This window comes from Erysipelothrix sp. strain 2 (EsS2-6-Brazil) (genome assembly GCF_016617625.1).
Taxonomy (GTDB): Bacteria; Bacillota_I; Bacilli_A; order Erysipelotrichales; family Erysipelotrichaceae; genus Erysipelothrix; species Erysipelothrix piscisicarius.
On sequence record NZ_SBAR01000009.1, the window covers coordinates 1 to 55,542 of the forward strand.

The following is a 55,542-nucleotide window of genomic DNA, read 5'->3' on the forward strand; positions in this document are numbered from 1 at the left end:
CTTTCATTTTTTTATCTAATTGTTTATACTTCATATGGGAGCTCCTTTTAGTCGGGTGGGCTCCTTTTATTATACAAAAACAACCGCACCTTGGGTGGTGCGGTTGAGATTTGAATTTAGGAAAAACGAGGACATCTAAGCCTCGTTTTTATTGTCGTTGTTCCACTGCCTTTGCCATAATTCGATAGCCTTGATAAACCCCACCAAATCCACCAATGATTAAAAAATTAATCACACCTACGATATGAACAGAATTATGGTCTAAAGGCGATGAAAGCCATGCACCTAAATTATTAAACCCCACTCCAATACACATCGTCATCGCCAGCATGACCAAAATATGTTGTTGATCATCATTATGTGTATAGAGTGCATAGCAGTTCACAAAGGTTATCGCGAGATACATTGCTCCCAATTCACGCTGCCATCCAAAATCAAAACCCCAAATTGAATTTTCAATCATATAACTTGGGAAAATCAAATGAGACACCGCGGCGATAAAAAACACACCGGTCATGACCATTAAATACCCTTTTCTTCTTTTCATCAATCCAGCTCCCCTGCATTTTCTTAATTATAGAGAAGATATCCTCGGGGTTCAAGTCTCTTACTCGTTTATCGAAATTTGTCCGAATAAAACTATTTCCTGATTTTGAAGGTTTTCCCTGAAAACATTCGTACACAAAACACACCCAATACAAAATAGACGGTTGTAATAATAGACAGCCATATATTTAGATTCGGTACTGAACTTAGACGATTACCATTATAAGCAACCATCACCACAAGAATCTTCATGAGGTTGTAGAGTATTCCCTTCTCTTGCATCGATTCATTGTAAGGTTGCAACGTATAATACATCAGTAGATTATGAACACTGAAGAAGATGCTTAAAAGTATTAGGGTAAGTATAAACATCATGACTTCACCACGTACTGGTACAATGAATTGAACTGAAACCATAAAAACCACACCCAAGATGATTGGTAAAAGTGGAATCAAATTCAATGTTACAAGCGTTCCAAGCCGCCCAAGAAATTGTTTCCAAATAATTTCAGGACGACGATAGAAAGCGTAATTCAATAATTTCGAATCACAGTTTAGATAATAAGCACGGGTCATCGATTCGCCAATATTCAGCAAATAGACGACAAAAATATAAGGTCCTATCGATTTAAAAATCTCCGTAGAAAGTGTTTTCGAGACATCAATAAATTCATTAGGGAAAAGAATTCGCATTCCCCATAACACCACGATACTTAGGAGCATTGCCGCCAAAATAATTACAAATCGGAAACGCAAGGGTTTAAACCATAGGCGCCGGTGACGTTCAAGAAAAAGTCGATTCAAAAGACTGTATCCTTCTTGATGATTCAAAACACGATTCGATCGTTCAAGATTGTAGTCATCATCAATGCGTAACGTTTCCTGTGTTGTTTTAAGATTTATCTCTGCAAGGCTTTCATCGGGACGTGTACGTTGAAGCATCGTGAGTCCATATGCTTCATGTATATCCGATGCATTAAATGGATTGCGAATTATAAATCCAATTGCACCGACGACAGTGATGCATGTCACAATCACGAACAAATGATCCGATAAGAGGTTCAATAAATATAGACCACCTACACTCAAAATAAGCACCAGCATAAATCCTACTTTATAACTTCCTTTAATCTTCTCGTGGTATCGATCGAAATAGGTTAAATCAATGCCTTCCGCGATAATTTTGGACGCCATCACAAACAGCCCCATCATCAATGCAATCCAAAAACTTTGGTTATACATTAAAACGGTAGACATCATCACGATTGCGTAAAGCATCCGTTCAATGAAGTCATTTCGCATACGAAACATGTAGTAAGATTGATAATCCACTTTGAAGGAACGTATTAAGGTCCACTTCTCTTTAGAGTCATCCGTCGATATGGTGTTGATACAGCACCCAAGCAACACCAAGAGCAACCAAATATACGCAATCGGAACGGATGGAAATATTTTCGCAATCAGACCAAAAACAATAAATAGATAAACAAATTGATTCACGACGATTCGTATAAAATGAAAAACCGATACAACGCGCCCCAGTTTCTTTTTTTGATCCGTTTTTTCATAAATATTGGCATAGATGACTTTTCGTAGTGGTTTAATCGAACGAAGGTAGTAAATAAATTGATTCGTTCGATTTACCCTTGTAATATCCTTTAAAACATTATGATTCATGATTATCACTTAAGATATGAATGATATCTTCCTCAAACGAAGGATCATGCAATCGCCCAAAATCTAAGATGGATGCTTCACCGTGATGTAAGATAATCACCTCATCACAAATATCCTTAGCGATCTGCATCATATGGGTTGATAAAACCATAATACAGTCTTCTTTAAGCGCTACGAGTTGACGTTTCATTTCAATGGATGCAACCACATCAAATGAAGTTAATGGTTCATCAAGAAAGAGAACTTTTGGCTTCAACATCATAATGCAGAGCATCTGCAGCTTATTACGCATTCCATGTGAATAGTCTTTGATAAGTTTATAACGGTCATCTTGATTGAATTGTATTGTATCAAAATAAGAATGAACATCTTCACGTTTAAATCCTTGATCCTTATGAATATCAATAAAAAATGTCAGAAATTCAAGTCCTGTCAAAAACTCAGGCAACATCGGATTTGTATAAACAAACCCGACATCTTGTTGGGTTAAGGGTGATCCATCCTCAAAACAAACCGTCCCTTGGTCATAGGGAATTTCTTGACTAATACAGTTAAAAAATGTTGTTTTCCCTGCTCCATTGCGCCCCAATAACGCATAAATCTTTCCCTTTTCAAGCGTTAAATTAATGTCCTTCAAAACTACTTGTTGATCAAACGATTTTGAAAGATTATTAATCTCTAATTTCATAGTTCCACCTCTGTATCGTTATACCGATACAATACCACAACGCATTTATCGAAGCAATAAAAAATGCACGTTAATACGTGCATTTAAAACTTTGTTGTGTGCGATAAGTCTTTAACGATTCAAAAGTTAGAACGGACTGATTAAATGTTGTGGAAACAAGATGCAATTCATCCGAACTCATCATATCAAAAACATAACGATGAGAAATTAAAAACGTTCCTTGATTAAAATCTTGGTCTGTACTTAACATGGTAAACCGCAACGATTCTTGATTTAAAATTTCCTTGAACATCACGATTTCCTTTTGGGGTAATTGCGTTAAAAACCAGTCATCGATATTTTCCTTTAAATCACTGATTTGAAAAGTATGGAGACGCTCAATTGTATAATTATCCGAGATTGTATCACGATACGTTTCATGGATTAGACTTCCATCGACAACATAGTCTTTTTCGCAGACGAAGTTTTGATGTGTTTGACAGCCTGTAAGTCCAAAAAGCATCACAATACACACATACGTTACGTTACGCCTCATTATTTTAAAACAGCATAAGCACGAACAGGACTTGCTTCTGCTTCGATTTTGAGCGGCACTGCCGAAATAATAAAATCTTTATGATAGCGTAATGAATCTAAGTTGTTGAGATTCTCCAAGATCATAATATCCGCATCCATAAGAATATTATGGACATAATAAGGTTCCAAATCAGGTGATGGAATATCCATCCCTACCATCTTAATTTGTTTTTCCACAAGAAACATTGCAAGTTCCTCAGTAAAGACTGGATGATCTTCGAAATACGCTTTCTCACCACGGCGCTCATCAAATCCAGTATAAAATACGACGACATCCCCTTGATTCACCAAGAGCTCGTAATCCGGTTTATAACCAATTTCTTTTTGATTGCGAACATCAATCATAACGCCACGACCAATAAACCGGTCAATGGGGAAATTACTGATAAATCGCTCATCACTTGATAAGTGCATGGGAACTTCCACATGAGTTCCTGTGTGCAAGGATGCCGTCACCGAATAGTTTGTGTAGCCGTCATCTTCAAAACATGCATCCAAGTCAAATTTTGTTTTCGTATCGCCTGGGAAGACCCCAGTTGCTTCATTAAATGTTTGTGTTAAATCGATCAGTTTCATATATTTTATCCCTCGTTCCTATTATAACGAAAAACTATGTGAATGCTAGTGTGAAATTATCGGATTTATACACATAATCAAAGCGCACTATCAACGTATAAGACTTTTTAATCTCAAAACACACACTGATACAATCGTGTTCCATGGACGTATACCCACTCTAATCTTCTTAATCAAACTTATCTTTAAAAACACAGAAAATAATCTGATCCAAAACATTATTTTTTGATACGAAACCATCTCATATTTAATAATGAAGATTAGGCTCTTTTTTCGGTTGAATGCGTTCCATCACCTTTGAAATTAGCAAAACAAGGATGCTATTTACAACCATCGCCGGAAGAATGATACCCAATAGGAAAAATTGTAGCGGGAGGGAAATCCCACCCAGAACTTGAACGATGCTTAAAAAAATCAAGCCGGATATACAAGTTCCAAGACACGTAATCAAACACGACGAAACCTTTAAATCCAATTTTCTAACTAAGAATTGGTATCCATAGAAGACAAGTGGACCGGTAATGAGTTTATCGATGACATTAGCAACTTCCCCACCAGGCATTGCCGTGGTCATGGCAGTCAAAAAGCCACAAACTATGCTTACAACGATAACCTCTCGAAACGATTGCAGTCCAAAAAGCGCAAAGAAAAACATCGCAAGCATAAAATCGGGTTTCATAAAACCTACGGTACCCGGGACCGTGATATGTAATACAAGACCCAGTGTTAAAAACAAGGTCGAAAGGGTTAAATTTTTGATTTTCATATGTTTCGCTCCTTTATCAAAATGATTCAACAAACACCAATCACTTCATACCACGGTCATCACCTCCCTAAGAACAAAAAAAACTTCACCCATACAGGGCGAAGTCTTCGCGGTACCACCTGAAACTCTACGTAATCTACGTAGCTCAATAGGAATACTATCATATTCCTGCCCATTTAACGGGGGCAACCGTCGTAAACTACTTACCGAAGTGTTCATTCCGCCTTTCATGAGCCCATTCACCTTCGAGGTAAGATCTGTTCACACCAACCACAGACTCTCTGAACTTACTTCTTGAAAGCTACTCCTCTCAATCATAAAGTTTGTTATTAATGCAATAATAGCACGAATATCCTTGCTGTCAAGCATTTCTTAACGTTTCGTAAAACCATTGGGTGTCATTTCTAAAACATCTTTAAATACATGTTGGATAAGTTGGCGGTCATGCGTAATACACCAAATCGCACCGTGATAATCCGCTAACATCTCATAGATCACCTTTAATGAAAATGGACTTAAATTACGCGTCGGTTCATCCAATAACAACACATCCGGTTTTGTCCGTAATATCTTTAACAGCGATAATTTTGCCTTTTGTCCACCGGATAAATGGATAATCGGAAGTTCCATCTCATCAGAAGTAAAGTTAAGTCTGCCAAGTTCAATTCGAACTTCCATTTCCGCTTCCCCAAGCCGCATACAATTTTCAATTGCATTTTTTCTCACATCAAGATTTTGATGATAATCCTGATGCATCACACCTACATTCCCTTCAAGACCCTGAATCATCCGATGAAAAAGAGTCGTTTTACCACTACCATTTAAACCTACAAGTGCAACTTTTTCACCTGCATGTAAACGGTAGTAATAGTTTCGACCTCGGACACCCCAATCGGTCTCTAAAAATGGAATATCAATGGATAAAACAACATTCGAATGGACTGGTTTTTGTTTGCCGAATTCCATTCTAATTGCTTCTTCTTGATCTTGGTGTTCCAAGGTCACTTGTTTAGAACGTCGCTTCTTTTGTGCTTTTAAATTTTTCATTTTCTTTTGAAGACCAGGGTCTGCCCGGTTCACATTTCGAAGTTGATGACCCACTTTTTGATACTGCTTTTGCCATGTTGCCTCTTGTTTCGCTTCAAATCGTTTCTGAAAACGAACTTGTTGATTATGGTGCGCTCTGGCTCGTTCACGATTTTCAATATATGCATCATAGGATCCTTCAAACAGTGTTAATTTTGAAATTGATTTACGATGTAATTGTTCAAAGTGTAGAATGCGATTTGCACCGTGTTTTAACGTATTAAGATCGTGTGATACAAAGATAACGGGTTTGGTTTGCATTTCCATCCAGTGTTCAAACCAGATTAAGCCTTCTATATCTAAATTATTGGTGGGCTCATCCAAAACATAACAGTCAACATCTTGCATCTGAAGCTTTAGTAATTGAATACGAACACATTCACCACCACTTAATGAGTCCATGGTGCGATTATAGTCATTTTCATCCAATGTTGGTACCATCGTTAAAAACAAGGGGACAAACTCCCCAAAACGATCCCAAGCACTCCCTAACACAAATTCCAAGAGCGTTAGAGCGCGCTCCTGCGGTTCCAACTCCTGACCTAGATATCCAAAAACGATGGATTCTGGATGCAAGGAACGGTGGATTCTTAGTTTTTGAATTTCGGGACGATTGACAAGTGATTTAAGAAATACACTTTTACCATTTCCCTCTTCTCCAATCACGCCCACACGATCCCCTTTATTTACGGACATAGAAAAAGACGTGATAAGATCACGTCCTTGTTCTGTCTTAACATCAAGACTTATGTTAAACATAGAAAAAACGCCTCCTTTTTAGTTATTATGTTTTAAGTCGAGGCGCATTTCCCATAAGTCTCACCGGATAGCAATCTGCTACCTTTCTAGTTATTTATAATATAACATGGCTTTTTATCCCTTACAAGTAAAAAAGTTCTCAAATGAGAACTTTAATGTTTAAGTTTACTGATAAATTTTGCTTTCACACTATCGATTGCTTGATCAAATTCCTCGATTCGCATTAATTTAACCGCAACAAAGTAGACAACGATTCCCAGTAAAACTACAAGAACAAGACCCGTTACCAAACTCAATTTCGCACTGATAAATGGATAGGCAAAGAATACCGCAGCCGCCATGATTGATCCTGACACGATCAGTTTAAGAACGGTTTTAAAAATATATTGATTGTTGAAATCTCCGATCATTTTATACAAGAAATAATAGATTAGGATAAAATAAACCAGTTTTGAGATACTTGTACCAAGGGTCAGACCCGGTAATCCCATAAACTGAACAAAGAATAAGCTCGCGACGATGTTTGCGCCAACAGAAATTGCACCGTATACAACCGGACGACGGGTATCCCCTAATGAGTAAAAGACACGGAGTAAAATCATTGCATTCGCATTAACAATAAGACCCAAACACGAGGCAATTAACACATTCGACGTTAAAACAACCGCTTCCGGTGTAAAAGCCCCACGACCAAAGAACAACTGAACCAGAGGTTGTGATAACACCATCATCCCCAATGTGGCTGGAACAACAATCATATTGACCGCTATCAGCGTATTGGAAATTGATTTTTTAAGTCCATCATGATCACCATTGGCAGCAAACTTCGCCATAGCCGGAAATAAAACTGTAATGATCGAACTCACAAAGAGACCGATAATTGAATCACTAATTTTATTTGAATAATTTACAATTGAAATCCCACCTTCAATAACCCCTGAAGCAATTGTCTTATCAAAAATAGCGTTAACTTGATCAATCGACGAACCAATAATTACAGGAACTGCCATAACAAGCATAATTTTAATGTGTTCATCGCGAACTTTTAATTTGAATTGATGTTTATAACCCGAGCGTTTCGCAATCAAATAGATAAAGAGTGATTGGCTGGCAATCGCAAGGGTTACCCCATAGGCTAGAAGGTATATAGAATTTCCTTTTGATAAAATAATACTTATAACAATTACGATATTCATAATTACATAGCTTATACCATGAGCTGCAAAGCGTTCCTTAATTTGTAAGTAGCCTTGTAATACAGCGAGAATGGTTTGGAAAAACACAGCAAGTAATGTAATTCTTGTAAAGGAAACTGCCAAAGCCATCGTTTCTGCGTTAAATCCAGAAGCAAATAGACGTACAAGCGGCTCAGTAAAGATTTCCGCTAAAAGAATAACACCCACGAAAACTACAAGTAAGATATTAATGATATTACTTGTAAATCCTTCAGCTTTGTCACTTCCCTCACGCTTATGAATCTTACTAAAAATCGGGATAAATGACGTCGTAATCCCTGTTGCAATAAAACTAAATAATGAATTAGGAATGGACGATGCGATGATGTATGCATCAGTAATCGCCGTCGCACCAAAATACTTGGCCAGTAACAATTCTCTAAAAATTCCAAAGAATTTATTAAATACCATCAGCAATATTAAAACTATTGCGTTCTTTTTCATAAAATGTATTCCTCTCTTATACTCATAGAATGAGACCTTTGACTTTTGTTTTTATTTTTTATATGTGCACTTGTTATTATATCATAGATTTCTATAAAACTAATGTGCTCACGAAACGAGCCAATATCAATAAAAAAACTCTTGATACAACTTCAAGAGTAAAAATATTTGGTGCGACTTACAAGAATCGAACTTGTGACACAGCGCTTAGGAGGCACTTGCTCTATCCACTGAGCTAAAGCCGCGTTATAGACCTAAACCACAACATCATATTTTTGATACAGTCGCACTGCAACACTTTGAGGAACAAATCCAGTAAGGTCACCTCCGTAACGAGCAATCTCACGCGCTACACTGGAAGAAATGTATGAATACTTGGGTGATGCGACCAAAAAAAGCGTCTCAATGGATTCATTTAGAACGCGATTGGAAGTCGCTAACTGCAATTCATTTTCATAATCCATAACTGCGCGAATCCCTCTGACAAGAATTGGGCATAATTGCTTTTCCGCAAAATCAATGGTGAGACCTTCGCCAATAACAACCTCAACATTGGACAGATGAGATAAACAGTCACAAGCCATTTCTAAACGTTCTGACATTGTAAACGTTCCTGATTTCTTTTCATTAACCATAATTGCCACAACTACATGATCAAACATATTTGCACAACGTTCGATTAAATCAATGTGACCTGTTGTGATTGGATCAAAAGATCCTGGATACATTACTTTCATAGACTTACCTCACTTGAACTTATTATAACGTATTTGTGTTTTTTAAAAAAGTCATAATTTGATGTACTTATGACTTTTATGATTTAAAAAGAATGGTTTAAGCGAATCGGTCGTTTTAATGTTAATAGTTGTGATGAATTACAAAAAAACACACATCTGGGAGTGATGTGTGTTTTTTAAGATCCATCGTCAGTATTATTGGAGGAATACTTAATTTATATAATTTTGAGGAAATAGATTATCTATGAGCGATGGTCTAAAGGACAAGTTTTTTTAGATAGATGAACTATCTATAAACTAATTATACCGACACAATGAAAAATGTCAACACTTTTTACAAAGAATATGTAAATTATACATTCATTGAAACAATTTACATTGTGAGAAGTGTTTTCGTTTCCTCATATGCTTCTTTTAATTGGGCTTCGGTCGGTTCCCATTGATATGCAAATTTTCGTTCCACAATTCCACCCGCATCAACAATCTCACGTTCCCAATTTTCGATCCAAACACCTTCGCCCCAATCATAAGAACCAAACAACACCACACGTTTCCCTGACAGCATGGGAAGCAAATCATCAAAGAACGGTCTAAACTCATACTCCTCAACATTCTCATCATTCATTGCTGGTGATCCTAGAAATAGGATATCTGCATCAATAACAGCATCCGCTGTTACGTCTGTCACAAAATCATTACTCCCATTAATTCCCAAATCTTCCACCGCTTCATAAATTGAATCCGCAATCATTTGCGTATTTCCTGAAGCTGAATAATACACGATATTTATTTTCATAACAACCTCCATCGTAATTACTTTCTATTATAAAATAAAAAATGTTAGTTTTCACTAACATTTTTAGATTTAAGCATCTCCAAGTACTTTTTTAACTTCCGCAATCACGGCTTCACCATTCATTGTACCGTATGCACGCATATCGATTACTTCAATTGGTTTTTCTGGTAATTGTTTTTGAACTGTACTTAAATTGAATCGAACTTGGGGTCCTAATAGGATGATGTCTGCATCAGCACCAACGCGTGCGGCTTCACTTACAGCGTGAGCTGATATTTCTACATCATATCCTTGTGCAGCAGCGGCTTCTTGCATCTTTGTAACAAGGATACTTGTTGACATACCTGCTGAACATAATAAAATAATTTTTCTCATAATATCCTCCTCGATATGAAACTATTATAACAACAAAGGCAAATAGTGTCTATAAGAAAGCGTTAACATTTCCAATCATTTCTTTCCAGTAAGAATTCCCATAATATTTCTTGTAATCGCTTTACCGAGTTCATTCCCAATGGTACTCATCGTTCGGTTCATGCCTTTTTCAATCGGTGTTTGACGATGACGTGTTGTTGTCTTCTTTCGATTTTGTAATTTTTCTTTTTCTTTTTCTAATTTTTGCATTTCTTTTTCAAGAGCGAGACGTTCTTTTTCAAGTTCTAAATTCATTTTATCTTGTTCCTCTTCAATTCCTGCTTGTGTCATTTTTTCAGCTAACGATTCATAGGCCGAAAAGCGATCAATAGATTCTATATATTTTTGATTAAAACTACTGCTTTGAATCATCGATGTACGTAAGCTTGCATCAATTTCAGCCATAAGACTTTGTGGAGGCAAGACAAAAGCACGTTCCGCAATTTGTGGCGTCCCCTTCTCATCGAGTGTTGAGATAATAGCTTCACCTGTACCCAACTCCATTATTGCAGTTTCAGTATTAAAATTTGGATTCGCTCTAAAACTTTGAGCTGCTGCTCGTACTTGTTTTTGTTCGCCAGGGGTATAGGCACGAAGGGCATGTTGGATACGATTTCCCAATTGACTTAAAACACGGTCGGGGATATCCGATGGGCTTTGAGAAATAAAATAAACGCCCACACCTTTTGATCGAATCAACTTAACAACAAGTTCAATACGGTCCACCAATGCTTTAGGTACATCTTTGAAGAGTAGATGGGCTTCGTCAAAGAAGAAAACCATCTTCGGTTTTTCGACATCACCCACTTCAGGTAAGGTTTCAAAGAGTTCCGATAACATCCAAAGTAAAAACGTCGCATACAGTGTTGGTTGGCGGAACAGTTCCACACTATGAAGAATATTAACCATACCTCGGCCATTCGAATCTGTACAAATCCAATCTTGAATATCTAAAGCTGGTTCACCAAAAAAGATGTCTGCACCTTGTTCCTCTAAAAACACAACCTTGCGAACAACCGCACCAATGGTTTGTGTAGACATCAATCCATATTCGGCAGTGAGCTCTTTATTGTTTTGATAAACATAATCTAACATGGCTTTGAGATCTTTAATATCAAGCAGTAACAGCCCTTGAGCATCCGCAATTTTGAAAACTAACGAGAGTACACTTGCCTGTGTTTCATTAAGATCCATAAGTTTTGAGAGCATAATGGGGCCCATTTCTGAAATAGTAGTACGAACTGGAATACCACCCTTACCGTAAATATCCCAAAACGTTACCGGGAACCCTTTGTACTCAAAACCGTCCACGCCAAATTTTTCAACACGGCTGGAAACATTTGGATTTTCAATCCCTGCGGAAGCAAGACCGGACACATCACCTTTAATATCCGCTAAAAACGTAGGAACACCTAAATCACTTAATGCTTCCGTTAAAACTTTCAATGTAACCGTCTTTCCGGTACCCGTAGCACCAGTAATAAGTCCATGACGATTTAACATCTGCGGTAAAATATACACTGGGGTTTCGCCCTGTGCAATCCATATTTTATTTTCTTTTAACATGATGATCTCCTCATTTTATGTTTCTATCTAACTAATTGCATTGTACCATGTGCTAAATAATAAAAAAAGAGCCACAGCTCTTATTGAATTTTCTTGTGAATGTCAATAAGCTCTGTAGCCATAATTTTTAATACTTCTGCGCTCATCATTTGGTCTTCTGCGTGAATCAACAATAAATTGACTTGAGTAGCACCATTTTGAGCTTCTTGTTGAATTAATTGTGCATGAACACGATGTCCCTCAACAAATTGTTCTTCACCTTCAGCCATAAGCTGTTCTGCACGTTCGAAGTCGCCCTCTTTCGCTGCCTGAATTGCTTCCACAAAACATGAACGAGCCGAACCGTTAAATGAAATCATTTGAAAACTAAGTAATTCTAAACCTTCCATGATATTCTCCTTTATGTACAGTGTCATTATATCAAATTCATTTTCAAAATGGTAGCCTAATGTATTGAAATAATATTTCATAGATTTCCTTTAAATAAAGGACATAAACCCCTTACACTCAAATGCTTATATGAAATGTTTTTTCTATATATTTCAAAACACATCCATCGACGACATGAATTGATTGTGATAAACTGAGACTGTAAAAAAAAACACCATCTGGTGTAAATGTTATGGTGCCGGCTAGAGGACTTGAACCCCCAACCTACTGATTACGATTCAGTTGCTCTACCAATTGAGCTAAGCCGGCGTGATTAAATTGTACATCTCATTGACTTTCAAATCAAGACCTAAGGAGAAAAAATATGAAATTATATATAAAACAACACGTCTTCTCAATTCGTGATCGCTTTGAGGTCAAGGACGAAAACGGAACTACCGTATACACAGTCAAAGGCTCAGTCTTAACCATCGGTCGAAAATTTACAATTCAAGATGCAACACAAAAATCAGTTGCAACCGTAAAACAAAGACCATTTCGATTTTTATCTGAATATACCCTGATCACCCCTGATCACAAGATTAACTTAAAAAAGAACTTCACATTTTTAAAAATGAAATTTTCACTTAAACACCTTGATTGGAAACTAAGTGGTGATTATCTTGATCACCATTATAAAGTTACGTCCCGCGATAATACCATCATGACGATTTCAAAAAAATGGCTGCGTTGGGGTGATAGTTATGAACTTGATATTAATGACGATCGCAATGCATTAATATGTCTTTGTATCGCCATTGCCATCGACGCAGAACTTGCGAAATCTAAACAAACTGTTAATAATTCAAATACATAAAAAGAACGGAGGCCTCCGTTCTTTTTTTAACGCTCTTTACATACACTACCGGTAACTTCGATTTCAAGCTCCTTAAATCCAGATAATTCACCTTTAGTTCGTGTTAATTGATGATGTTCCAGCTCAATAATAACAATCTCTGCCGTTGACTTTACCGTACATCCCAGCGCTACGTGACCACCCATTACTTTAAATTCCAAATCGCTGATGGAAGCGTGAATATGGTGTCCTCCTTGAGAAACGGTTCCCACACACGAAACAATTTCATATGGCCCTTTGAGTTGTATCTCTTTTTTATTATGTCCTTTTCGAAACACTACACTGGATAAACTGCCAACACAGGTTCCAATATAGCCTGATGTAATTTGAAATTTCTTACAGTAAGCATCAATTCCTTGCAATAAATCATCACCCGGCATTAAACGAATTACGTGTTCTTTCATAGTTCCACCATCCTTATCTTTTATTCTACTCGTTTTCACGCAAAGTCTCAAATTGATTCGAAAACAATTTTCTTCACAAAAAATTCACCCGGGAAATATTAAGATATTTTCTTAAGCCCAGATGCATCAAATGAATAAACATCATCCATCACTTCTTGAATCAGTGCACGATCATGCGTTACAGAAATAATCGCCCCTTGATAGTTATTAAGTAAGTGATAGATCACACCAACACTGAGTGGACTCAAGTTTCGTGTTGGCTCATCGAGAATGATTATTTTCGGATTCTTAAGAACTAATTTCAGCAGTGATACCTTAGCTTTTTGACCACCCGATAGCCGTTCCATCGGCGTGTTCATCTCATCCTCTGTAAATTTCAAACTCCCTAGATGATTTGTGATCAGACCACGTTCATCGCGGGACCCTTCAAGAACACAGTTTTCAATCGGTGACAAATCATAATCCAAGTTAAGATCGTAGGACTGATGCATTACACCGACATCTTCAGCATCAATTTCTTTTATTATTTCATGCAGTAACGTTGTCTTCCCTACACCATTGGACCCAACAATGGCAATGCGATCACGGCTATACACCACAAGATCGAGATCACAAGCCAGAATACGTCCTTCTCGCACCAATTCATCAAGATGAAAATCTAAGATCTTTTTTTGATGGATTTTCGCTTGTTCCTCAAACGATAGCTTGATCGCACCTTCAAAATCGCGTTTTTCCGGCACGACTTCCCGCTCAAAACGTCGCTCCATCGATTTTATCGTATGCATTTTTTTCTTCAAAAGACGTCCTTTTGCTGGATCTTGACGGGTTTGTGTCCGTTGACGATGCTCTACTTTTTGGTATAACTGATGCCATCGCGCTTCTTGTTTTTGTTTTTCTTTTTGACGCAACTTAACATCATGATTATGTTTTTGAATCTGACTGAGAAAGGCATCACAATATCCTTGATAATCACCTTCATAGACTGTAACATGTGAGCGTGTTTTACGATGTGTTTGTTCAAGATGAACAATACGATTCGCACACGTTTGCAAGAACATGACGTCATGCGATACAAAGATAATGGGTTTGGTTTGCGCAAGCATCCACCCTTCAAGCCACATTAACGTTTCTAAATCTAAGTCATTGCTGGGCTCATCCAGAAGATAACAGTCACATGGATGCACCATCAACTGTAATAACTGCAAGCGCACGCGCTCCCCACCACTGTATGAGTGCATGGGACGATTTAAATCCTCCATTTCAAAATGAGGTAAGACTTCCTTCATTTTCCGAGACACATCACCATATCGATTCCATTGTTCTTTAATGATATACGAAAGCGCATCCTGTTCAAGCAACGTTCGAGGCATTTCTTGACTCAGATAGCCAAATACCACATGACGACTGTTTAGCGTTCTTGAAACATGAAGCTCATCTAAAGAATTATCTTGGACGAGTGCCTTAAGGGTTAGACTTTTTCCATTCCCTTCCTCACCAATTAATGCGACGCGATCATTTTGATTTAAAGACATAGAAAAAGGCGCGATAAGCTCGCGCCCTGCTTCCGTCTTAATATTAAGACTAAAATTAAACATGACAAAACTTCCTCCTATTTTATTATTAATGATTTAGAAAGAAATTCTGTCCATGTTCCCACCGCCTTGTTATTGATACTATACCCAAAAACAAAGGTGGTGTCAAACAGGTCAATTATTGACCTAATATTTCACCAATAAGTTCAATAAGTGTTTGTTCATCCGTTACGACTGTTCCCTTAAGTTTGATAAGACCCACAGTGTACAAATTCACATAAGAAAATTGTGATTCCGCAACTTCACGCAAAGCATTGATTTTTTCTGCGTTGTCAGCCCCTTGTTGACGACTATCCGTATAGAGTCCGATCATCGGAATATTTGCTTGATAAGCAACACCCACCTCTGATGCGACACCGGCATCAATGGTTTGCCCATCCAACACCGCAACAATAAGATCTGATTTCAAAAGTGCCTCCGTGTCTGCCTGTGCAATCATCATGGAATTCGCATAACTATTCTTATCGTTAATTTCCATCTGTTCCTGAGGAAGGTAGACCTCCACATTTGGGTAAACCGATCGAATTTGCGCAACAACTTCCGCATTATAACGAAACTCCATATGCGTAAACAATGGACTTGCAAAATAAATTTTCTTCATAATATCCCCCTTTTAGTGTTCGTCAGAAGTATGCAACTTCACAGCCGAGAACATATTCCGTGCAATATTAACGCCATGATCTCCAATACGTTCAAGAATACCTAAGATATCAATATAGATTGAGCTCGTAACCTTTGCATCGCAGATTCCTTCTGCCATGCGTTGAAAGTGCTTCTCGCGGTATTTCTCTTCAATAAGATCCATATACTCTTCATCACGACATAGAGATTCAAATCCTGATAAATCCTCACGTTCAAATATTTTCGTTGAACGCTTCAACATATCCATAAGCAGTTGGTACATAGTATCCAAATCACGAAGCGCGTCTTCTGAAAACGACTCACGATTCTCAAAACTCATTTTATAAAATTCCACTAGATTTGTCGAGAGGTCACTCATGCGTTCATAATTCTTTATTATTTCTAAGTTTTTGGTGTATTCTTCGGTAATATGTCCGGAAACATCCGTTTGCTTCGCAATTTCGAGTAAATATTTAGTAAGATCTGTATCTAAACCATTCACCATTTCCTCAAGTTGCATCACAACATCATAATCTTCCATATCTCGCGAATGCAAGAACTGATTCGATGTTTCGACTGATTCTAGAACTAAATCTGCCATTTTCACCGTCGTTTTACGTGCTAATTGAAGCGCTCCTTCTGGAAAGGTTCCAATCAAACCGTAATCAAGAGGTTTAATCTTTTCACGTTCTTTGATTTTATCTTCACCAGGAATTAAAAATTCCATCAAACGAATAAACGCTGGTACAAAAGGTATGATCACAATCGCGAAAATTAGATTAAAAAAGAAATGGTTCAGTCCCACCGCAAAAGCGGGTGAGCCACCAATTAATTCATTAACACTTACAATAAAGGCAGCGTAAGGCTCTATGAATATCATAACAATAATTGCCCCTGTAAAGTTAAAAATTACATGAAACCATCCGGCACGTCGCGTTGACACGGACCCACCAATGGATGCAAGCACTGCCGTAAGTGTCGTTCCAATATTCGAACCAAATACAAAGGCAGAAGCCGCAACCATCGACATACCGCCGTTCGCATAAATCTTTTGAACAAGTGCGATGACTGCCATAGAAGAATTAATAATTGCCGTCGCTATGGTACCTGCAAAAAGAGCAAGCCAAGGACTTTGTGACATTTTAAGCATAAATGCTTCAAAGAATGGATACTCTTGAATGAGGATTAACTTATCACTCATCAGTTTTAAACCAACAAAAGTAATTCCAAAGCCAAATAAAATCTGACCGATATTTTTATATTTTTTGCGTTTTGAAAATGCAATAATCATCGCACCTACAAATAAAAAATAAAAACCCAATTCATCAACATTTAAACCAATCATTAACGCGGTTACCGTTGTTCCTACGTTCGCTCCAATTGAAATACCAATCGCTTGATCCAAACGCATTAACCCTGCGCGTACTAAACTAATTGAGATAACCGTTGCGGCAGTACTTGATTGCATGATTGCAGTAATTGCAACACCAACTAAAATCGCCATCACGGTATTACTCGTGTATTTTTCAATATAATCTCGTATTTTAGGCCCTGCGGCTTCCTTTAATCCTTCTCCAAGAAATTTAATTCCAAGAATAAAAAGGCCGAATCCACCTAGAATGACATTAATACCCAAATCCGAAAACGATGGATTTTGAGTTGCCAAGAATAAACTATTCATTCTTTCCTCCATAAAAAAAATTTAGACCATCACCATAATATCACAATATCAATCAAGCATGGTATATATTTCTTTAAAAGAGTTAAAAGAAAAAAACTGAAACTTATGCGTTTCAGTTTTCGGTTTAATTATTTGATTTTAAAATAACATCTTCACGATTGGCATGCACACCAACTGCGGAATGCACATAACGTGAAACATTAACGCCATGATCGCCAATACGTTCTAAAATACCGAGAACGTCAATGAAGATAGAACTTGCAACCTTTTCATCACAAATCCCTTCCGCCATGCGTTGGAAGTGTTTCTCACGATATTTATCTTCAATCAAGTCTAGATACTCCTCATCGCGAATTAAAGCATCAAAACGCGTTAAATCCTCAGTATCAAAGATTTTGAGTGAACGACGCATCATATCCATAAGAAGTTTATACATTGTATCTAAATCATGCAAAGCATCTTCAGAAAAATTCTCACGATTTTCAAAAACCATACGATAAAACTCAACGAGATTGGTTGATAAATCACTCATACGTTCATAATTTTTAATAACTTCTAAATACTTTGTATACGTATCCGCGATATGTGAATCAGAATTACTATGTTTCATAATTTCAAGGAGGTACTCCGTCAATTCCGTATCCAACTGGTTCACCATACCTTCAAGTTGCATGACAATCTCATAATCCTCGTCATCCTTAGAATGTAAGTAACCATGAGATGCATCCACGGCTTCCAGAACCAAGTCACCCATTTTGGTGGTGCGTGCTTTTGCCAGTTGAAGCGCGCCTTCTGGATAAGTATGAATAATATCACGATCAAGAGGTTTCAGTTTTTCACGACTTCTAATTTTATCTTCACCAGGAATTAAAATCTTAAGAAGACGTATAAAGGCTGGAACAAACGGAATTACCAGAATTGCAAAGAACAGGTTAAATACAAAATGCGCAATTCCCACGGCCATAGCATCTGTACCACCCATTAAGGCATTAATTTTTAAAATAAATTGTGAATAAGGTGTTACAAATAACATCATCAAGACTGCCCCAATAACGTTAAACATTGTATGGAACAAACCAGCACGACGTGTTGCAATGGAACCACCCATTGACGCAAACAATGCTGTCACCGTCGTACCAATATTTGAACCAAATACAAACGCCGTCGCAGCAACCATGGACATACCACCGTTACCATAAATCTTTTGAACAACCGCAATTGTTGCGGAAGATGAATTAATAATTCCAGTTAACACCGTACCACCTAACATCGCAAACCAAGGATGATCAGAGAGTTGCACCATTAACGCTTCAAAAAATGGCATTTGTTGTATAAGCATGAGCTTTTCACTCATAATCTGTAACCCAACGAATGTTAAACCAAATGCAAGAACAACTTGTCCATAGTTTTTAATATCACGACGTGACGCAAAGAGCACCATCATTGCCCCAATAAATAAGAAGAAATAACCCATTTCATCAATATTTAATCCAACGATAATCGCCGTTACAGTCGTACCAATATTTGCGCCTAAAGAAATTCCGATTGCTTGATCTAAGCGCATTAAGCCCGCGCGAACAAGCGAAATGGAAATAACCGTAGCCGCAGAACTCGATTGCATAATTCCTGTAATCAAAGCCCCTACTAAAATTGCAGAAAAAAGATTGCTCGTATATTTATCAATATAATCCCGCATGCGGTTTCCCGCTACTTTTTTAAAACCATCTCCCAATAAATTAATTCCCAACATGAATAAACCGAACCCACCTAAAATTACGTGAATTCCCAAATCCATAATAGACTGTGATTGTGCAGCCAATAATTGCATAGTATGCCTCCATTTATAAAATTCGACCATTCTCATGATACCACGTGAAAAAACGGTGAATATGAAATTAAATTAACATTTCTCAAATAAAGCATGTAAATCGAAAAAAAAACACACTCAAACCACCCTAGAACGCTTCATATGTAAGATTGGGAACGGACGACCTGCATCATCACATTCTGAACGGTCATACACCTCAAAACCCAAATGTTCATAAAATCCCCGCGCTTGATAATTTTGTTCATTCACATCAACTCGATTTACAGAGAATTCTGAAATCGCATAGTGGATGAGACGCGAACCCACACCATGCCCTCGAGCAGATGCATCAAGAAAGAGCATCTCGACCTTTTGATTTAATACGCCCATAAACCCTGAAATCATATGATGATCCTCATAGACAACGACTGCATCCATTGATGCAAATGCGGTATGAACTTCTGGACGCATCGCATCAATCATTGCTTCAGTAATAAAATCATGCGTATCACGCACAGACTGCTCCCATACATCCACAAGTCGCATCACGTCATCATGATGTAAATCAATTGTTTTAATCATCCTACCACCTCTTATCCTTATTATAACGGGAAATGAGTTCACAACAGGGACATTTTGTCGACAGTTCTATGTATTATTGTGATAAACATCCCCATACAAAAAAAACATGACCGTAGTCATGCGTTAATTTATATATGGTGGAGCTTAACGGGATCGAACCGTTGACCTCCTGCGTGCAAGGCAGGCGCTCTCCCAGCTGAGCTAAAACCCCAAATCTTATTGTCAAGTAAAAATGGTGGGCCTGAATGGATTCGAACCAGCGACCTCACCCTTATCAGGGGTGCGCTCTAACCAACTGAGCTACAGGCCCATTTCCTTGACTGCCTTAATAATATACCACCCAAAACATAGTGTGTCAATAAGATTTTCAAACAATTATCACTTTTTACGCTACCGTGCTTTTACATCACCCTATATGCCGTAAATGTTCCAAATTCAGCAATCCGAACACACTCAAGACATCATCAAGGATAAGGACATCCAAAGACTCTAAAACGTATCGAATCGTCTCTAAATAAGAGAACACGGACTCTCTCATTCACTCATCAAATCTATAATAAAAAAACGTTCATACAAGGATCATCGATCTCAGTAGAACGTTTACAAATTGATAAATTGGTGGAGCTTAACGGGATCGAACCGTTGACCTCCTGCGTGCAAGGCAGGCGCTCTCCCAGCTGAGCTAAAACCCCAAAAAATTAATTAAAGAAATGGTGGGCCTGAATGGATTCGAACCAGCGACCTCACCCTTATCAGGGGTGCGCTCTAACCAACTGAGCTACAGGCCCATTTCTTAACTGCCTTAATAATATACCACTCTCAAACAGCCATGTCAACACGAAATGAGTCAAATCAAACAAATAAAAAAATAAAACAAAAAACGTGATTAAACCGCGACAAAATAAGTTCAAATATAAAAAAAAGAGCATCAAAAGATGCTCTAAAATAACAACTTAGTCACGAATGTAAGCATTAAACATCCATAAGTTTTTGCCAAGATCTTGTGACACTGCCGTAAAGTAGTCCGCAGTTCCAGGGTCGTTTGCTGCTTCAGCAAGTTCAACCAATCGTAATGCAGAACGATTCATGTGTTCAAAATCAACAATAAGGTGCTCAAAACCTTCTTTTGCTGTTTTCCAAGATTGATCCAATTCTTTAATCGAAGTCATTTTTAGGACTTCTGCTAAGTTTCCTACAGGCTTTGATCCGATTGTTAGAAGGCGTTCAGCAACTTCATCAATACGTTCTTCTGCTTCTTCATAATAGGTGTCCATTTGTTCGTGAACAGGGAAGAAGCCTTCACCTTTTAAGAACCAGTGGATATTATGAATTTTCATACCCAAAACAATTTGATCAGCCAAAAATACATTCATTTCTTCATACAAGTTATTCATCTCAAAATCCTCCTATATGTATAGTATAACGCCGATACCTAAATATTTGCAATGAAATGACTGTGATAATCTTGTGCCCAATCATCACACAATTCAAGATTAAACTACGAATCGCAATAAAAAAAACGACATTTGATGTCGTTTGTTATTTGAAATTTGGTGGAGCTTAACGGGATCGAACCGTTGACCTCCTGCGTGCAAGGCAGGCGCTCTCCCAGCTGAGCTAAAACCCCATGTATTTCGTGTATTTATAATATCACAGGTTCCTAAAAAAAACAATAGTAAATTCGGCAATATAGTATATATTTCCAATATATTTACACCCCTTTATTTGGGCGCTCCTAAGCGTTAAACGGTATGTATGCCAGTTATAGTTATAAATGCATCAAACAGGGCTTAGAATCGCTAAAACGCCTGGATAAGTGATAATTTCACCCTTCCAAATTTTGAAGTATCAATAAAAAAAGCCATTCATTGAATGGCTGTTAATTTAAAATTGGTGGAGCTTAACGGGATCGAACCGTTGACCTCCTGCGTGCAAGGCAGGCGCTCTCCCAGCTGAGCTAAAACCCCAAAAATTTATTAAAGAAATGGTGGGCCTGAATGGATTCGAACCAGCGACCTCACCCTTATCAGGGGTGCGCTCTAACCAACTGAGCTACAGGCCCATTTCTTAACTGCCTTAACAATATATCATCTATAAATAAGGGTGTCAATTGATATTTCTAAAATTGTGAAATTTCCTTTAGGAACAATCACAATCGTGATTTTAGTGCATCATTTTTAACACACCCATCTTGTGAATAAGATAAAAAAAACTCCCACCGAAGTGAGAGTTTCCAAAATTGAAAATCTTTGAGATTAACGTTTTGAGAATTGAGGTGCACGACGAGCGCCGCGTAGACCTGGTTTTTTACGTTCTTTAGCACGTGGATCACGTGTAACGAATCCAGCTGCTTTTAACAATGGACGGTAATCTGCTGATGCTTCCATTAAAGCACGAGTAATACCATGACGGATTGCTCCGGCTTGACCTGTTAAACCGCCACCTTTAACATTAACGTTTACGTCAAATGTATCTTGAGTTGAAGTAACTTCAAATGGTGAACGAACTGTCATACGTAATAGTTCTGAAGGCAAATGCTCTTCAATTGGTTTGTGATTAATTGTAATCACACCTGTTCCAGGAGTTAAATAAACACGAGCAACAGATGTCTTACGACGTCCTGTACCTAGGTATTGTACAGCGTTTTTATTTTTTGTTGTCATATATTCTCCTATCCCTTAATAACCATTTCCACAGGTTGTTGTGCTGCGTGAGGGTGGTTTTCGCCCTTGTATACAAATAAGTGTGTACGTTGTTTATCGCCTAAACGTGTATGTGGTAACATACCATGAATAGCTCTTTCAACCCATTCGATTGTGTATGTTTCGCGCATTGTACGTGTTGAACGCTCTCTCATACCACCTGGGTAGTGTGAGTGATTGTAGTACATTTTCTTATATTCTTGATCTCCACTGACTTTAATCTTGTCAGCGTTGATTACGATTACGTAATCTCCACCATCAACGTTAGGTGTGTATGAAGGTTTGTGTTTACCACGTAATACATGTGCAACTTCACTCGCAAGACGACCTAATGTCATGTTTGTTCCGTCGACGATGTACCATTGGCGTACAACCTCTGCTGGTTTCGTCATAGTTGTTTGACGCATAATAATTTCCTCCTAAACCAAAAGTAGTTTCCGGGGCTACTATTGGCATAAAGTGCCGATTACTATTGTATGCTTTTTAAAGGCTCATGTCAAGAAAACAAGCTTTATTTATAGTTAACTTCCTTCAAGTATAAACCACAAGCATCAATATTGTAGGAAACACTGTTTTTATCTGCTGCTTTGAGCATCAAATTGATATCGTGAGGTGTACATTTACCACTCCCACATGCAACACATGTCGCAACGATCATGCGAACCATATAACGCAAAAATCCATCTCCAGAAACTACAAAACTTAATTGATCACCCGCTACGATGAGATCAAAATCAGTAATGGTTCGAACCTGATTTTCAATTTCATCAAGACCGGTCGCATTGAATGAAGTAAAATCATGCGTTCCAATAAAAACTTGCATCGCTTCTCGAACAGCTTGAAGATCTAAAGACTTATTGTATTGATAAACATAGTTTCGTTCGAAAAGATTGTAAGACCCCATGTTTAACCGATATTCATACGTTTTCGACACAACATCAAAACGAGCATGAAAATCAGAATGAACTGGATGGATATCTGTTATTGAGATATCATCGGGTAAAAGTGTATTAAGTGCACGAAACAATTGTTTTTCGTCCATATTTACGATGTTATCAAAATGAAAGACTTGACCTAAGGCATGAACGCCTGCATCGGTGCGTCCTGATCCACTGATATGAATTGGAACTTTATTGATTCTTGTGAGGACTGATTCAATTTCAGTTTGAATACAACGACCTGACGGCTGTTTTTGCCAGCCTTTAAACATAGATCCATCGTATTGAACTGTCGCTTTAAATCGCATTAGAAGCGCCCCATTCCAATCACAGCAATGAGGATCATGATACAGAGAAACAGCATCATCCAATCCGAAGCAGTAATTTTAAGTTGCTTATAACGGGTTCGGGTTTTACCAGGATAATAACCACGCGCTTCCATTGCATCCGCTAGATCTTCCGCACGATGGTAAATTGAAACAAATAAAGGGATCAACATAGAAATTGCACCGTTTATTTTCTCTTTAAATGTGCCCTCTTTGAGATCAACCCCACGACTCGCTTGAGCATCCATTATTCGTTGCGTGTCTTCAATAAGCGTTGGGATAAAGCGAAGCGCAATCGAAATCATCATCGCGATTTCATGAGAAGGCACGCCAATTTTCTTCAAGGGATTCAACAAATCTTCAATACCAAGTGTTAGATCGAGGGGTGCCGTTGTTGCCGTCAGAAGTGTTGTGACCATAATCATCAAGACTAATCGCGTAACAATAAATGCCGTTTGATATAGTGCTCCGCTGTATATTTTAAAGAAACCAACATGTACCAACAATTCCCCATCTCGTATTAGAAACATATTCATCACAAATAAGAAGATAAGCATAAACATCATCGGTTTAATTGATTTCAGAATAAATTTAAATGTTAATTTGGAGGCAAGGATTGCACATACAAAAAAGAGGAAGAGCAACCCATTCGCCCAAACATTTTTAACCATAAAAATCGATACCATTAAGACAAGCATTGCAATAATTTTAATTCGCGGATCCATTTTATGAATTTTAGAATCGAGTGGGACATAACGACCGAGTGCAATATCGTTCATTTTAATTCCCCCTTGATCATTCCAGCAATCTCATCAAGTTCTAAAGACGAGTCTGTATCAAAACCACGCTTTTTGAGTAGTTGCTTCAACTGCAATATTTTCGGCGCTACAAAGCCCAAGGTCTCAAGCTTATTTGGATCGTCAAAGAATTCCTCAACAGGTCCATCGTAATAGACGCGGCCTTGATTTAGCACTAAAACATTATCTGCATATCTTAGGACATGATCCATATCATGGGTAACCATAATCACTGTTTTGTTCATCTCTTGATTCAATCGAACAAATAAATCCATCATGTCCTTGCTTCCTTGTGGATCCAAGCCTGCAGTCGGTTCATCAAGAACGATTACATCTGGATTGGTTGCAAGAACCCCTGCAATTGCAACGCGACGTTTTTGGCCTCCTGAAAGATCTAAAGGCGATCGCTCCCATATTTCCGGTTGAATTCCAACAAGATTTAATGATCGGGCAACGTTCTCTTGAATTTGTTTCTCATCAAAACCAAAATTCTTCGGTCCAAAGGCAACATCTTTGTAAATCGTTTCTTCAAAGAGTTGCATCTCTGGAAATTGAAATACCAAGCCAACCTTTGAACGTAATTGCTTCAAATTATGTGTTTTATCATTTGCTTGTATTTTATGGTCTAAGATTGTTACCCTGCCATGACTGGGCTGGATAAGTCCATTCAAATGTTGGACCAAAGTTGATTTACCACTTCCTGTTGCTCCAATAATGGCCGTAATCTTACCTGTTTGGATGGATGTATTAATATCCGTCAACGCATGATGGGAAAATGGCGAATTGGGTGCATAAACATAACTTACATTTTCGAATGTAATTGACATAATTCTTCCACCATCCCTTCTAAATCATATGGCGTTGATAATGTAATTCCATAAGCCTTCATTGCTTGGTAAAATTTAAGACTAAAAGGAATATCCAATGAGAGTTTAACCAAACGTTCCGCGTGAACTAAAATTTCTTCTGGAGTTCCTTGCATTGCAATTTTTCCGTCATTCATAACGATGACATAATCACTCATTGTCACTTCTTCGATATCATGGGTAATGGATAAAATGCTCATTTTATTTTCTGTATGCAATTCATGAACGAGATCATTCACTTCTTTTCGACCCTTGGGATCAAGCATGCTTGTTGCCTCATCTAAAACTAACAACTCCGGTTGCATGGCTAAAACACCTGCAATTGCAACACGTTGTTTTTGTCCTCCACTTAATTTAGTAGGTTCATGACTCAGAAAATCTTCCATCCCAACACGTTTTGAATACGCGTGGATCAAAGCATCCATCTCACTTGGATCAATCATTCGATTTTCCAATCCAAATGCGATGTCATCGCGAACAGTGGAACCAATAAACTGGTTGTCCGGATTTTGAAATACGATTGCAATTTTCTCGCGTATATCATATACATTGTCAGGATTTAAGCGTAAATTATCAATTTCAATGGTTCCTTCTTTACAATCAAGTAATCCGATTATTAGTTTTGCAAGGGTAGATTTACCACTTCCATTATGACCAATTACGGTTACATAATCCCCTTTTTTAACATCAAATGATACGTTATCAACAGCATTTCTTGAACCATCATATGAAAACGTTAATCCATTAACTGCTAATTGTTTCAACTCTAATCACTCCAAACTAGCGCTCTGTATTTAATTCTGAAATCGCAATAATTAATTCTGTAGCTTTTGCCATTGTTTCCACGACCGCAAACTCATGTTTACCGTGGAAGTTTTCACCACCTGTAAAGAGGTTGGGAGTTGGTAATCCCATGTAAGAAAGACGTGATCCATCGGTACCACCACGTACTGGCGCAATAATAGGTTCAACACCAATGGAAACCATTGCCTTCTTTGCAAGTTCAACAATACTCATATCTTTTTCAATAATGTTTTTCATATTGTAGTATGTATCCGTTGTTTTCACAGAAACACAGTCATAACCATATTTTTCATTAAGTTTTGATGCAATGGTGTCCAACATTGCTTTACGACTTATAAATCGATCCATATCATGATCACGAATGATAAATGACATCGTTGCATCTTCAATAGTTGAACTCATTTCGGTTAATAAGTAAAATCCTTCATAACCCTCAGTGTGTTCAGGTCGCTCATGAACTGGTAACATCGCAAAGAATTCATGCGCTACCACAGAAGCATTTACCATTGTATCTTTTGCAGAACCGGGATGTACCGAAACACCCTTCACCGTAACAACGGATTCCGCCGCATTAAATGTTTCATATTCCATTTCGCCTAAAGCACCACCATCAACAGTATAGGCAAAATCAGCCCCAAATGCTTCAACATCAAAACTTTCAGCCCCTGTACCGATCTCTTCATCAATGGTAAACGCAATTCGAATAGCTCCATGTTTTACCTCTGGATGCTCAATAAGATATTCCATGGCAGTCATAATTTCCGTAACTCCAGCTTTATTATCGGCGCCAAGTAACGTTGTACCATCTGTCACAATTAATGTTTTCCCTACGTAATCTTTAAGGGATGGAAACATCGATACTTTAGAAACTATATTAAGTTCTTCATTTAAAACGATATCAGATCCGTCGTAGTTTTCAATAACACGAGGATTTACATTCTCTGAATTAAAATCTGCTGTATCCATGTGCGCAATAAATCCAATGGTCGGTACCTCCTCATCAACATTTGATGGGCAAAGCGCCGTCACAATTCCAAATTCATCCATATGAACTTTTTCAAGACCGATTTGAATACACTCATTATAGAGAACCTCAGCTAAATCAAATTGGTTTTTCGATGATGGAATCGTTTGGGACGCCGCATCGGAACGGGTATTAATTTTTGTATAACGAACAAGTCGTTCTATTAGTGTCTTTTTCATTATTTACCTCACCTTTTTATGTGTTTACTTATGATATTTTATCATATTTGAGACCGTAAAACTAAAAAAAGCTTAGTTTTACTAAGCTTCTTCCGATTCATCAATTTCTTGTGCAAGTTCTGAGACCGTATCTTCAGCTGATCGGCTAATTTCATCGAGAGTTTCAATCGTTTTCTCAACATGCTTTTTGTTATTTTGATTCATATAATAACCTGCAGCTCCAATTGCGGCGCCAAGAATTGCGAGTGGAAATACTTTTTTCATACATGATCCTCCCTTTCTTATCTATTACTATTCTACCACAGATTCAAGTGGAAATTAAAGTTATAAGACGCGGAAGATTGTGTAAACTTCGTGTTAATTCTAATATTCATTCTTGATATTTATTTAGCCTCTTATTTCTTATTAGTTATTGATTTCTTTTTGTGAATTCCTCTCACAAAAATCCAGCCAAGAACTGTTAAACCGCTCCCTAGACCGTAAGTAAAACGATTGTTGATTCCTGTTTTGGGTAAGGTCGAAATATTTAAACTTTCTTGTTCACTTGATAGAATTGGATCTTTTGTACCGATTCCAGGTGTTTCCGGTTTTTCAGGAACCACGATTGGCTTCTTCATGTCTTTAAGTTTGAGATTCGCAATCGCCGCTTCAATCTGCTCAATCGCTTTATTAATATCGGCTTGTGAAACAGGCGAAGCGGTTCTCTTGCTTAGCGTCTGAAGGTAAGATTCTCCGATAGCAATCGCATCTTGAAGGTTTTGAAAACTCTCTTCTGTATAATCATTCGCCTTAATTGCCTTTGCTTTATCCAAGATTTGCTCAAGTGCTCCAAGTTCTAAAGGAGATACACCTAGGCTGGCATAATCTTTTTCAAGAATCGAAATAATTCGTTGCGGAATTTGGGTTTCATCATAGCGTCCCCAATCGATAAATGCGTTATGTTCTATAAAATCTGCGAAGACTGCATCAAGGGATGGTCCTTCTTCACGCGCACCACCCAACATCGAGTATCCATCGCCACCAGCAGCAAGAAAATCATTGGTCGCCATGTAATAAGTTTTTTCGAAATCAATTGGAACGAATTGATCTTGATTAGCATCATAAATTTCAATTCCTAGGACGCGACTGGATGCATCTTTTGTGGGATCATAATGGATGCGGATCGTATCCGATACATGTAAGAAACCTCCGTTTGAACCTAATTTTGGAAGTCCATGATTATCAAGAGCATCTTGCACATCAGTACGCAGCGAGAACTCAAACATATCCCAAACTTGTTGGCCGTTTACCGAAATTTGAGCCATGACATTCCCAAAGGGCAATACACTGATCACATCACCTAATGTTATCGGTCCTTTCGAAAGATTTGCCCGAATACCACCACCATTAATGACCGCGAAATCTGTAGGATTCTTAAATCCTTCTTTTCCATAAGCTACCATCGAGTCGGTAATGATATTACCCAAGTTTGTTTCTTGAACACGTACCCAATCCCGTTGACCTTGGAATTCAATCATATTGTTTTCTTTAATGACTTTCGAGACGAGATCTGAATATGCCGCATCTGAAGTTTGAATAATATTCATTATTTCTGGATCTGGTTGATTTGCAATGTCCTTTAAGGGAATTAATTTCGCAACACTTGAACCGAAATCATCTAGATTAAGCGTTACAAGTCCTACGTTGTTTAAATGCTCTCCGGTTTGAACTAAGATTACATTATCCCCGACATGAATTCCATTTTCAATAGGCGTATGAGAATGACCATCTACAATGAGAATCTTCTTATCTTTCATACTACTGTTTTCAGATAAAGATTGTGCTAGCGTATCTGAGCGCCATGCATTTTTAGTTTCATTATCAATACCGAGATGTGTTAAGACAACATAAAAATCAACATCCTGATAGTCTTCTTTTAGAATTTCATGTGTAACGGTTGGAATTGGGTCCAACCATGATATGCCTTCAATATTTTTAGGATGCGTTTTAGTCTGAGTTTCAGGTGTTGTTGCCCCAATCACCGCAATTTTATAACCATCCTTTTCAATAAGGGCAGCGTTTGAATTTGGTTTTGAAATAAGCGTCGACTCTTTAAAGACTTTTTGATTTGACTCAGTATAGACCGTATTTGATGAAAGGACTGGAAACTTTACGTTTGAACCAAAACCTTCCGCTTCACCTAATGCAACCGCCGTACCAAAATCAAACTCGTGGTTTCCAACGACCATTGCATCATAGCCAACGGCATTCATGATTTTTGCCATACTTGCACCCTTATCTACATTTGAAATCGGTAGACCTTGAAAGGCATCGCCACCATCGACTAATAGTAGTGGATTTATCTCATCTTTTAGTGTCTTAATGTGTGCAAGCCCAAGCGATTTCGTACCAAAACGACCGTGCATATCATTGGTGTGCATAATCGTAACAGTATTTTGCGCTTGTATCGAAGTATCTGCAGCCACAGAGAGGACTGTAGATCCAGGAGTAATAAGTGTCAAAAGCGATAAAACAAGAAGTACTATTTTCGGTTTTTTCATCATAACTTCCTCCTACCATATCAATCGTAAGAAATTAAAGATGTAAGTTCAAGCATGAACTGATGAATTCGATGCCGTTGGTGCATTTCCGCAACTTAAAGCCATTTATCAAAACGAAATAAATAAAGTGCTTATTGCTTTCATGTAAATCAAACTTGACATAGCGGTTCCTTTGATGTAAAGTTAACTTAACAGGAGGAATACTATGAAACAAACACGTAATCGAATTATTTATGTCATCATTCTAATTTGGGGATTTCTTGGAACCATGATCCAATTTGATAAGATAAAACAACTCATTATAACTGATGCGGGTGTGGAACCCGTCACAATTCAGGCTAAAATTTCTATTATATGGGTCTTCCTTTTCATTACATTTGCCCTAACGATTCTTTTTATCTACAAGAAAAAAAGTGGAGATTCTTGGAAAACATTTCTGTTTGAAGAGATTGATCAATTGAATGAAGATGAACGAAGTATTTTAATTGATGCGCCTGCACGTCGCTTTGCAGGCAATATTCTTGTAATGACAATGCTCATTTATCTTTTTGCACTCATGATGGGGCCACTCTCTGTGCAAAGTAGCACGATTCTTTATGCCATCGCAATCCTTTTTACAGTCTACGAGTTAAGCTATTACTTTAAATTAAAACAACTCTATTACCGATAGGAGGCTTATTTTTGATACTCAATCATATTCGTGAAAAACGAGAAGCTTGTGGCTATACCCAACAGATTTTCGCCGATCAAGTCGGGGTGTCACGGCAGACCATTATTGCTCTTGAGAAAGGGTCTTATAATCCGTCTTTAGAACTCGCATTTAAATGTGCAATCATTTTGAATTGTACTCTTGATGAACTCTTTCAATACGAAGAAAAAACCTTATGAAATTTCATAAGGTTTTTTTTGATTTAAAAGTAGATAGGCGGCATATTCTACAGCTTGATGGTTCACCACGACATCATAACCTTCCTGAATGTGCTCGATAACTGAAGCACGAACACATTCATTATTTAATAGGACACCGCCACCAAAGGCAATTTTCGTTTTTCCATTAAGCTCAAAACTGTTTGCCAGTTTCGCAAGTTCGATCCCCGCATTTCGATAGATTGTGGCAACATGGTCAACATGCAAACATTTAGAACCCACAAGACTAACCTCTGCCGCAAAGCCTCGATAACGGTCTTGGGATTCATTCACAACACCCACAAGATCATAAGGCTGGTTTAATTTGAAATGCTCCATCATCGCATGATAAAAATCAGATTTCGGTAAGCGCCCATCCGATTCTTGGGTAAAAACACTTAATAAATTGCGTCCAATCCAAAAAGCACTTCCTTCATCACCCAGCAAATACCCATAACCACCTCTGCGGTCCGTAGAACATCCTATTTTACGCATAGCAATGGACCCTGTTCCCGAAATAAGATAAACACCGTCATGGTTATCCAATGCTGAAACCATCGCGAATTGCGCATCATTCATAATAAGTGCCTGGGGAAATACAGACCAAATTGCATGTTCAATTTTTTCTCTAATTTTAGAATCATTGCCATAACCTGCTGTTCCAATTGCAACATCTACCGATTTAAAACAATAACCATGTTGTTCCAACTCAGTCTTACCTTGTTGAAGAATTTTTGTAATCCCATCAAAACCAACCTGCATATAATGGATGCTTTCCAGACGTACGAAGTCTACTTCTATACCAGCCTGATTAAACATCACCATGCGCGTATAAGTTCCTCCTGCATCAATGCCTAAGTAATACTTCATAGCGTAAAACTAAATTTTTGCCATGGCTTAATACGATCCAACAGGCAAAGTTCTTCCTCAACGACATGACCCACAACATTCGATTTCCCTGTGTTTTTCATGTCTTGAGTTGCAATTTGAAGTTCCCCAGCATAATGACCAAATAAACTGCTTTCAATAATTATATCGCCACGCTTAATCATATCTGGAGTGTTAAAAACTTTGAAATCATGACCTTTATATTTCACGCGTGACATGGTTGAACGGATAATATAATCATTTCGATCACCTCGATTAAAATGAGGCTCCTCTAAGACAATTTTACGCTCAATTTCTGGTATTTCTTTAACCAATTCAACCTTTAAATTAAGCTTATATAAATCGATTTTTTTTATTGCATCCATTTCTGCTTGAGTAGGATAACAGTTAGAAATAATAATATCATCGACAATGTTCATCGCGATATAATCTTTAATTTGAACATCAAGTGGTAAGTATCGATGTTTTTCAAGTGTTACAAGTCCGTCTGAAACGGGCCATGGGCCATAAGATCCTTCCGCTTGACTGGTCACAAATGCAGCAGAGCGCAAACCGTATTTGGTAAAGTTTTGAGTACACTTCATAAAATAATCTTCATTAAGTCCCGAATATGGATGCGGATAAAAATTATGACATGCAATCAAATTATAATGGTTGGGCTGATAGTCCATAATTGTATCAATATAGTGTGTATCGTTACTCATATTAATCTCAATTTTTAAGTCATAAGGATTGAAGGTCATCATTGCTTCTTCACTCCCACCAAATCCAGCATCAAGTCGAAGACCATCCGCCTCTATTTCTGAGAAAAATGATAAATCTGCGTAGCTAATGTCAAGATCTTTAAAGACTCTAGGGCTAACATCAACAATAATCTCAAAACCTTTTGATCGTGCGTAACGATTTATTTCTAAAAATTCCTCTTTAATAACTGTTTTAGGTTTCTCAACCGATAACAAACACGAAAAGATTCGTGAGAAGCCCGCATCTGCTGCGTCATCGATATAGTGCTTCATTGATTCTACTGACGATTTGTCAGGATAGATTGAAATTCCAAGTTTTCTCATAATTGCTCCTTATATATATAATATTTCATAAATCCAAAATGTCGAAATAAGCCCTATGACAAGAAATAAAATCAAAAATACCAACCAAAATGAACGTGATAATCGTTTATTTGTTTCAATAAAAAAGAAACAAAAACTGGTAGATAATGCTGTAATACTTGATACTACGATTACTTGTATCCATTTTTGGTTTAAACCAACTTGATTTAACATTGCCGGTACTATGATTGTGCCAAGAAGAATACTCCCAACAATAATAAATGCACTTTTAAAACTGATTAGGGGTGCTGAATTACTTTTTTCGTATTTATACATAGTATACCTCATTTTAACGAAAGAGGTCTTGCAGTTGCAAGACCCCCGTCTAGATCACAAATTTTTAACTTCCTACGCGTTCTTCTTCTAATAGTTTATTATCATAGATTTTAAAGAATGGATAGTAAATCACAACTGAAATTACGATGAGTAGAATATTTAAAATCGCTGCTCGATAATCGCCACCTGTTGCGATATAGGCCCCAATAGGTCCAGGCAACGTCCACGGAGCTGTAACAATAACACGATTAACTAAGCCGGCTGAAGTTGCCAACCACGCGATAACCGTACCTACAAGTGGTGTAATGATAAATGGAATGATTAATATTGGGTTCATCACAATAGGTGCACCAAATATAATCGGTTCATTGATATTAAAACATGCAGGAATAAATGCGGTTTTACCTAATGATTTAGCATATGCGGATTTTGAAAAGAAGGCCATGGCAATTGCAAGACCAATCGTTGCCCCTGAACCACCAATCCAAATAAACCATTGATAGAAGGGCTCTGCACTGATTGCTGGAAGTGCCTGTCCCGCTACGGATGCAGCGGTATTATTATCCAATAGTTGTAGCCAAATCGGACGTGCTAATGTCCCAATAATGGAGACACCATGAATCCCAAATGACCAGAAGAATGTAACAAGGAAAACAATGATAAGAACACTTGGTAGTGTATCGGCAGCATGGACAATTGGTTTTACAAGTCCAGCGATAAATGTATGCCAGTTAAAGCCAATCCAATACGTAATGGTTGCCATAAGTACAAGTATGATTGCGGTTGGAACAAGTGCTTCAAACGAGCGCGCAACAGATGTTGGAACTTGAGGCGGCATTGAAATCTTGAAGTTTGATTTATCAGTCCAACGGAATATTTCGACTGCAAGGATTGATGTGATAATTCCAACAAACATCCCTGCTCCACCAAGGTTTGCCATTGGTAATACCCATCCCGATACTTCCAACCCTGCATCTGCAGGAATGTTTATCGGTATAAAAGTCAATAGGAAGGCTGCAGTCGCTAAAATTCCTCCCGAAAGTTCATCCAAATCATAAGACTTAGCCAAGCTTGATCCAATTCCAAATGTAGCATAAAGCGTCATGATTGCCATCGATAATCTAAATGGCAGTAGAATTTTAGCGGCATGGCCTGTTAGAAATTGATAGAGCTTCCAACTCTGTGGTAATGGCGGTGCTGCAAGAATCAAAAAGAAAGATCCCACAACGATTAACGGCAATGTAGCGATGATCCCGTCACGAATTGCTCGCAGATGTCGTTGGTTCGCAAGTTTAGCCATTGGCGCGGACAATTTTTCATCCAAAAACTTTACAAATGCGTCCATATTTCTCCTCCTCGGTACTGATGTACCTCTATCAATAAATTACCTTATTTATACGAATATGTCAAATAATATTTTCACCGATATTGGACACAGTTTGAAATAATATTTCGTTACGGAAGCGTGATGGATTATTATTATGCTTCTCCTAAATCCTCTCCTAGGATCAATATCATCTTTATGTGTATTTTTACCTTAAAAACGATTTTGTACTGTTAAGGGGACCTACACGGGCTCTAGAGCACAAAAAAACCGCCTTAAATGATTAAAGCGGTTTAAAAGATTATATTTTGAGTACAATACCTCGAGACGAGAGTGGATACTCCCGTGCATACTGTATCGATTATCTTTTTTTAACTAATATTAAACGAATTCAATAATAGCCATTGGAGCTGCATCACCACGACGCATTTCAGTTTTGATTACACGTGTGTAACCACCATTGCGGTCTGCATATTTAGGTCCAATTTCATCAAAAAGTTTTTGAAGAGCTGTTTGACCAGTTTTTTCATCAGCAACAACGTTAAAAACGATTTTTGCTGCTTCACGACGAGCATGTAAATCCCCGCGTTTTGCAAGAGTTACAAGTTTATCTGCAACTGAACGAAGTTCCATTGCTTTCTTTTCTGTTGTTTCGATTCGACCATGAACAATTAAGCTAGTTGAAAGATTGCGTAGCAATGCTTTACGGTGAGCTGAATCACGACCTAATTTACGGTTTTTCATTCTATTTCCTCCTATTCAAATGATTTAAAGCCTAATCCAAGATCATGGAGTTTGTCTTTAACTTCTTTAAGTGACTTCTTACCTAGATTACGAATGCGCATCATTTCATCTTCAGTTTTAAGTGTTAACTCTTCAACTGTTTGAATACCTGCGCGCTTTAAGCAGTTATATGAACGAACTGACAAGTCTAAATCTTCGATCATCATTGTTGCCATTGGATTTTCAACGCCTGAAACATCAGGTTTAATTACAGATTCTGTTTCATAAACTGAATCTTTAATTGCAACAATTTGCTCTAAATGGTCCATTAAAATTTTTGAACCTAATGATAACGCTACTTGAGGTTGTATTGAACCATTTGTCCAAACTTCCATAATTAAACGATCATATTTAGAGTCTTGACCGACACGTGTCGGTTCGATATGATACTTAACTCTTTCAATTGGAGTATAAATAGAATCTGTAAAAATCGTGCCAATTCCTTGTGATGCATTTTGATAGATTAATTTGTTTTCATCAGAACTTACATAGCCACGACCATTACGAGCTTTAAGCTCCATCTCTAACACTGCACCTTCTGCAAGTGTTGCAATAATGTGATCTTTATTTAAGATCTCCACATTTGCTGGGCATTCGATGTCAGCTGCTGTAACAACTTTAGGACCTTTTTGTGAGATGCGAAGTGTATAAACTTCTTCATCTTGAACATTTAAAACAAGATCCTTAACGTTGAGAACGATACCTGTAACATCTTCTCCTACGCCTGCAATTGATGTGAATTCATGATACACACCCTCAATTTTAATTGAGTAAACTGCTGCGCCTGGTAAAGATGAAAGGAGTACACGTCTTAGCGCATTCCCGATAGTATTACCAAAACCACGTTCAAGTGGTTCGATAACGAACTTACCATAATGTGCTGTTTCATCAAATTCTTTTACTTCAAATTTCGCACGTTCAAACTTGTTCATCTATGAATACCTCCTTGTTATAGTTTATATTATTATCCACGTGGACGTTTTGGTGGACGGCATCCATTGTGCGGAACTGGTGTAACATCATTGATTACACTAATTTCTAGTCCTGCTACTTGAAGTGCACGAACTGCCGATTCACGACCTGGTCCAGGTCCTTTAACACTAACTTCAACTGTTTTCATACCATGATCAACTGCCGCTTTAGCTGCTGCTTCTGATGCCATTTGAGCTGCATAAGGTGTTGACTTACGTGAACCCTTGAAGCCTAAAGCACCAGCACTTGACCAAGCGATAACATTTCCTTGTTCATCTGAAATTGTAACAATAGTATTGTTAAATGTCGAATGAATGTGTGCAACTCCGCGTGCTATATTCTTACGGACACGACGTTTACGAGCTACTTTTGCTTTTGCCATTACGTTTTCCTCCTAATTAATTAACCTTATTATTTCTTTTTATTTGCTACTGTACGACGAGGTCCTTTACGTGTACGTGCATTTGTTTTTGTACGTTGTCCACGAACTGGTAAGCCACGACGATGACGGATTCCTCGGTTTGAACCGATTTCCATTAAGCGTTTGATGTTAAGGTTAACTTCACGACGAAGATCCCCTTCAACTTTGATTGATTCTACTTCACGACGGATTGCATTAACTTGTTCTTCAGTTAAATCTTTAACGCGGATATCTTCGCTGATTTCGCATTTTTCTAAGATTTCTTTTGATGTTGTTAAGCCAATACCGTAGATATATGTTAATGAGACTACTACACGTTTATTACGTGGAATGTCAATTCCTGCTATACGAGCCATTAATATGACGTCCTCCTATCCTTGTCTTTGTTTGTGTTTTGGATTTTCACAAATAATCATTACTCTACCATTGCGTCGAATAACTCTACATTTTTCACACATTGGTTTTACAGATGGTCTTACTTTCATAGTATTATCCTCCTAAAACTATCTTATTTATGTCTAAATGTAATGCGCCCACGTGATAAATCGTAAGGCGAAATCTCAACAGTCACGCGATCTCCCGGTAAAATGCGAATGTAGTGCATACGGATTTTACCAGATACGTGAGCTAAAATTTCATGACCATTACTGAGTTCCACCTTAAACATTGCTCCAGGCAATGTATCAAGAACTACTCCATCTACTTCGATAACATTTTCTTTGCTCATGAGTGTTTAAAAGCCTCCTTTGTTCGAGTTAAAATTTCATAACTATCTTCAAGAATTACCACTGTATGTTCAAAATGAGCTGTTAAGGATCTGTCTTCTGATACAACAGTCCACTCATCATCTAATACAGATGTTTTATTGGTTCCAATTTGAACCATAGGTTCAATCGCAATAACCATATTTTTGCGAAGAAGCGCTCCCTTATTAGGAACACCAACATTGGGTACGTATGGAGCTTCGTGCATCGAAGTTCCGACACCATGTCCTGAGTATTCAACAGGAAGTCCATAACCAAATGGTTGAACTACTGTCATTACCGCATGACCAATATCTCCAATACGATTTCCCGCTACAGCAGCTTCAATTCCTGCAAATAACGACTCTTCAGTTACTTTTAATAAGTTTTTTGCTTCATCACTTATTTCCCCAACAGGATATGTCCAAGCATGATCGCTGTAATAACCTTTATAAATAGCGCCTACATCAATCGTGATAATATCGCCATTCTTGAGGATTACCTCTGAACTAGGAATACCATGAACTAAAACTTCATTTACCGAAGCACAAATTGAACCCGGAAATCCATCATAACCAAGAAACGCTGGTGTTGCACCTTGACTTAGAATATAATTACGAGCAATATCATCCAAATGTTTGGTTGATACACCAGGTTGGATTGCATCCTTGACTGCCTCTTGGCACTCAAAAGCAATTCTTCCTGCTTCGCGCATTAATTCTAATTCACGTTCAGACTTGGTTGATATCATTTAACCGCCTCCAAGATGTTTTTTATCTCATTCATAACGGTTTCTGCAGGTTGAGATGCATTAACGTCACGAACTAAACCTTTTTCACGATAATAATCGATAACTGGTTTTGTTTGGTTAATATACTCTTCAAAACGAACTTGAAGTTTTTCTTCGTTGTCATCGCTTCGTTGGTATAGTTCTCCACCGCAAATATCACATTTAGATTCTACTTTAGGTGGATTGTTGTCAATATGATAGATCGCACCACAATCTTTACATAGACGACGGCCCGTAATTCGTTTTACAAGCTCCTCATATTCTACCTCAAGATTGATTACTAAATCAATAGGGCGGTTAATATCATTTGACATTACCTCAAGTGCTTCTGCTTGATGTAAGTTACGTGGATAGCCATCCAATAAGTAACCATTCAAGCAATCATCTTTTGAGATACGCTCTTTTACCATGCGGTCGGTTACTTCGTCAGGCACAAGTTTTCCTTGATCAATATATGATTTTGCTTCAATTCCAACTGGAGTAGCATTTGAGATAGCTTCTCTAAACATATCTCCAGTTGAAATGTGAGCAACATTGAACAATTCAACAATATGCGCTGACATTGTACCTTTACCACTACCAGCAGGACCCATGATTAATAAATTCATAAACTGTCCTCCTAATTGTTATTTGTTAAATAAACCTTTGTATGAACGTTGTGTCATACGACCCTCAAGTTCTTTAACTGTTTCAAGTGCAACACCGACAACGATGATGATACCTGTACCACCAATTGCTGTACTTGCTGGAATTGCTCCCTGTGTAATCATCGGTAGCACATGAGGGAGTAATGCTACAAATGTCAGGAATAAGGCTCCTAATACCGTAATTCTATTTAGAATTGTACTGATGTAATTCTTTGTATCTTTACCCGGGCGTACACCTGGGATATATGATCCATTCTTACCGAAATCCTCTGAAATCTTTTCAGGGTCAACTTGTAAGTGTGTGTAGAAGAATGTGAATGCAATTATTAATAATGCATAGACAATTAATCCTACCGGTTGTTGTAAGCTCATTGTTGTTGTCATAAACTTGTAGAAACCACTATTTTGGTTAATCCAACTCATAACAATAACAGGTGCTTGCATAATTGCTCCAGCAAAAATTACTGGAATAACTGATGCAGAGTTAATCATTAATGGCAAATGGTTCATACTCTTACCACGAGTGGTTCCACCTACGTTTGATGTATATTGAATTGAAATCTTACGAACGGCACCGTTCATGTAGATAACAAGAATAATAATCGCTAAGTATAAGAGCACATAGACTGCACACCATACAAAGCCCATAGTTGTACCAGCTTTAGTCATTTCAGCAAAAGCGCCTTTAAATTGACTTGGTAGATTTGATACGATACCTGCGAAAATAATCATTGATAATCCATTACCTACACCCTTTTGAGTGATTTGATCACCAAGCCATAGAAGGAACATTGTTCCCGCAGCCATTACAGTTCCCATAAAGAAGTAGTCCGCTACAGTACTACTCAACAGAATTTTATGTTGATTGTTGAGTAAGCTAATAATTCCAATCGCTTGAATGTATGCTAATACCACGCCAAGGTAACGTGTAATTCGGTCAAGTTGTAATTTACCCTTTTGACCAGACTTCGTTAACTCAGTTAAATATGGTATAACATCCATTGATAACAATTGGATAATAATTGATGCGGTAATGTAAGGTCCTACACCTAGAGCGAAAATTGAAAATGATTGGATAAACCCTCCACCAAGAATATTCATCATTCCAACTAATGTATTTGAATTTAGTTCGCTAGCCATTGATCCTGCGACTTTAACGCTATCGACGTTAGGAACAGGAATAACTGTCCCTAGTCGATAAATCAATAACATTGCAAGTGTGAAAATGATTCTTATTCTGATTTCTTTATTTTTGAATAAATCAGTAAAAAATCTCATTAGATTACCTCTACTTTTCCACCTAATTTTTCAATACTTTCAACTGCTGATTTTGAGAATGCGTTAGCTTTAACAACTAATTTTTTCTCTAATTCACCTTGACCTAAGATTTTAACTCCGTCAAGTGTTTTTTTGATAATTCCTTTTTCTAAAAGTGCTTCAATTGTAACTTCAGTTCCGTCTTCAAATACGTTTAATGAACTTAAGTTTACAACTGCATAGTCCACACGGTTAACATTTTTAAAACCGCGTTTTGGAATACGTTTGAACAATGGTGTTTGACCACCTTCAAATCCTAGTGAAACACCACCGCCACTACGAGCATTTTGACCCTTGTGACCTTTTCCTGATGTCTTACCAGTTCCTGAACCTTGTCCACGACCAAGACGTTTACGATCTTGGCGTGCACCTTCATTATATTTTAATTCATGTAATTTCATAAAGGCCTCCTACTATCGTACGTCTTCGACTTTGATTTCTCTTAAATTCGCAACTTCATCAACTGTTTTCATTGATTCTAGTGCTTCAAATGTAGCACGAACCATGTTGATTGGTGTACGTGAACCAATACATTTTGTTAGCACGTCAGTAACACCTGCTAACTCCATAACGTCACGAATTGCTCCACCAGCAATAACTCCAGTACCTTCTGCTGCAGGACGTACAAATACTTCTCCGGCACCAAATTTACCTGTGTTTGCATGTGGCAATGTTCCGTTAATCATCTTAACGTTAATTAAGTTTTTCTTTGCGGCTTCTACACCCTTGCGGATTGCATCTGGAACTTCGTTGGCTTTACCTGTTCCGAAACCGACACGACCTTTTTTGTCACCAACTACAACTAGAGCAGCGAAGCGGAAACGACGACCACCCTTAACAACTTTAGTTACACGATTGATGACAACAACGCGTTCTTCGAATTCTTGTTCGCGTTGTTCTCTTCTAGGTTTACGATTCATCATGTTCCTCCTTATTAAAACTCTAGTCCAGCTTCACGAGCTGCCTCTGCTAATGCTTTAACACGTCCATGATAAATATAACCACCACGGTCAAACACTACAGATTTAATTCCTTGTTCTAATGCTAATTTAGCTACAGCGTTACCAACTTGCGCTGCTGCCTCAATATTACCGCCATTTGCGAGTTTCATTTGTACCGATCCTGCTGATACTAATGTGTTACCTGTAACATCATCAATAACTTGTGCAGAAATGTTTCCATTTGATCGATACACGCTAAGACGTGGGCGTTCTTGCGTTCCACTGACTTTACGACGAACTCGAGCATGACGACGAACTCGTTCTTGATTTCTTGATAATTTTTTTGCCATCGTTCAAATTCTCCTTTCCCACTATTTCTTAGCTGCTGTTTTACCCTCTTTGCGACGGATAACTTCATTTTTGTATTTAACACCTTTACCGAGATATGGTTCAGGTTTACGAGTAGCACGAATATTTGCTGCCCATTCTCCAACGCGTTGCTTATCAACACCACTGACGTTGATAGCTGTTGCGCTAGGTACTTCGATATCTACACCATCTTCTAGTTCAAACTCGATTGGATGTGAGTATCCAACATTCAAGACTAACTTGTTATCTGACTTAGATGCACGATACCCGATACCAACTAATTCTAGAGATTTAGTGAATCCTTCACTTACTCCAGTAATCATGTTAGCGATTAGTGATCGTGTAGTACCATGTAATTGTTTAACTTTTTTTGAATCATTCGGGCGTTTAACGTTGATTTCGCCTTCGTTAATTTCGATTTCGTAAAGCTCACTGAACTGACGTGTTAAAGTTCCCTTAGGACCTTTTACTGTCACCTCATTGCCAGCTTTTACTTCGACTTCAACGCCTGCCGGAATGGTAATCGTTTTATTTCCGATACGTGACATTTAGTGTCTCCTCTCTTACCAAACGTAAGCTAAGACTTCGCCACCAACATGTTTAGCGCGAGCTTGCTTGTCTGTTAGCATACCTTCTGAAGTTGAAATGATTGCAATTCCAAGTCCGTTAAGAACACGTGGAACTTCATTTGTCTTCGCGTATACGCGTTTACCAGGTTTTGAAATTCGTTTTAACCCGCTAATTACTCGTTCGTTGTTAGGACCATATTTAAGAACAATTGTAATTGTCTTTTTGATTCCTTCACCACTAACTAGGTAGTCGCGGATAAAACCTTCTTCTTTCAAAATTCTAGCGATTTCTGTTTTTTCTTTACTTGCTGGAATTTCAACTACATCGTGTTTTGCTTGAATAGCATTACGAACACGTGTAAGTAAATCAGCGATTGGATCTGTTACATACATCTGAAAAGCTCCTCCTTTATACTACCAGCTTGCCTTTTTAACGCCTGGAATTTGCCCTTTATGAGCAGCTTCGCGGAAGCGAATACGAGACATACCGTATTTACGTAAGTATCCGTGAGGGCGTCCGTCAACCATGTCGCGGTTGTGAAGACGTACAGGTGATGCATTACGTGGAAGTTTTTGAAGTCCTTCGTAATCACCTTTGGCTTTTAACTCAGCACGTTTTTCTGCGTAGCGATCTACGATCTCTTGACGTTGTTTTTCACGAGCGATTTTTGATTTCTTAGCCATTAGTTACCCTCCTTTTTAAATGGCATGCCTAACATTGAAAGTAAAGCATAACCTTCTTTATCTGTTTTAGCTGTAGTAACGATAGTAATATCCATACCACGAACTTTATTTACTTTATCAAAATCAATTTCTGGGAAGATTAATTGTTCTTTAACACCCATAGTATAGTTACCACGTCCGTCAAATGATCCACCGTTAATACCACGGAAGTCACGTACACGAGGAAGAGCAACTTTGATAAGTTTTTCTAAGAAGTCATACATTTTTTGACCACGTAGTGTTACTTTACATCCAATAGGCATATCTTCACGTAATTTGAAGTTAGCAATTGATTTTTTAGCTCTTGTGATAACTGGTTTTTGACCAGTAATAATTTCTAAATCAGCAACAGCATCATCTAAGAATTTAGCGTTGTTGATTGCTTCACCAACACCCATGTTAACAACGATTTTTTCGAGTTTAGGTGTTTGCATTACTGAAGTATAGTTAAATTCTTCAACTAATTTAGCAACTACTTCATTTTTGTATTGTTCTTTTAAGTTCATTTAGCTATACCTCCTTATTTTACTGCTGCGCCTGATTTTTTATAGACGCGAACTTTTTTACCTTTTTCTTCTTTGTAAGCTACACGGCTTGGAGCTTTTGCTTTAGCATCGTATAACATTACGTTTGAAACATGAATCCATGCTTCTTGTTCAATAATACCACCCTCTGGGTTCATTTGGCTTGGTTTCATGTGTTTTTTAATTAAATTAACACCTTCAACCTTTACTTTGTCATGTTTAGGTGAAACTTCAATGACATCACCAATGGTGCCCTTGTATGAGCCTGTAATTACTTGAACATTATCTCCACGTTTGATTCTCATAAAAGCCTCCTATAACACTTCCGGTGCTAATGATACGATTTTCATGAAATTATATTCACGAAGCTCGCGAGCTACCGGTCCAAAAATACGAGTTCCGCGAGGAGTCATATCATCTTTTAAGATAACAACTGCGTTATCATCGAAATTAATGTATGATCCATTTTCACGACGTACACCGTATTTAGTACGAACTACTACCGCTTTAACGACATCACCTTTTTTAACTGTTCCACCAGGAATAGCTTGTTTAACCGTACCAACAACAATGTCTCCAATGCTTGCTGAACGACGACGGCTACCACCTAGACAACGAATTACTAAGATTTCCTTAGCACCAGTGTTGTCAGCGACTTTACATCTTGATTCATTTTGTATCATCTTGACAACCTCCTACAATACTTCGGCTTTTTCAACTAATTTTGTTACGCGGCAGAATTTTGTTGCTGATAATGGACGAGTTTCCATAATTTCAACAATATCTCCAACTTTGATTTCATTAGTTTCATCATGAGCCTTGAATTTTTTTGAATAGTTTACACGTTTTCCATACAATGGATGACGTTTTGACGTTTTTACTTCTACTACTACCGTTTTATCCATTGCATCAGATACAACAGTACCACGGTAAACTTTGCGCTTGTTTCTTTCCATCGCGTTGTGACCTCCTACTTATTGTCACTAAGCTCGCGCTCAGTGATCACTGTCTTAATCCGAGCAATCGTTTTACGGATTTCTCTTAATCGAGCAGGATTTTCAAGTTGACCAATTGCTTGTTGGAAACGTAAATCAAATAACTCTTCCTTTAAAGCATCAATTTCAACTAATAAATCAGCGTCATTTTTTTCACGGATTTCTTTTACTGTTGTCATACTTGTTCCTCCTCTCCCTTTTTAACAAATCGAGTTTTAACTGCTAGTTTGTGTGAAGCTAAGCGGAACGCTTCGCGTGCTACTTCTTCAGATACTCCAGCGATTTCAAACATTACTCGACCTGGTTTAACAACGGCTACCCAACCTTCAGGTGCACCTTTACCAGAACCCATTCGAACTTCTAATGGTTTTTTAGTGATTGCTAAGTGAGGGAAGATTTTAATCCAAACTTTCCCACCACGTTTCATATAACGAGTCATTGCAATACGAGCAGATTCGATTTGACGGTTACTTACATAGTTTCCTGATTCAGCAACCAAACCGTATTCTCCAAAAGCAACTGTACGTCCAGCTTTTGAACGTCCCTCGTATGAAAGACGATGTGGTTTTCTATATTTTGTACGTTTTGGCATTAACATAACTAGTTACCTCCTTGCTCGTCTTTTGATGCAGCTGAAGCTGCTGGTTTAGCATTACGTGGGTTGTTGTTTGGACGACGGTCGTTACGACGACGACGTGGACGATCAAACTTACCACCCTTAGGTGCTTCAGGTTCTTGAACCTTTTGACCTGGTAATACTTCTCCGCGGCAGATCCATACTTTAACACCTAAGATACCAAATTGAGTATTAGCTTCATAGTGTGCGTAGTCAATGTCTGAACGAAGTGTATGTAGAGGAACGATTCCCTCTGAATATCCTTCTGTACGAGCCATATCTGCTCCACCTAAACGGCCTGAAACGGCTGTTTTGATTCCTTTAGCACCTGCACGCATTGTACGTTGAATTGTACGTTTTTGAGCAGTTCTAAATGATGCACGTTGTTCTAATTGCTCAGCAATATTACGAGCAACTAAATGAGCATCTAAATCTGGGTTAGCAACTTCTAACACTTTAATGTTAACTGTGTTGCCTTCTGAGATTTTTGCAATATCTTTTTTAACTTTTTCAATATTTGCACCATTAACTCCAATAACAACTCCTGGGCGAGCTGTACGGATAATGATGTCAACACGATTCTTTGATCGTTCGATTTCTACGCGTGATACATATGCATCTTTAAGATTTTTGAAAATATAGTCACGAATTAATTTATCTTCGTGTAATAAATTTGCGAAATCTTTTTCAGCATACCAACGTGATTCCCAATCACGAATGACACCAACGCGCATACCGATCGGATGTACTTTTTGTCCCATTGTCTGTCCTCCCTTTAGGCGCGTTCCGAAACCACAACAGTAATGTGGCTTGTACGCTTCATGATTGGCGCTGCAGAACCTTTAGCACGAGGTCTGAAACGCTTCATTGTTACACCTTCGTCAGCATAGCATGCTGAGATGTAAAGTTTTTCTTCATCTAATTGATGATTGTTTGTTGCATTTGCAATTGCTGAATCTAAAACTTTAGCAATTACTTTTGAAGCAGAATTAGGTGTATATCTTAAGATAGCTGCTGCATGATCAACATCAAGTCCACGAATTTCATCTAGAACAAGACGTGCTTTACGTGGAGTAACACGAACTGTTTTAACTATTGCTTTTACTTCCATATTAACGACCCGCCTTCTTGTCAGCTGCGTGACCTGTATAACGACGTGTTGGTACGAACTCACCTAATTTATGTCCTACCATGTCTTCAGTAACAAACACAGGAACGTGTTCCTTACCATTATGCACCGCAAACGTATGCTCAACGAATTGAGGGAAAATAGTTGAACGGCGTGACCAAGTCTTGATAACTTCTTTTTTGCTTTCAGCATTTAGTTTTTCAACTTTATTCATTAAATGAAGATCACAAAATGGTCCTTTTTTTAAACTACGACTCATATCTTTCTTCCTTCCTTTCGTCTACTTATCATTGCGTCGACGTACAATTAACTTAGTCGATGCTTTCTTATCTCTACGAGTTTTAACACCCATAGCTTTTTTACCCCAAGGTGTCATAGGTGACTTACGTCCGATTGGAGTACGTCCTTCCCCACCACCATGAGGGTGATCAACAGGGTTCATAGCGGAACCACGTACAGTTGGGCGAACACCCATATGACGTTTACGTCCAGCTTTACCAATGTTTACTAATGAATGTTCTGAGTTTCCAACTTCACCGATTGTTGCACGGCATGTTGATAAAATCTTACGAACTTCACCAGATGCTAATTGAACAGTAACATGTTTTTCTTCAATACCAAGAACTTGAGCTGATGTTCCAGCTGAACGCACTAATTGTGCTCCACGTCCTGGTTTTAATTCGATATTGTGTACTAATGTACCTTCAGGCATTTGGCCTAATTCTTTAGCATTACCAACTTTAATATCAGCAGATGCGCCACTAAAGATTACATCTCCAACTTTTAACCCTTTTGGAGCTAAAATGTATCGTTTTTCACCATCAGCATAGTTTAATAAAGCAATATTTGCTGAACGGTTTGGATCATATTCGATTGTAGCAACTTTTGCTGGAATATCATCTTTGTTACGTTTAAAGTCAATAATACGGTATTGACGTTTGTGTCCACCACCGATGTGACGAGTTGTAATACGACCTGTATTACCACGTCCACCAGTTTTACTTAGTGGAGCTACTAATGAACGTTCTGGTTTAACATTTTTAGATAACTGTTCGTTAGCTAAAGTTGTCATTCCGCGACGTCCAGGAGTAGTTGGCTTATAATGTTTAATTGCCATGTAATAATTCCTCCCTACGCAAGTTATCCGGAAATAGCGTAATTCTTCCGATAAGTTTTATTGATTAAAGAACTTCGATTTTTGAACCTTCAGCAAGTTTCACGATTGCTTTGCGAACTGCCTTAGTTTGTCCTTCGTAACGTCCTACACGTTTTTTACGTGGTAAAACATTGATAACGTTGATTTTTTCAACTTTAACATTGAAAATTTCTTCGATAGCTTGACGAATTTCGATTTTGTTTGATCCCTTAGCTACTTCAAAAGTAACTTTGTTATCATTTTGTTGCATCGCTACTGTTTTCTCAGTAATAATTGGACGAACAATAATATCTCTAGGGTTACGTTTCATTATGCAAGCACCTCCCCAGCTTCAATAGCTGCTTTTTCAGTGAATACAATTTGATCGCAATTTACGATATCATAAACGTTTAAACCTTGAACATCTAACATCATTGTGTTTGATAGGTTACGCATTGATAAGTAAGCATTGTCAACATTTTCTTCAGCTGAAACAACAAATAGAGTTTTCTTGTTTAATTTAAGTGCATCCATCACTGTAATGAATTCTTTAGTCTTAACGTTTGCAACTGTTAAGTTTTCAACAACTGACATTTCTGAATCCATAACTTTTTGTGATAATGCTGAACGTAGAGCTAAACGACGAACCTTACGGTTAAGGCTGTATTTGTAGCTTCTTGGAGTAGGTCCGAAAACAACTCCACCACCACGCCATTGAGGAGAACGGATTGACCCTTGACGAGCACGACCTGTTCCTTTTTGACGCCATGGTTTACGTCCACCACCGCGAACCTCTGTACGGTTCTTAGTTTTGTGTGTACCTTGACGAAGTGAAGCTTGTTGCATAACAACGGCTTCAAAGATTGTTTGATTATTTGGTTCAATTCCAAATACTGCTTCGTTTAACTCAAGTTCACGAAGACTCTTGCCTTCAAGGTTTAAAATATCTAACTTAGGCATTTTCGGAATCCTCCTTAACTGCAAAGTCAACTAATTCAACTGGATCTTTAGATTTAACGCGTTTAACTGTTGATTTAACAATTACGAAACCTTTCTTAGGTCCAGGAATGTTTCCTTTAATTAATAGATAGTTACTTTCTGTATCAACTTTGATAACTTCTAATTTTTGGTTTGTTGTAGTGTATCCACCATGTTGTCCTGGTAAAATACGACCTTTTTTAATTACAGCAGGGTTTAATCCACCTGTTGCAAGTGAACCAACTCCACGGTGGTATCCTGAACCGTGAGCTTTAGGTCCTGTTTTTTGGTTCGCACGAACGATTGAACCTTGGAAACCATGTCCACGTGATGTTCCAGTTACGTCAACATATTCCCCTTCGCTGAATAAATCAGCTTTAATTTCTGCGCCAACCTCAAAATTCATCATTTCTGAGCCAGCAATTTCACGAACAAATTTCTTTGGAGCAGTGCTTGCTTTAGCAGCGTGAGCAATCTCAGATTTATTTGCACGTTGTTCCTTCACGTCGAAGGCACCTAATTGAACTGCTTCATAATTGTCTGATTCCATTGTTTTCTTTTGAAGAACAACGTTTGGTAATACTTCGACAACACTAACTGGAATTAATTTACCGTCAGTTGTGAAGACTTGTGTCATTCCTAATTTACGTCCTAGTAATCCTTTCATGATAACTCCTCTCTACTAAAGTTTGATCTCGATATCAACACCGCTTGGTAGATCTAAACGACTTAATGCGTCGATAGTTTCTGCCGTTGGGCCAACAATTTCAATCAATCTCTTGTGAGTTCTTGATTCAAATTGTTCACGAGAATCCTTATTAACGTGTACTGATCGTAAGATTGTTACGATTTGTTTTTCTGTTGGTAATGGAACTGGTCCTACTACCTTTTGTGCGCCGTGATCGTTAGCAGCTTGAACAATTTTTTGTGCTGCACTATCAATAGTACGGTGTTCATAAGCTTTTAGACGAATACGAATAAAATTCTTTGCCATGGAAATTCCTCCTTCTACTGTCTATTTCCAATAGACCTGCTCTGTACAAATTCCCCGGCTTCTCACTGACCATGACAACGCCATTCAGTGTGCCGGCAACCTTGCACTTCTATGCAGTCGCTTTAGTATTATACACTATCTATCTATAAATTCAAGGACTTTTGGACTATTATTTCAAAAAAAATAAATTGGTATAAAAATCCTCCTTTTAAGCGGTTCTATTGATTGTAATTACATTCTGTTTGATCTCGAAAAATCTATTTTTTTCTTATATAAATAGCGACAATAGGTAAGAGTCCACAATTTGACTTGTTTGCATAAAAAAACCTCTACTTAGTAGAGGTTCATTTATTAAAAAGTAATTATTTAACGATTTCTGTAACGTTACCAGCACCAACTGTACGTCCACCCTCACGAATTGAGAATGTTGTACCTTGCTCTACAGCGATTGGAGCGATAAGTTCTACAGTCATTTCTACGTTATCACCAGGCATAACCATGTCAACACCTTCAGGTAATTGAATTGTTCCGGTTACGTCTGTTGTACGGAAGTAGAATTGAGGACGGTAGTTGTTAACAAATGGAGTATGACGTCCACCTTCTTCTTTGCTTAAGATATAAACTTGAGCTTTGAAGATTTTGTGAGGTGTAACTGAACCTGGTTTAGCAAGAACTTGTCCACGTTCGATTTCTTCACGGTTAACACCACGTAGAAGTGCCCCAACGTTATCACCAGCCATAGCTGAATCTAACATTTTGTGGAACATTTCGATACCTGTAACAACAGTTTTTGATGTAGGGTGAATACCAACGATTTCAACTTCTTCGTTAAGTTTTAATTCTCCACGTTCAACACGTCCTGTAGCAACTGTACCACGACCTGAGATTGTGAATACGTCTTCTACTGACATTAAGAATGGTTTGTCTGTATCACGAACTGGTTCTGGAACATTAGCGTCGATAGCATCCATGAGTTCGATAATTTTTTCTTCCCATTGTGCTTCGCCTTCTAATGCTTTAAGAGCTGATCCGCGGATAACTGGACAGTTATCTCCATCGTAATCGTTTTCTGATAGTAATTCACGAACTTCCATTTCAACTAAGTCGATTAACTCTTCGTCATCAACCATGTCGCATTTGTTCAAGAATACTACGAAGTAAGGAACACCTAATTGTTTTGCAAGTAGGATGTGCTCACGAGTTTGAGGCATTGGACCATCTGTAGCTGAAACAACTAAGATAGCACCGTCCATTTGTGCAGCACCTGTGATCATGTTTTTAACGTAGTCAGCGTGACCTGGACAGTCAACGTGTGCGTAGTGACGAGCTTCTGTTTCGTATTCAACGTGTGAAGTTGAGATTGTGATTCCACGTTCTCTTTCTTCAGGCGCTTTATCGATTTGGTCGTAAGCTTGAGCAGCCCCGCCACCTTTTTTAGCTAATACGTTTGTAATAGCAGCTGTTAATGTAGTTTTACCATGGTCAACGTGTCCTAATGTACCAACGTTAACATGGGGTTTGGAACGATCAAATTTTTCTTTTGACATGTGCAATTTTCCTCCTATGTATAAAATATTGCCTATCAACTATATATTAAGATAATCTTCATATAAAATCAATACGTAAATATCAACTGGTTATTTTTTCTTTTTAGCAACTGTTTCTGCAATGCTCTTAGGCACTTCTTCGTAGTGATCGAATTGCATTGATGAGTTACCGCGACCTTGTGTAAATGAACGAAGGTCAGTTGTATATCCAGACATATTTGATAGTGGAACCCAAGCTTTAACGATAACTGCGTTACCGCGTTCTTCTTGATCACGAATTTGTCCACGACGTCCTGAGATATCTCCCATAACTGCTCCTAAGTATTCACTTGGTGCTGTGATTTCAACATTCATGATTGGTTCTAATAGTACTGGATTACATTTTTTAGCAGCTTCCTTGAAAGCCATGCTAGCAGCGATTTTATAAGCCATTTCTGAGGAGTCAACATCATGTGATGATCCGTCGAATAAAGTAGCTTTGATATCAATTGCAGGATATCCAGCAATTAAACCATTTTGAAGTGCAGCTGTAAGCCCTTCTTGTGCTGGTTTGATAAATTCACGAGGAACTGTACCACCAACAACTTTATCAACCCATTCAAAACCTTTACCTGGGTTTGGTTCGAATTTGATCCAAACGTGTCCATATTGTCCACGACCACCAGATTGGCGAACGAATTTACCTTCACAGTCTGCTGCACTACGAATTGTTTCGCGGTAAGCAACTTGTGGAGCACCTACGTTAGCTTCAACCTTAAATTCACGTTTCATACGATCTACAAGAATGTCTAAGTGTAACTCACCCATCCCCGCAATGATTGTTTGTCCTGTTTCATCATCGGTATATGTTTTAAATGTTGGATCTTCTTCAGCTAATTTAGCTAAAGCAAGCCCCATCTTATCTTGGTCACCTTTTGATTTTGGTTCAACGGCAACGTTAATAACTGGTTCTGGGAAGACCATTGATTCAAGAATGATTTCATTCTTTTCATCACAAAGTGTATCCCCTGTTCCTGTAACTTTAAGACCAACAGCAGCAGCGATTTCACCAGCATAAACGTTATCGATTTCTTCACGGTGGTTAGCATGCATTTGCATGATACGACCGAAGCGTTCGCGTTTGCGTTTTACTGAGTTATATACTGGTCCACCTGATGTTGCAACACCTGAGTACACACGGAAGTATGTAAGACGTCCAACAAATGGGTCAGTCATAACTTTGAAAGCTAGAGCTGAGAATGGTGCTTCATCACTTGCTTCACGAACAGCTTCTTCACCACTTGGTAAAGTACCATTCACAGCTGGAATATCAACTGGTGAAGGTAAGTAATCGATAACTGCATCAAGCATCGCGATAACACCTTTATTCTTATAAGCAGCACCACAAAGTACTGGGAAGAATTCACCACTGATTACAGCTTTACGGATAGCAGTCTTGATTTGTTCAACTGTTGGTTCAACACCTTCAAGAATAAGCATCATAAAGTCTTCATCGAAATCAGAGATTTGTTCAAATAATACTTCACGAGCTTCAGCTACTTGAGCTTTAAACTCTTCAGGAATTTCAACAATATCATCTGTTTTTTGTGATACGTCAGCAAACATATGTGCTTCTTGCTCAACGATATCAATGAGACCATCGAAATAGTCTTCAACCCCAATAGGGATTTGGATTGGTGCTGATTTAGCTCCTAAACGATCAACAATAGTTTTTGCTGACATATAGAAATCTGCACCGGTTGCGTCCATCTTATTAATGAACACGATACGAGGTACGTTATATTTTGTTGCTTGACGCCAAACAGTTTCTGTTTGAGGTTCAACACCTGATTTAGCATCAAGTACTGTAACCGCACCATCAAGAACACGTAATGAACGTTCAACCTCAACAGTAAAGTCAACGTGACCAGGAGTATCAATAATGTTTACGCGGTGGCCCTTCCAAGCAGCAGTTGTAGCAGCTGAAGTGATTGTAATACCACGTTCTTGCTCCTGCGCCATCCAGTCCATCGTTGCAGCACCATCATGAGTTTCCCCGATCTTATGTGTACGACCTGTATAATAGAGAATACGTTCTGTTGTAGTTGTTTTACCAGCATCGATGTGAGCCATGATACCGATATTACGCATTTTATCTAATGAAAATTCTCTTGCCATAAGATGTAAGTCTCCTTTTCTACGTTAATCTTACCAACGGTAGTGTGCGAATGCTTTATTGGCTTCAGCCATTTTATGCACATCGTCACGTTTCTTAACTGAAGCACCTACACCATTTGATGCATCGATGATTTCAGCAGCTAAGCGTTCTTCCATTGTTTTTTCTCCACGTGAACGTGAATATTGAACAATCCAACGAAGTCCAAGTGTCAAACGACGTTCTTGAGTTACTTCAATAGGGATTTGGATGTTTGATCCACCAACTCGGCGAGCTTTAAGTTCTAAGACTGGTAATACGTTGTCTAAAGCTTCCTCAAATACTTCCATTGGTTGGCGACCTGTTTTTTCTTCAATAATTGCAAAAGCGTTATAAAGAATTGATTGTGCTAAACCTTTTTTACCATCAATCATGATTCTGTTGATTAAACGTGTTACTAATTTTGAATTGTAAATTGGATCAGCAACTACGTCGCGCTTTGGAACATGTCCTTTTCTAGGCATTTAATTCACTCCTCTCATTTTTGATGTTAATTAATCTTCTTGTCTTGGTTTTTTAGTACCGTATAGTGAACGGCTTTGACGACGGTCAGTTACACCAGCACAGTCCATTGTTCCACGAACGATGTGGTAACGAACCCCAGGTAAGTCTTTAACACGACCACCACGAATAAGAACAACACTATGTTCTTGTAAGTTGTGACCGATTCCTGGAATATAAGCCGTAACTTCCATACCATTACTCAAACGAACACGTGCATATTTACGTAATGCTGAGTTAGGTTTCTTAGGTGTCATTGTACCAACACGTGTACATACTCCACGTTTTTGTGGACTATTTACTTTAGTTGTTTGACGTTTAATCGTATTTAAACTACGACCTAATGCCGGTGATTTCGATTTGTAAACGCGTTTTGTACGACCTTTTTGAATCAATTGGTTAATTGTAGGCATTAATTTTCTCCCTTCTTAGTTTTTTTGTGCACACAGTACCATGTGTGCCACGACTCACATATTAATTAGGTTTCCACGAAAGAAACCCAGTATTAATTCATAAGCCTTTACATTTTATCACACTAATCGTTGTTGTCAACATATTAAACAAAAAAAATATAATAATCAGAGTGCAGTCAATGTGACTGCATCCGATTATTAAATTCTTCTAGTCCTCTATGGCCGTTTGATTCAAATCTTCATCTCTGCGAAAGATGGTTATTTTACCTTCGTCATGAAGCGTTTTAAGAATCGTTGCCGAGATTGGAAGTGCGAATAAACCTACGAAACCAAACATCTTCAACCCTACGTATATAAGGATAAGGGTTGCAAGGGGATGCAATCCAATTTGATCTCCAACAATCTTTGGTTCCAAGATATTTCGAATGACGGTAATAATGATGTAAGTAATCATTAAACCAACACCGAGTGGTGTGTTTCCCATAATGAGTTCAATAATGAACCAAGGAATCATAACTGTCCCAGTACCAAGAACTGGAAGAATATCAATGATTGCTACCATAAAGGCTAATCCTATTGGGTTATGAATTCCAAGAACAAAGAATGCGATTGATAATTCAACAAACGTTAATGACATCAACTTGGCATATGCTCTTAAATATTTTCCTAGAACTGAAATGAGTCCATCTTTAATATCTAAGATTAACGTTCTTTGTTTAAGTGGAATCATTCCCATTACACTATTTACAATCCCTTGATAGTCAAGTGTAAAGAAGAACGATGAAATAATCGCGATAAGGATTGAAATTAATACACTTGGAATCGAGGAAATTAATCGTGTTATAAAGTTTATTGTACCACCCGAAATCCCTTTGAAAATCCCATCGATGCTTTGCACCACAGAGCGACCGATTGATTCAATAATATCAATTACATCAGGGTCGAGATTTACGACCGCACCTTCAACCCAAACAATAATTGATTCGATTGCTGGAGAGAGTGTCGTTTGATAAAAACTTGGAACAGCCTTAGCAAAATTTTGGATGCCTGCAATAACCGCTACCAAGATCCAAAAAATAGCCGCAGCTAATAATATATAGAAAAGAATAACAACTAAAAGTGAAGACCCTTTTTGATTTCCAATTTTTTTCGTTAATTTAGATATTACCGGCTTCAACAAGAATGCAATCACAAAACCAATAATAAAGGGCATCAAGTATTTTGTTGAAAACTTAAGTACTAAAGCAGCAAGACTAAAACTTATTGCAAAATATAAAATATTAATTATAAAATTTTTACGTTTTTCGATCATAATTTCCTCCATCTATAATTTATTTTAAAGATATAGCGATTTAATGTCTACCTTTATCACGCCACAGGCCAATATTTTGCTTTTTCGCTTGATTTTGCAAACGACTCAGTTGATCTACATAAAGATAGTCTCCGTAAATGTATTTCACTTTAGCGTAGCCGCCCGAAACCAGGAGTTCTTGCAAAAGTACATCATCAACACGCACCCACGCTATCACACGTCCATACTTGTCGTATTTATCTGCGTTGGGATCATATTCAAGTTCAATCGTTTTTGCACTTTTTAAATGATTGCATGTGAACGAACTTGCCTCTTCAGCATAAAACTGAGGATTGTACTCATCATTTTGACGTAATTCAGGTGTATCAACAGCAATAAAACGAACTTTCTCTTTTTTCCCACCAATGTTTAGCTG

At 38.0% G+C, this 55,542-nt stretch carries 70 protein-coding genes, 9 tRNA genes, 1 pseudogene and 1 other annotated feature (1 of these 81 only partly in view); of the genes and pseudogenes, 3 read left to right on the forward strand and 77 right to left on the reverse strand.

The features are described 5' to 3' along the window. Nucleotides 1-148: 148 nt before the first annotated feature. The 15 genes from EPJ89_RS06070 to EPJ89_RS06140 form a co-directional block, all read right to left on the reverse strand. Complete coding sequence (locus EPJ89_RS06070; protein ID WP_161637456.1) at nt 149-547, reverse strand: hypothetical protein; 399 nt, start codon at nt 545-547, stop codon at nt 149-151. A 92-nt stretch (nt 548-639) separates the two neighbouring features. Continuing rightward, complete coding sequence (locus EPJ89_RS06075) at nt 640-2,223, reverse strand: hypothetical protein (RefSeq protein ID WP_200549258.1); 1,584 nt, start codon at nt 2,221-2,223, stop codon at nt 640-642. Further along, the gene (locus EPJ89_RS06080) at nt 2,213-2,911 is read right to left on the reverse strand and encodes an ATP-binding cassette domain-containing protein (RefSeq protein ID WP_161637454.1); all 699 of its coding nucleotides are present in this window, start codon (nt 2,909-2,911) and stop codon (nt 2,213-2,215) included. Before EPJ89_RS06080 ends, EPJ89_RS06075 begins: the two co-directional genes overlap by 11 nt. 70 nt (nt 2,912-2,981) lie before the next feature. Further along, entirely contained in the window at nt 2,982-3,446 is a 465-nt protein-coding gene (locus EPJ89_RS06085; RefSeq protein WP_200549259.1) for a hypothetical protein, read from the reverse strand. Further along, the gene (locus EPJ89_RS06090) at nt 3,446-4,063 is read right to left on the reverse strand and encodes a cyclase family protein (protein ID WP_161637452.1); all 618 of its coding nucleotides are present in this window, start codon (nt 4,061-4,063) and stop codon (nt 3,446-3,448) included. The genes EPJ89_RS06085 and EPJ89_RS06090 overlap by 1 nt, the downstream gene beginning before the upstream one ends. 247 nt (nt 4,064-4,310) lie before the next feature. Continuing rightward, nucleotides 4,311-4,829 carry a tryptophan transporter gene (locus EPJ89_RS06095; RefSeq protein WP_125164301.1) on the reverse strand — a complete coding sequence of 173 codons (519 nt, stop codon included), beginning with the start codon at nt 4,827-4,829 and terminating at the stop codon, nt 4,311-4,313. A gap of 91 nt (nt 4,830-4,920) precedes the next feature. Continuing rightward, nucleotides 4,921-5,156 (reverse strand) — a binding site (T-box leader). A gap of 45 nt (nt 5,157-5,201) precedes the next feature. Then, the gene (locus EPJ89_RS06100; RefSeq protein ID WP_200549260.1) at nt 5,202-6,674 is read right to left on the reverse strand and encodes an ATP-binding cassette domain-containing protein; all 1,473 of its coding nucleotides are present in this window, start codon (nt 6,672-6,674) and stop codon (nt 5,202-5,204) included. Nucleotides 6,675-6,826: 152 nt separating this feature from the next. Further along, nucleotides 6,827-8,353 (reverse strand): murein biosynthesis integral membrane protein MurJ, encoded by a 1,527-nt coding sequence (murJ, locus tag EPJ89_RS06105; RefSeq protein WP_200542739.1) that lies wholly within the window; start codon nt 8,351-8,353, stop codon nt 6,827-6,829. Nucleotides 8,354-8,522: 169 nt separating this feature from the next. Then, nucleotides 8,523-8,598, reverse strand: a tRNA-Arg gene (locus tag EPJ89_RS06110). A 9-nt stretch (nt 8,599-8,607) separates the two neighbouring features. After that, nucleotides 8,608-9,090, reverse strand: coding sequence for a pantetheine-phosphate adenylyltransferase (gene coaD, locus EPJ89_RS06115; RefSeq protein ID WP_200549261.1), 483 nt, complete (start codon nt 9,088-9,090; stop codon nt 8,608-8,610). A 373-nt stretch (nt 9,091-9,463) separates the two neighbouring features. Further along, complete coding sequence (locus EPJ89_RS06120; RefSeq protein WP_161637340.1) at nt 9,464-9,886, reverse strand: flavodoxin domain-containing protein; 423 nt, start codon at nt 9,884-9,886, stop codon at nt 9,464-9,466. A 69-nt stretch (nt 9,887-9,955) separates the two neighbouring features. Next, nucleotides 9,956-10,261: a PTS sugar transporter subunit IIB gene (locus tag EPJ89_RS06125; RefSeq protein WP_003775282.1), complete on the reverse strand. Its 306-nt coding sequence runs from the start codon at nt 10,259-10,261 to the stop codon at nt 9,956-9,958. 75 nt (nt 10,262-10,336) lie between these two features. Then, nucleotides 10,337-11,866 carry a helicase HerA-like domain-containing protein gene (locus EPJ89_RS06130; protein WP_200549262.1) on the reverse strand — a complete coding sequence of 510 codons (1,530 nt, stop codon included), beginning with the start codon at nt 11,864-11,866 and terminating at the stop codon, nt 10,337-10,339. An 80-nt stretch (nt 11,867-11,946) separates the two neighbouring features. Next, nucleotides 11,947-12,255 (reverse strand): PTS lactose/cellobiose transporter subunit IIA, encoded by a 309-nt coding sequence (locus EPJ89_RS06135; RefSeq protein ID WP_013853133.1) that lies wholly within the window; start codon nt 12,253-12,255, stop codon nt 11,947-11,949. Nucleotides 12,256-12,489: 234 nt separating this feature from the next. Next, nucleotides 12,490-12,565 (reverse strand) — tRNA-Thr (locus EPJ89_RS06140). Nucleotides 12,566-12,605: 40 nt separating this feature from the next. Here EPJ89_RS06140 and EPJ89_RS06145 point away from each other — a divergent pair. Further along, a pseudogene (locus EPJ89_RS06145) lies at nt 12,606-13,112 on the forward strand (LURP-one-related/scramblase family protein); the annotation flags it as partial. A 26-nt stretch (nt 13,113-13,138) separates the two neighbouring features. Here the strand turns inward: EPJ89_RS06145 and EPJ89_RS06150 are convergent. The 23 genes from EPJ89_RS06150 to EPJ89_RS06260 all read right to left on the reverse strand — a co-directional run bounded on the left by EPJ89_RS06150 (nt 13,139) and on the right by EPJ89_RS06260 (nt 30,017). Continuing rightward, on the reverse strand, nt 13,139-13,555 hold the full coding sequence (locus EPJ89_RS06150) for a PPC domain-containing DNA-binding protein (RefSeq protein WP_125164294.1): 417 nt from the start codon (nt 13,553-13,555) through the stop codon (nt 13,139-13,141). Between the two features lie 98 nt (nt 13,556-13,653). Further along, nucleotides 13,654-15,150, reverse strand: coding sequence for an ATP-binding cassette domain-containing protein (locus EPJ89_RS06155; protein WP_161637337.1), 1,497 nt, complete (start codon nt 15,148-15,150; stop codon nt 13,654-13,656). Between the two features lie 115 nt (nt 15,151-15,265). After that, entirely contained in the window at nt 15,266-15,748 is a 483-nt protein-coding gene (locus EPJ89_RS06160; RefSeq protein WP_200542736.1) for a nucleoside 2-deoxyribosyltransferase, read from the reverse strand. Nucleotides 15,749-15,760: 12 nt separating this feature from the next. Then, nucleotides 15,761-17,449, reverse strand: coding sequence for a Na/Pi cotransporter family protein (locus EPJ89_RS06165; protein ID WP_161637336.1), 1,689 nt, complete (start codon nt 17,447-17,449; stop codon nt 15,761-15,763). A 124-nt stretch (nt 17,450-17,573) separates the two neighbouring features. Next, nucleotides 17,574-19,277: a Na/Pi cotransporter family protein gene (locus tag EPJ89_RS06170; protein WP_161637335.1), complete on the reverse strand. Its 1,704-nt coding sequence runs from the start codon at nt 19,275-19,277 to the stop codon at nt 17,574-17,576. A 117-nt stretch (nt 19,278-19,394) separates the two neighbouring features. Continuing rightward, complete coding sequence (locus tag EPJ89_RS06175; RefSeq protein WP_161637334.1) at nt 19,395-19,838, reverse strand: GNAT family N-acetyltransferase; 444 nt, start codon at nt 19,836-19,838, stop codon at nt 19,395-19,397. Nucleotides 19,839-19,973: 135 nt separating this feature from the next. Continuing rightward, nucleotides 19,974-20,049: transfer RNA gene (locus EPJ89_RS06180), tRNA-Ala, on the reverse strand. 22 nt (nt 20,050-20,071) lie between these two features. Further along, nucleotides 20,072-20,148 (reverse strand) — tRNA-Ile (locus tag EPJ89_RS06185). Between the two features lie 306 nt (nt 20,149-20,454). Continuing rightward, nucleotides 20,455-20,530 (reverse strand) — tRNA-Ala (locus EPJ89_RS06190). Nucleotides 20,531-20,549: 19 nt separating this feature from the next. Beyond that, nucleotides 20,550-20,626: transfer RNA gene (locus tag EPJ89_RS06195), tRNA-Ile, on the reverse strand. A 165-nt stretch (nt 20,627-20,791) separates the two neighbouring features. After that, on the reverse strand, nt 20,792-21,232 hold the full coding sequence (locus EPJ89_RS06200) for a Dps family protein (RefSeq protein WP_003775262.1): 441 nt from the start codon (nt 21,230-21,232) through the stop codon (nt 20,792-20,794). 157 nt (nt 21,233-21,389) lie between these two features. After that, nucleotides 21,390-21,465 (reverse strand) — tRNA-Ala (locus tag EPJ89_RS06205). Nucleotides 21,466-21,729: 264 nt separating this feature from the next. After that, nucleotides 21,730-21,805: transfer RNA gene (locus tag EPJ89_RS06210), tRNA-Ala, on the reverse strand. Between the two features lie 18 nt (nt 21,806-21,823). Then, nucleotides 21,824-21,900, reverse strand: a tRNA-Ile gene (locus tag EPJ89_RS06215). 193 nt (nt 21,901-22,093) lie between these two features. Then, nucleotides 22,094-22,501 carry a 30S ribosomal protein S9 gene (gene rpsI / locus EPJ89_RS06220; protein ID WP_018579469.1) on the reverse strand — a complete coding sequence of 136 codons (408 nt, stop codon included), beginning with the start codon at nt 22,499-22,501 and terminating at the stop codon, nt 22,094-22,096. A gap of 8 nt (nt 22,502-22,509) precedes the next feature. After that, nucleotides 22,510-22,947 (reverse strand): 50S ribosomal protein L13, encoded by a 438-nt coding sequence (rplM, locus tag EPJ89_RS06225; RefSeq protein WP_125164289.1) that lies wholly within the window; start codon nt 22,945-22,947, stop codon nt 22,510-22,512. Between the two features lie 104 nt (nt 22,948-23,051). Beyond that, a complete protein-coding gene (gene truA, locus EPJ89_RS06230) occupies nt 23,052-23,786 on the reverse strand; it encodes a tRNA pseudouridine(38-40) synthase TruA (protein ID WP_161637333.1) in 735 nt (244 codons plus the stop codon). Then, nucleotides 23,786-24,583: an energy-coupling factor transporter transmembrane component T family protein gene (locus tag EPJ89_RS06235; protein WP_125164287.1), complete on the reverse strand. Its 798-nt coding sequence runs from the start codon at nt 24,581-24,583 to the stop codon at nt 23,786-23,788. The genes truA and EPJ89_RS06235 overlap by 1 nt, the downstream gene beginning before the upstream one ends. Continuing rightward, nucleotides 24,580-25,428, reverse strand: a complete 849-nt coding sequence (locus tag EPJ89_RS06240) for an energy-coupling factor transporter ATPase (protein ID WP_161637332.1) — start codon at nt 25,426-25,428, stop codon at nt 24,580-24,582. The genes EPJ89_RS06235 and EPJ89_RS06240 overlap by 4 nt, the downstream gene beginning before the upstream one ends. Further along, complete coding sequence (locus tag EPJ89_RS06245; RefSeq protein WP_161637331.1) at nt 25,404-26,231, reverse strand: energy-coupling factor transporter ATPase; 828 nt, start codon at nt 26,229-26,231, stop codon at nt 25,404-25,406. Before EPJ89_RS06245 ends, EPJ89_RS06240 begins: the two co-directional genes overlap by 25 nt. Before the next feature lie 16 nt (nt 26,232-26,247). After that, nucleotides 26,248-27,474, reverse strand: a complete 1,227-nt coding sequence (gene pepT, locus EPJ89_RS06250; RefSeq protein ID WP_200542731.1) for a peptidase T — start codon at nt 27,472-27,474, stop codon at nt 26,248-26,250. A gap of 81 nt (nt 27,475-27,555) precedes the next feature. Beyond that, nucleotides 27,556-27,738, reverse strand: a complete 183-nt coding sequence (locus EPJ89_RS06255) for a hypothetical protein (RefSeq protein ID WP_125164284.1) — start codon at nt 27,736-27,738, stop codon at nt 27,556-27,558. 131 nt (nt 27,739-27,869) lie between these two features. Continuing rightward, nucleotides 27,870-30,017, reverse strand: coding sequence for a 5'-nucleotidase C-terminal domain-containing protein (locus EPJ89_RS06260; protein WP_244660812.1), 2,148 nt, complete (start codon nt 30,015-30,017; stop codon nt 27,870-27,872). 202 nt (nt 30,018-30,219) lie between these two features. Between EPJ89_RS06260 and EPJ89_RS06265 the strand changes: the two genes are divergently transcribed. Further along, on the forward strand, nt 30,220-30,684 hold the full coding sequence (locus EPJ89_RS06265) for a hypothetical protein (RefSeq protein ID WP_125164283.1): 465 nt from the start codon (nt 30,220-30,222) through the stop codon (nt 30,682-30,684). A gap of 11 nt (nt 30,685-30,695) precedes the next feature. Beyond that, a complete protein-coding gene (locus EPJ89_RS06270; RefSeq protein WP_161637329.1) occupies nt 30,696-30,902 on the forward strand; it encodes a helix-turn-helix transcriptional regulator in 207 nt (68 codons plus the stop codon). On the opposite strand, the gene EPJ89_RS06275 is transcribed toward EPJ89_RS06270, so the two are convergent. From EPJ89_RS06275 to EPJ89_RS06465, 39 genes are all read right to left on the reverse strand, one after another. Then, on the reverse strand, nt 30,897-31,790 hold the full coding sequence (locus EPJ89_RS06275) for an N-acetylglucosamine kinase (protein ID WP_200549263.1): 894 nt from the start codon (nt 31,788-31,790) through the stop codon (nt 30,897-30,899). The genes EPJ89_RS06270 and EPJ89_RS06275 overlap by 6 nt on opposite strands. Then, entirely contained in the window at nt 31,787-32,875 is a 1,089-nt protein-coding gene (locus tag EPJ89_RS06280; RefSeq protein WP_200549264.1) for a DUF871 domain-containing protein, read from the reverse strand. Before EPJ89_RS06280 ends, EPJ89_RS06275 begins: the two co-directional genes overlap by 4 nt. A 9-nt stretch (nt 32,876-32,884) precedes the next feature. Further along, nucleotides 32,885-33,190: a hypothetical protein gene (locus EPJ89_RS06285; protein WP_125164281.1), complete on the reverse strand. Its 306-nt coding sequence runs from the start codon at nt 33,188-33,190 to the stop codon at nt 32,885-32,887. Between the two features lie 64 nt (nt 33,191-33,254). Then, nucleotides 33,255-34,535: a PTS sugar transporter subunit IIC gene (locus tag EPJ89_RS06290; protein WP_125164280.1), complete on the reverse strand. Its 1,281-nt coding sequence runs from the start codon at nt 34,533-34,535 to the stop codon at nt 33,255-33,257. A 360-nt stretch (nt 34,536-34,895) separates the two neighbouring features. Then, complete coding sequence (rplQ, locus tag EPJ89_RS06295; RefSeq protein ID WP_018579484.1) at nt 34,896-35,258, reverse strand: 50S ribosomal protein L17; 363 nt, start codon at nt 35,256-35,258, stop codon at nt 34,896-34,898. A gap of 11 nt (nt 35,259-35,269) precedes the next feature. Continuing rightward, nucleotides 35,270-36,229 carry a DNA-directed RNA polymerase subunit alpha gene (locus tag EPJ89_RS06300; RefSeq protein WP_003775232.1) on the reverse strand — a complete coding sequence of 320 codons (960 nt, stop codon included), beginning with the start codon at nt 36,227-36,229 and terminating at the stop codon, nt 35,270-35,272. A 32-nt stretch (nt 36,230-36,261) separates the two neighbouring features. Then, nucleotides 36,262-36,651, reverse strand: coding sequence for a 30S ribosomal protein S11 (gene rpsK, locus EPJ89_RS06305; protein ID WP_003775229.1), 390 nt, complete (start codon nt 36,649-36,651; stop codon nt 36,262-36,264). 29 nt (nt 36,652-36,680) lie between these two features. Continuing rightward, on the reverse strand, nt 36,681-37,046 hold the full coding sequence (gene rpsM / locus EPJ89_RS06310; protein WP_161637325.1) for a 30S ribosomal protein S13: 366 nt from the start codon (nt 37,044-37,046) through the stop codon (nt 36,681-36,683). A gap of 15 nt (nt 37,047-37,061) precedes the next feature. Further along, nucleotides 37,062-37,175: a 50S ribosomal protein L36 gene (gene rpmJ, locus EPJ89_RS06315; protein ID WP_016357297.1), complete on the reverse strand. Its 114-nt coding sequence runs from the start codon at nt 37,173-37,175 to the stop codon at nt 37,062-37,064. 23 nt (nt 37,176-37,198) lie between these two features. Then, a complete protein-coding gene (gene infA, locus EPJ89_RS06320; RefSeq protein WP_003775226.1) occupies nt 37,199-37,417 on the reverse strand; it encodes a translation initiation factor IF-1 in 219 nt (72 codons plus the stop codon). Then, complete coding sequence (map, locus tag EPJ89_RS06325; RefSeq protein ID WP_125164278.1) at nt 37,414-38,184, reverse strand: type I methionyl aminopeptidase; 771 nt, start codon at nt 38,182-38,184, stop codon at nt 37,414-37,416. The genes infA and map overlap by 4 nt, the downstream gene beginning before the upstream one ends. Then, entirely contained in the window at nt 38,181-38,831 is a 651-nt protein-coding gene (locus EPJ89_RS06330) for an adenylate kinase (protein ID WP_125164277.1), read from the reverse strand. The genes map and EPJ89_RS06330 overlap by 4 nt, the downstream gene beginning before the upstream one ends. A gap of 18 nt (nt 38,832-38,849) precedes the next feature. Further along, on the reverse strand, nt 38,850-40,148 hold the full coding sequence (gene secY, locus EPJ89_RS06335; protein ID WP_161637323.1) for a preprotein translocase subunit SecY: 1,299 nt from the start codon (nt 40,146-40,148) through the stop codon (nt 38,850-38,852). Then, nucleotides 40,148-40,588 (reverse strand): 50S ribosomal protein L15, encoded by a 441-nt coding sequence (gene rplO / locus EPJ89_RS06340; RefSeq protein ID WP_125164275.1) that lies wholly within the window; start codon nt 40,586-40,588, stop codon nt 40,148-40,150. Before rplO ends, secY begins: the two co-directional genes overlap by 1 nt. A gap of 12 nt (nt 40,589-40,600) precedes the next feature. Beyond that, nucleotides 40,601-41,107, reverse strand: a complete 507-nt coding sequence (gene rpsE, locus EPJ89_RS06345; protein WP_125164274.1) for a 30S ribosomal protein S5 — start codon at nt 41,105-41,107, stop codon at nt 40,601-40,603. A gap of 14 nt (nt 41,108-41,121) precedes the next feature. Continuing rightward, nucleotides 41,122-41,478, reverse strand: a complete 357-nt coding sequence (rplR, locus tag EPJ89_RS06350) for a 50S ribosomal protein L18 (protein WP_125164273.1) — start codon at nt 41,476-41,478, stop codon at nt 41,122-41,124. Nucleotides 41,479-41,499: 21 nt separating this feature from the next. Further along, the gene (gene rplF / locus EPJ89_RS06355; RefSeq protein WP_161637322.1) at nt 41,500-42,045 is read right to left on the reverse strand and encodes a 50S ribosomal protein L6; all 546 of its coding nucleotides are present in this window, start codon (nt 42,043-42,045) and stop codon (nt 41,500-41,502) included. A 15-nt stretch (nt 42,046-42,060) separates the two neighbouring features. Continuing rightward, nucleotides 42,061-42,459 carry a 30S ribosomal protein S8 gene (gene rpsH / locus EPJ89_RS06360; protein ID WP_003775212.1) on the reverse strand — a complete coding sequence of 133 codons (399 nt, stop codon included), beginning with the start codon at nt 42,457-42,459 and terminating at the stop codon, nt 42,061-42,063. Nucleotides 42,460-42,480: 21 nt separating this feature from the next. After that, the gene (gene rpsN, locus EPJ89_RS06365; RefSeq protein ID WP_003775210.1) at nt 42,481-42,750 is read right to left on the reverse strand and encodes a 30S ribosomal protein S14; all 270 of its coding nucleotides are present in this window, start codon (nt 42,748-42,750) and stop codon (nt 42,481-42,483) included. Further along, nucleotides 42,750-43,295 carry a 50S ribosomal protein L5 gene (rplE, locus tag EPJ89_RS06370; protein ID WP_161637321.1) on the reverse strand — a complete coding sequence of 182 codons (546 nt, stop codon included), beginning with the start codon at nt 43,293-43,295 and terminating at the stop codon, nt 42,750-42,752. The genes rpsN and rplE overlap by 1 nt, the downstream gene beginning before the upstream one ends. Nucleotides 43,296-43,309: 14 nt before the next feature. Beyond that, nucleotides 43,310-43,618 carry a 50S ribosomal protein L24 gene (rplX, locus tag EPJ89_RS06375; RefSeq protein ID WP_125164269.1) on the reverse strand — a complete coding sequence of 103 codons (309 nt, stop codon included), beginning with the start codon at nt 43,616-43,618 and terminating at the stop codon, nt 43,310-43,312. Between the two features lie 9 nt (nt 43,619-43,627). Continuing rightward, nucleotides 43,628-43,996, reverse strand: coding sequence for a 50S ribosomal protein L14 (gene rplN / locus EPJ89_RS06380; RefSeq protein WP_125164268.1), 369 nt, complete (start codon nt 43,994-43,996; stop codon nt 43,628-43,630). Between the two features lie 12 nt (nt 43,997-44,008). Continuing rightward, the gene (gene rpsQ, locus EPJ89_RS06385; RefSeq protein WP_003775202.1) at nt 44,009-44,269 is read right to left on the reverse strand and encodes a 30S ribosomal protein S17; all 261 of its coding nucleotides are present in this window, start codon (nt 44,267-44,269) and stop codon (nt 44,009-44,011) included. Between the two features lie 14 nt (nt 44,270-44,283). After that, nucleotides 44,284-44,487, reverse strand: a complete 204-nt coding sequence (gene rpmC / locus EPJ89_RS06390) for a 50S ribosomal protein L29 (protein WP_003775201.1) — start codon at nt 44,485-44,487, stop codon at nt 44,284-44,286. Continuing rightward, nucleotides 44,484-44,906, reverse strand: coding sequence for a 50S ribosomal protein L16 (gene rplP, locus EPJ89_RS06395; RefSeq protein WP_125164267.1), 423 nt, complete (start codon nt 44,904-44,906; stop codon nt 44,484-44,486). Before rplP ends, rpmC begins: the two co-directional genes overlap by 4 nt. 2 nt (nt 44,907-44,908) lie before the next feature. After that, on the reverse strand, nt 44,909-45,685 hold the full coding sequence (gene rpsC / locus EPJ89_RS06400) for a 30S ribosomal protein S3 (RefSeq protein WP_161637320.1): 777 nt from the start codon (nt 45,683-45,685) through the stop codon (nt 44,909-44,911). Between the two features lie 14 nt (nt 45,686-45,699). Next, nucleotides 45,700-46,035: a 50S ribosomal protein L22 gene (gene rplV, locus EPJ89_RS06405; RefSeq protein ID WP_003775195.1), complete on the reverse strand. Its 336-nt coding sequence runs from the start codon at nt 46,033-46,035 to the stop codon at nt 45,700-45,702. Between the two features lies 1 nt (nt 46,036). Next, on the reverse strand, nt 46,037-46,312 hold the full coding sequence (gene rpsS / locus EPJ89_RS06410; protein WP_003775192.1) for a 30S ribosomal protein S19: 276 nt from the start codon (nt 46,310-46,312) through the stop codon (nt 46,037-46,039). A gap of 21 nt (nt 46,313-46,333) precedes the next feature. Continuing rightward, the gene (gene rplB, locus EPJ89_RS06415; protein WP_125164265.1) at nt 46,334-47,170 is read right to left on the reverse strand and encodes a 50S ribosomal protein L2; all 837 of its coding nucleotides are present in this window, start codon (nt 47,168-47,170) and stop codon (nt 46,334-46,336) included. Nucleotides 47,171-47,234: 64 nt separating this feature from the next. After that, a complete protein-coding gene (gene rplW, locus EPJ89_RS06420) occupies nt 47,235-47,519 on the reverse strand; it encodes a 50S ribosomal protein L23 (protein WP_003775188.1) in 285 nt (94 codons plus the stop codon). Then, nucleotides 47,519-48,148 carry a 50S ribosomal protein L4 gene (gene rplD, locus EPJ89_RS06425; protein ID WP_125164263.1) on the reverse strand — a complete coding sequence of 210 codons (630 nt, stop codon included), beginning with the start codon at nt 48,146-48,148 and terminating at the stop codon, nt 47,519-47,521. Before rplD ends, rplW begins: the two co-directional genes overlap by 1 nt. Then, complete coding sequence (gene rplC / locus EPJ89_RS06430) at nt 48,141-48,833, reverse strand: 50S ribosomal protein L3 (RefSeq protein WP_125164262.1); 693 nt, start codon at nt 48,831-48,833, stop codon at nt 48,141-48,143. The genes rplD and rplC overlap by 8 nt, the downstream gene beginning before the upstream one ends. A 15-nt stretch (nt 48,834-48,848) precedes the next feature. Continuing rightward, a complete protein-coding gene (gene rpsJ / locus EPJ89_RS06435; RefSeq protein ID WP_003775184.1) occupies nt 48,849-49,160 on the reverse strand; it encodes a 30S ribosomal protein S10 in 312 nt (103 codons plus the stop codon). A gap of 362 nt (nt 49,161-49,522) precedes the next feature. After that, nucleotides 49,523-50,707, reverse strand: a complete 1,185-nt coding sequence (gene tuf / locus EPJ89_RS06440; RefSeq protein WP_018579501.1) for an elongation factor Tu — start codon at nt 50,705-50,707, stop codon at nt 49,523-49,525. 90 nt (nt 50,708-50,797) lie between these two features. After that, complete coding sequence (fusA, locus tag EPJ89_RS06445; protein ID WP_161637319.1) at nt 50,798-52,864, reverse strand: elongation factor G; 2,067 nt, start codon at nt 52,862-52,864, stop codon at nt 50,798-50,800. Between the two features lie 30 nt (nt 52,865-52,894). Beyond that, nucleotides 52,895-53,365 (reverse strand): 30S ribosomal protein S7, encoded by a 471-nt coding sequence (rpsG, locus tag EPJ89_RS06450; protein WP_003775176.1) that lies wholly within the window; start codon nt 53,363-53,365, stop codon nt 52,895-52,897. Between the two features lie 30 nt (nt 53,366-53,395). Continuing rightward, nucleotides 53,396-53,815 carry a 30S ribosomal protein S12 gene (gene rpsL, locus EPJ89_RS06455; RefSeq protein ID WP_003775175.1) on the reverse strand — a complete coding sequence of 140 codons (420 nt, stop codon included), beginning with the start codon at nt 53,813-53,815 and terminating at the stop codon, nt 53,396-53,398. Between the two features lie 208 nt (nt 53,816-54,023). After that, a complete protein-coding gene (gene ytvI / locus EPJ89_RS06460; protein WP_125164259.1) occupies nt 54,024-55,127 on the reverse strand; it encodes a sporulation integral membrane protein YtvI in 1,104 nt (367 codons plus the stop codon). 40 nt (nt 55,128-55,167) lie between these two features. Continuing rightward, nucleotides 55,168-55,542, reverse strand: the 3' portion of a protein-coding gene (locus EPJ89_RS06465; RefSeq protein WP_200542730.1) for a thermonuclease family protein. 162 nt of this gene lie beyond the right edge of the window; 375 of the gene's 537 nt are visible here — the last part of the coding sequence; its start codon lies beyond the right edge, outside the window — the gene reads right to left on this strand; its stop codon occupies nt 55,168-55,170.

Coding starts and splice junctions, on each gene's coding strand:
- EPJ89_RS06070 (WP_161637456.1), bottom strand. CDS start 547: ATGAAAAGAAGAAAAGGGTATTTAATGGTCATGACCGGTGTGTTTTTT.
- EPJ89_RS06075 (WP_200549258.1), bottom strand. CDS start 2,223: ATGAATCATAATGTTTTAAAGGATATTACAAGGGTAAATCGAACGAAT.
- EPJ89_RS06080 (WP_161637454.1), bottom strand. CDS start 2,911: ATGAAATTAGAGATTAATAATCTTTCAAAATCGTTTGATCAACAAGTA.
- EPJ89_RS06085 (WP_200549259.1), bottom strand. CDS start 3,446: ATGAGGCGTAACGTAACGTATGTGTGTATTGTGATGCTTTTTGGACTT.
- EPJ89_RS06090 (WP_161637452.1), bottom strand. CDS start 4,063: ATGAAACTGATCGATTTAACACAAACATTTAATGAAGCAACTGGGGTC.
- EPJ89_RS06095 (WP_125164301.1), bottom strand. CDS start 4,829: ATGAAAATCAAAAATTTAACCCTTTCGACCTTGTTTTTAACACTGGGT.
- EPJ89_RS06100 (WP_200549260.1), bottom strand. CDS start 6,674: ATGTTTAACATAAGTCTTGATGTTAAGACAGAACAAGGACGTGATCTT.
- murJ (WP_200542739.1), bottom strand. CDS start 8,353: ATGAAAAAGAACGCAATAGTTTTAATATTGCTGATGGTATTTAATAAA.
- coaD (WP_200549261.1), bottom strand. CDS start 9,090: ATGAAAGTAATGTATCCAGGATCTTTTGATCCAATCACAACAGGTCAC.
- EPJ89_RS06120 (WP_161637340.1), bottom strand. CDS start 9,886: ATGAAAATAAATATCGTGTATTATTCAGCTTCAGGAAATACGCAAATG.
- EPJ89_RS06125 (WP_003775282.1), bottom strand. CDS start 10,261: ATGAGAAAAATTATTTTATTATGTTCAGCAGGTATGTCAACAAGTATC.
- EPJ89_RS06130 (WP_200549262.1), bottom strand. CDS start 11,866: ATGTTAAAAGAAAATAAAATATGGATTGCACAGGGCGAAACCCCAGTG.
- EPJ89_RS06135 (WP_013853133.1), bottom strand. CDS start 12,255: ATGGAAGGTTTAGAATTACTTAGTTTTCAAATGATTTCATTTAACGGT.
- EPJ89_RS06150 (WP_125164294.1), bottom strand. CDS start 13,555: ATGAAAGAACACGTAATTCGTTTAATGCCGGGTGATGATTTATTGCAA.
- EPJ89_RS06155 (WP_161637337.1), bottom strand. CDS start 15,150: ATGTTTAATTTTAGTCTTAATATTAAGACGGAAGCAGGGCGCGAGCTT.
- EPJ89_RS06160 (WP_200542736.1), bottom strand. CDS start 15,748: ATGAAGAAAATTTATTTTGCAAGTCCATTGTTTACGCATATGGAGTTT.
- EPJ89_RS06165 (WP_161637336.1), bottom strand. CDS start 17,449: ATGAATAGTTTATTCTTGGCAACTCAAAATCCATCGTTTTCGGATTTG.
- EPJ89_RS06170 (WP_161637335.1), bottom strand. CDS start 19,277: ATGCAATTATTGGCTGCACAATCACAGTCTATTATGGATTTGGGAATT.
- EPJ89_RS06175 (WP_161637334.1), bottom strand. CDS start 19,838: ATGATTAAAACAATTGATTTACATCATGATGACGTGATGCGACTTGTG.
- EPJ89_RS06200 (WP_003775262.1), bottom strand. CDS start 21,232: ATGAATAACTTGTATGAAGAAATGAATGTATTTTTGGCTGATCAAATT.
- rpsI (WP_018579469.1), bottom strand. CDS start 22,501: ATGACAACAAAAAATAAAAACGCTGTACAATACCTAGGTACAGGACGT.
- rplM (WP_125164289.1), bottom strand. CDS start 22,947: ATGCGTCAAACAACTATGACGAAACCAGCAGAGGTTGTACGCCAATGG.
- truA (WP_161637333.1), bottom strand. CDS start 23,786: ATGCGATTTAAAGCGACAGTTCAATACGATGGATCTATGTTTAAAGGC.
- EPJ89_RS06235 (WP_125164287.1), bottom strand. CDS start 24,583: ATGAACGATATTGCACTCGGTCGTTATGTCCCACTCGATTCTAAAATT.
- EPJ89_RS06240 (WP_161637332.1), bottom strand. CDS start 25,428: ATGTCAATTACATTCGAAAATGTAAGTTATGTTTATGCACCCAATTCG.
- pepT (WP_200542731.1), bottom strand. CDS start 27,474: ATGAAAAAGACACTAATAGAACGACTTGTTCGTTATACAAAAATTAAT.
- EPJ89_RS06255 (WP_125164284.1), bottom strand. CDS start 27,738: ATGAAAAAAGTATTTCCACTCGCAATTCTTGGCGCCGCAATTGGAGCT.
- EPJ89_RS06260 (WP_244660812.1), bottom strand. CDS start 30,017: ATGATGAAAAAACCGAAAATAGTACTTCTTGTTTTATCGCTTTTGACA.
- EPJ89_RS06265 (WP_125164283.1), top strand. CDS start 30,220: ATGAAACAAACACGTAATCGAATTATTTATGTCATCATTCTAATTTGG.
- EPJ89_RS06275 (WP_200549263.1), bottom strand. CDS start 31,790: ATGAAGTATTACTTAGGCATTGATGCAGGAGGAACTTATACGCGCATG.
- EPJ89_RS06280 (WP_200549264.1), bottom strand. CDS start 32,875: ATGAGAAAACTTGGAATTTCAATCTATCCTGACAAATCGTCAGTAGAA.
- EPJ89_RS06285 (WP_125164281.1), bottom strand. CDS start 33,190: ATGTATAAATACGAAAAAAGTAATTCAGCACCCCTAATCAGTTTTAAA.
- EPJ89_RS06290 (WP_125164280.1), bottom strand. CDS start 34,535: ATGGACGCATTTGTAAAGTTTTTGGATGAAAAATTGTCCGCGCCAATG.
- rplQ (WP_018579484.1), bottom strand. CDS start 35,258: ATGAAAAACCGTAAATTAGGTCGTGATTCAGCTCACCGTAAAGCATTG.
- EPJ89_RS06300 (WP_003775232.1), bottom strand. CDS start 36,229: ATGAACAAGTTTGAACGTGCGAAATTTGAAGTAAAAGAATTTGATGAA.
- rpsK (WP_003775229.1), bottom strand. CDS start 36,651: ATGGCAAAAGCAAAAGTAGCTCGTAAACGTCGTGTCCGTAAGAATATA.
- rpsM (WP_161637325.1), bottom strand. CDS start 37,046: ATGGCTCGTATAGCAGGAATTGACATTCCACGTAATAAACGTGTAGTA.
- rpmJ (WP_016357297.1), bottom strand. CDS start 37,175: ATGAAAGTAAGACCATCTGTAAAACCAATGTGTGAAAAATGTAGAGTT.
- infA (WP_003775226.1), bottom strand. CDS start 37,417: ATGAGCAAAGAAAATGTTATCGAAGTAGATGGAGTAGTTCTTGATACA.
- map (WP_125164278.1), bottom strand. CDS start 38,184: ATGATATCAACCAAGTCTGAACGTGAATTAGAATTAATGCGCGAAGCA.
- EPJ89_RS06330 (WP_125164277.1), bottom strand. CDS start 38,831: ATGAATTTATTAATCATGGGTCCTGCTGGTAGTGGTAAAGGTACAATG.
- secY (WP_161637323.1), bottom strand. CDS start 40,148: ATGAGATTTTTTACTGATTTATTCAAAAATAAAGAAATCAGAATAAGA.
- rplO (WP_125164275.1), bottom strand. CDS start 40,588: ATGAAATTACATGAATTAAAATATAATGAAGGTGCACGCCAAGATCGT.
- rpsE (WP_125164274.1), bottom strand. CDS start 41,107: ATGAATCGTAAACCTAGAAGAGAACAACGCGAACAAGAATTCGAAGAA.
- rplR (WP_125164273.1), bottom strand. CDS start 41,478: ATGGCAAAAAAATTATCAAGAAATCAAGAACGAGTTCGTCGTCATGCT.
- rplF (WP_161637322.1), bottom strand. CDS start 42,045: ATGTCACGTATCGGAAATAAAACGATTACCATTCCGGCAGGCGTTGAA.
- rpsH (WP_003775212.1), bottom strand. CDS start 42,459: ATGTATGTAACAGATCCAATCGCTGATTTACTTACACGTGTTCGTAAT.
- rpsN (WP_003775210.1), bottom strand. CDS start 42,750: ATGGCTAAGAAATCAAAAATCGCTCGTGAAAAACAACGTCAAGAGATC.
- rplE (WP_161637321.1), bottom strand. CDS start 43,295: ATGAACTTAAAAGAACAATACAAAAATGAAGTAGTTGCTAAATTAGTT.
- rplX (WP_125164269.1), bottom strand. CDS start 43,618: ATGAGAATCAAACGTGGAGATAATGTTCAAGTAATTACAGGCTCATAC.
- rplN (WP_125164268.1), bottom strand. CDS start 43,996: ATGATACAAAATGAATCAAGATGTAAAGTCGCTGACAACACTGGTGCT.
- rpsQ (WP_003775202.1), bottom strand. CDS start 44,269: ATGGAAAGAAACAAGCGCAAAGTTTACCGTGGTACTGTTGTATCTGAT.
- rpmC (WP_003775201.1), bottom strand. CDS start 44,487: ATGACAACAGTAAAAGAAATCCGTGAAAAAAATGACGCTGATTTATTA.
- rplP (WP_125164267.1), bottom strand. CDS start 44,906: ATGTTAATGCCAAAACGTACAAAATATAGAAAACCACATCGTCTTTCA.
- rpsC (WP_161637320.1), bottom strand. CDS start 45,685: ATGGGACAAAAAGTACATCCGATCGGTATGCGCGTTGGTGTCATTCGT.
- rplV (WP_003775195.1), bottom strand. CDS start 46,035: ATGGAAGTAAAAGCAATAGTTAAAACAGTTCGTGTTACTCCACGTAAA.
- rpsS (WP_003775192.1), bottom strand. CDS start 46,312: ATGAGTCGTAGTTTAAAAAAAGGACCATTTTGTGATCTTCATTTAATG.
- rplB (WP_125164265.1), bottom strand. CDS start 47,170: ATGGCAATTAAACATTATAAGCCAACTACTCCTGGACGTCGCGGAATG.
- rplW (WP_003775188.1), bottom strand. CDS start 47,519: ATGAAACGTAACCCTAGAGATATTATTGTTCGTCCAATTATTACTGAG.
- rplD (WP_125164263.1), bottom strand. CDS start 48,148: ATGCCTAAGTTAGATATTTTAAACCTTGAAGGCAAGAGTCTTCGTGAA.
- rplC (WP_125164262.1), bottom strand. CDS start 48,833: ATGAAAGGATTACTAGGACGTAAATTAGGAATGACACAAGTCTTCACA.
- rpsJ (WP_003775184.1), bottom strand. CDS start 49,160: ATGGCAAAGAATTTTATTCGTATTCGTCTAAAAGCTTATGAACACCGT.
- tuf (WP_018579501.1), bottom strand. CDS start 50,707: ATGTCAAAAGAAAAATTTGATCGTTCCAAACCCCATGTTAACGTTGGT.
- fusA (WP_161637319.1), bottom strand. CDS start 52,864: ATGGCAAGAGAATTTTCATTAGATAAAATGCGTAATATCGGTATCATG.
- rpsG (WP_003775176.1), bottom strand. CDS start 53,365: ATGCCTAGAAAAGGACATGTTCCAAAGCGCGACGTAGTTGCTGATCCA.
- rpsL (WP_003775175.1), bottom strand. CDS start 53,815: ATGCCTACAATTAACCAATTGATTCAAAAAGGTCGTACAAAACGCGTT.
- ytvI (WP_125164259.1), bottom strand. CDS start 55,127: ATGATCGAAAAACGTAAAAATTTTATAATTAATATTTTATATTTTGCA.